Below are 57,328 nucleotides of genomic sequence, written 5' to 3' on the forward strand. Positions count from 1 at the left end.
GGTAGCCGAGCACCGAGCCGAGCCCGAGGCGGGTGGCCAGCGGCACCGCGATCACCGCCGCCGTGAGGTAGATCACCGCCTGAAACAGAAAGCTGCTGTGTTCCATATCCCTCTATTCGATGGGTTGCCGACGGATGGGTGGCGCGGGTCTCAGCCGGTCGCCTCGGGGACCTTGGTCTCCGGCTCGGCCACCGCGCGGCTGCGCTGGATCAGCGGGGCGATGGTTGAACCCTGCACCACGATGGAAAAGAGTACCACGCCGTAGGTCATCACCACCCACAGGTGGCGCAGGTCCTGGTCGCCCACGGCAATATGGTCGGCGGGAATGGACATGGCCAGCGCCAGCGCCAGACCGCCGCGCAGGCCGCCCCAGATCAGTATGCGCTCACTGTAGGGGTGGTAGCGGCGCAGCCGCTTGAGGAGCAAAAAGGGCACGCTGACGGCGGAAACCCGCCCCATCAGCACGATCGCGATGGCGGCGGCGATCAGGATGTAATCGACCGCGCGAAAGTCGATGGTAATCAGGAACAGGCCCACCAGCAGGAACAGCAGCCCGTTGAGGAAGTCCTCGGTGATGCTCCAGAAGTTGTCCAGCTCGTGCTGGCTGACCCGCGAGAAGCCTTTTTCGCGGGTGAAGTTGCCGATGATGATGCCGCTCACCACCATCGCCAGCGCGCCGGACACCCCGAGGATATTGGCCAGGGCAAAGCCCGCGGTGGGAATCACCAGCGTCAGCAGCAGCTCCAGGCTGTGGTCGTCGGTGGCGCAGATCAGGAAGTGGAACAGGCCGCCGATAAACAGGCCCAGCAGCACGCCACCGATGGCCTCCAGCGCGAACAGTTGCGCCACCGCGGGCAGGGTGGGTTCCGCGCCCTGGAAGGCCAGCGCGTAGATAACGGCGAAAATCACCAGGCCAAAACCGTCGTTGAACAGGGACTCCCCCTCCACCTGAATCGCCACCTGTTCCGGCGCCTTGAGGCTTTTCAGGATCGCCAGCACGGCGATGGGGTCGGTGGGGGAAATCAGTGCGCCGAACAGCAGGCAGTAGACGAAGGCGGCCGGCAGGCCGAGCAGCTGCAGGAACCCGTACAGCAGCGCGCCCACCACGAAGGTGGAGATTGTTGTGCCCACCACCGCCAGCAGGCCGATTTCCAGGCGCTGGTTGCGCAGCATCAGCAGGTCGATATGCAGGCTGCCGGCAAACAGCAGGAAGCCGAGCATGCCTTTCAGCAGCAGGTCCGGCAGGTTGAGCAGCGGCAGCAGCTGGTCGGCCCAGTCGCGCAGTTCCAGCACACCGAGCTTGCCGAGGCCCGTGACCAGCATCGACAGGGCCAGGGCGCCGGCGGTGATGGCGATGGTGGTCTGTGCGCGCAGCACATACTGGTTGAGGAAACCCAGCAGGACGGAGACCGCGGCGAGGAAACAAAAGATGTAATAGGCGTCCATGGTCGCGCGCGACTCCCTTCAGGCTGCAGCATCGCAGCATGGTGCCGGCAGCCAACGGCTGAGCTGGCTGCGGGCAGCCGGCGCAGTGCTTGCGCCGGTCGGTGGATGCCGCAGAAAGAGGCGCGGCCAGTCAGGTGGCGAGAGTACCGTTGTTGTAATCGCGCAGCGTCTGCTCGATTTCCTCACGGCTGTTCATCACGAAGGGGCCGTAATGCACCAGCGGCTCATTGAGCGGCAGGCCGTGCAGACACAGAAGACCCGCCCCTTCCCCACCGGCGCGCAATTGTAGCGACTCCCCGCTGCCGTACAACAGCATATTGCCGCGCCCTATGGCCCCGCGCTCGGTAATCAGTCCACCACGATAGATATACACCAGTACGGTGTGTTCCGCCGGCAGCGGCAGGATCGCCTGCGCATCGGCGATAAGGCGCAGGTCGGCCACCGCCGCTTGCGCCGCCGCCTCCGTCAAGGGCGCGCTGTAGGCCCGCCCCGCCAGGCTCCAGTCGCCGGCGATCAGGCGCGCGCGGGAGCCGCAATCATCCACGGGCACTTCGACGATGTCTTCGCACTGAATATCGCGCCAGGTGGGCGGGTCCATCTTGTTGGCCGCGGCCATGTTGATCCACAGCTGGAAGCCGTGCATGCCGCCCTCGCCCTGGGTCGGCATCTCCGAGTGGATGATACCGCGCCCGGCGCGCATCCACTGGGCGCCGCCGGTTGCGACAGAGCCGCGGTTGCCGAGGTGATCCTGATGCTCGAACTCACCGCTGAGCATATAGGTCAGTGTCTCGATGCCGCGGTGCGGGTGCGACGGGAAACCGGCGATATAGTCATCGGCGCTATCGGAGCGGATTTCATCCAGCATCAGGAACGGGCTGAAATCCGGGCTCTGGAAGCCGGCAATACGCTGGATTTTCACCCCGGCGCCGTCGGCGGAAGCCTGGCTGGCCACTGTGCGCACCAGTGGGCGCGCGCCCGGTTTGAGTGTCTGTGTGTTCATGGTCGCACCTCTATTGCAGCTTTGCCGCATTTCTGCGCTGGGGGTTGCCGGAGTATATGGCGATGGATTCGATATAAAATGGCAAAAAATCGCCCTTTGCGTTCGACTGCATCGGAAAATAAATGGGCCGGATCGCAGGTTCCGGTCGTATCTTCACAGAGCGGGGAGCTCCCATGCCCAAGGTCACCCTAGAGCAGTGGCGTATGTTTCAGTCGGTCGTCGAACACGGCGGCTTCTCCCAGGCCGCGCAGGCGGTACACAAGAGCCAGTCGTCCATCAACCACGCGGTGCACAAGCTGCAGGAGAGTCTCGGTGTCGATCTGCTGGAGGTGCGCGGCCGCAAGGCCGAACTCACCGATGCCGGGCGCATTTTGCTGTCCCGCGCCGGCGGCCTGCTGAGCGAAGCCGAGGCGCTGGAGGCGGTGGCCACCAGCCTGGCCGAGGGCCGCGAGGCCGCGCTGACCATCGCCGTGGATGTGATTTTTGATTACGACTGCCTCTTCAACGCCGTCGAGCGCTTTGCCGGCGAGTTTCCCCACACCCGGCTGGAGGTGCGCGAGACGGTGCTGTCTGGCGCCGAGGAGCTGCTGATACAGGGCGAGGCGGATTTCATTCTGTCGGGGCGGGTGCCGCAGGGCTTTGTCGGCGAGCCGGTGTCGGTGGTGCGTTTCCTGCCGGTGGCGCACCCGGATCACCCCCTGCACCATCTGGGCCGCCCGGTGGCGCGCAAGGACCTGAAGGCCAGCCGCCAGATCGTGATGCGCGATTCCGCCAGCCGCAACCGCCAGGATGCCGGCTGGCTCGGCTCCGATCAGCGCATCACCGTCACCAATGTGCAGACCTCCGTGGAGCTGATCGAGCGCGGCCTCGGGTTCGCCTGGCTGCCGGAAACCCGCATCCGCGACTCCCTGTCCGCCGACCGGCTGCTGCCCCTGCCCACGGAAGAGGCCTGGGAGCGCAACGTGACCGTCTACCTGGTGTATTCCGACAGCGACAGGAGTGGCCCGGCCGCCCGTTTCCTGATCGATACCCTGCGCGACGGCCTGGAGTGCCCGCAATAACCCATTGCCGGGCAAGTGAGGGGCGCAATAAGTGTTCGATTAAATCGAAAGCAAAGCGCAAAAATTTGTGGTTTTCAGTCGATTCATTGTAACTAAACTGATTATCGACATTCGATTGGGCGTCAAACCGGGCAGCTGTGGGGAAATGGCATCACCTTCACCGCAGCGCCCTATGCTGTCATCACAGAGCACGCGAGGAGGGGTTATGGGCCTGTTGGTCAAAGGTCAGTGGCACGACCACTGGTATGAAACGGAGCAGAGCGGCGGCGAATTTGTGCGCGAGGCTGCCCAGCTGCGCAACTGGATCACCGCCGATGGCGGCCCCGGTCCCAGCGGCGAAGGCGGCTTCCCGGCCGAGGCGGGCCGCTACCACCTCTATGTATCCCTCGCCTGTCCCTGGGCCCACCGCACTCTGATCTTCCGCAAGCTCAAGGAGCTGGAAAGCCTGATCAGCGTTTCGGTGGTGAGCCCCTATATGCGCGAGCACGGCTGGACCTTCAATAAGGAGGAGGGCAGCAGCGGCGACGCGCTGTTTCAGAGCGACTACCTGTACCAGATTTATACCCGCAACAAGGCGGATTACAGCGGGCGGGTGACTGTACCGGTGTTGTGGGACAAGCAGCGCGGTTGTGTGGTGAGCAATGAGTCGGCGGAAATCATCCGCATGTTCAACAGCGCCTTCAACGGCCTCACCGGCAACGAGGACGATTACTACCCCGAGGGGCTGCGCGGCGATATCGACGCCACTAACGCAATTGTTTACGAAAATGTGAATAACGGCGTCTATCGTGCGGGCTTCGCCACGAAACAGGATGCCTACGAGCAGGCTTACGAGCGGCTTTTCTCCACCCTGGATCAGCTGGAGCGGCGGCTGGCGGACAACCGCTACCTGTGCGGCGGGCGCATCACCGAGGCGGACTGGCGTCTGTTCACCACCCTGGTGCGTTTTGACCCGGTCTACCACGGCCATTTCAAATGCAACAAGCAGCGGCTGGCGGACTACCCCAACCTGTGGGGCTATGTGCGCGAGCTGTACCAGAGGCCCGGGGTGGCGGAGACGGTGAATTTCCACCATATCAAGACGCATTACTACGCCAGCCACAGCAACATCAATCCCACCGGCATAGTGCCAAAGGGCCCGGAGCTGGATTACAGCGCCCCGCACCACCGCGGTTGAGCCTCTGCCCGCGTGCCCTAGCGGCTCCGCGGGCTGTCGTGCACTGGCTGACCCGCCTCGATGGGCTCCCGCGCCCGCGCCACCAGCAGCACCAGGACAAGCGCTGTCACCGCGCAGGCGCACATGGAGGCGGCGATGGGCACCAGTGTGCCGGTATGCAGGCCGTTGACCAGGCCGCCGAGAATCCCCCCGGTGATAAACAGCGAGGTGCCGTACAGGGCGTTGGCGCTGCCGCTGATGCCGGGAAAAAACTCCAGGTAGCAGGCGGCCGCGTTGGGGCCGGTGAGGCCGATACAGGCCACCACTATCAACAGCGGCAGCATCCAGCGCAGCAGGCTCGGCTCGCCGGTGAGGGTGTTGAGCAGCAGCAGGCAGCAGCCGAGCAGTTGCAGCCCCACCCCAGCGAGCAATATCTGCCGCGGTTCAAAAAATTTCAGCAGGCGGATATTCAGCTGCATCATGACGATCAGGCCCAGAATGCCGGCGCCGAAAAACAGCGGGAAGCGCTCGGCGGCCACGCCGAAATTTTCCATAAACACGAAGGGCGCGGTGGTGATGTAGATAAACATCGAGCCACTGACAAAGGACTGGGTGCCGAGGAAACCGAGGGCGCGGCGGTTGCGCAGCACCTGGGCGTAGTTGCGCAGCAGGTGGCGCTTGGGTGCGCTGCGGTGTCGCGCCTGGGTTGTGGGCGACAGGGTTTCCGGCAGCAGTTTGCGCACCAGCACCAGCATGGCCAGCGCGTAACAGAGCAGGAAGGTGAAAATCCAGCGCCAGTCGCCGATCACCATCAGCACCGAGCCGATCACCGGCGCCACCAGCGGCGCCAGCAGCATCATGGTGGTGATGGTGGAAAGCGTGCGCGCGGCCTCGCGGCCGCTGTAGAGGTCGCGCACGATGGCGGTACAGATCACCGTGGCGAAACCGCCGCCCAGCGCCTGCGAAAAACGCAGCGCGATCAACTGCTCGACGCTTTTGCTCCACAGAATCAGCAAGGTGCTGAAAACAAAGATAATCAGGCCGATGGTGCCGACGGTGCGCCGGCCCCAGCGGTCCGAGAGCGGTCCGCCCATCAGCTGGCCCGCGGCAAAGCCGAGCAGGAAGCTGGAAAGGGAGTGCTGCACCCGCGCCACCTCGCTGCCCAGGGCCTCGGCAATGGCGGGAATGGCGGGCAGGTAAGTGTCGATGGAGAAGGGGGTCAAGGCCACCAGCGCCGCAAGCCAAAGGGCCAGCCAGCGCGTGGGCAGTCTGTTGTCGGTGGCGGAATCGCTGCGCATAAACGGCTCGGAAAAGGCGGTGTGTGCCCGACAGGGGCACGGCAGGGTACAGCCAGCGCGCCGGTGTTACCAGCGCCGCAGCGCTACTTCTCCTGACGCAGGGTATACAGGCCCTGCTTCAGCTTGAGCAGGTGCTCCTGCAGCTGCGGCCCCTTGCGCTGGGCCACGCCGATGGCGAGGGTGTCGATCACCACCAGGTGCGCGATGCGCGAGGACAGCGGCGTGTAAATCTCAATATCCTCTTCCACGTCCACCTCCAGCGGAATGGTGGCGTGCTGGGCGACCGCGGAGCCGCTCGGCGCCAGGCCGATCACGGTGCCGCCCTGCTGTTTGACCATTTCCATCGAGTGCAGCAGCGCCTTGGTGCGGCCGCTCTGGGAGATGGCCACCACCACATCGCCGGCCTCCATCGACATCGCCGACATGTTCTGCATATGGTGGTCGGAGTGGGCGGCGGTAGCCACCTGCAGGCGGAAGAACTTGTGCTGGGCATCGGTGGCGACAGCGCCGGAGGCACCAAAACCAAAGAACTCCACGCGCTTGGCGGAGGCGATGGCGACCACCGCCGCCTCCAGCGCGCGGTTATCGATGGTGTCGCGCACGTTCAGCAGTGTGTCCACGGTGGAGTCGAACACCTTGCGCTTGTACTCGGCGATGGTGTCGGTCTCGGTCACCGCGATCTGGCCGAAACTGGGGCTGGAAGCCAGCTGCTGGGCGAGGTTCAGTTTGAATTCCTGGAATCCCGAACAGCCCACGGCGCGGCAGAAACGCACCACGGTGGGTTCACTCACCTGCGCCTCGGTGGCCAGGTCGACGATGCGCATATGGATGACTTCATCCGGGTTAGCGAGGATGTATTCGGCAACCTTGCGCTCGGACTTGCGCATGGAAGACAGTTTTTCGCTGATTTTCTGCGTGACTTCCGCCGGCTTCACGGGACTTCCTTCTCTATTACTGACCGAGCAGTTTAGCGGCTGCTCCCGGTCGTGGCGAGCGCCACATTCCAGTGCACACAGACCAGCGCGCAAACCCGGTTGCCGGGCGCTGGCCAAACCTGTTTATTTACACAGGTGCGCGCCGCCAGCTCTGGTACAATCGCCGCCCATGGACGTATCTCAGATTCTAGACCCCCTCAACGACGCGCAGCGCGAAGCCGTTGCCGCGCCCCCCGGCAATCAACTGGTACTGGCTGGCGCCGGCTCCGGCAAGACCCGCGTGCTGGTGCACCGCATCGCCTGGCTGATGCAGGTGGAGGGCGCCTCGCCCTACTCCATCCTCTCGGTGACCTTTACCAACAAGGCCGCGCGCGAGATGCGCGCGCGCATCGAGGAACTGCTGGGGGTCAATACCTTCGGTATGTGGGTGGGCACCTTTCACGGCATTGCCCACCGCCTGCTCAAGGCCCACTACCAGGAGGCCAGGCTGCCGCAGAACTTCCAGATTCTGGACAGCGACGACCAGCTGCGCCTGATCAAGCGGGTGCAGAACGACCTCGGCCTGGACGAGAAAAAGTGGCCACCGCGCGAGACCCAGTGGTGGATCGGCGCCCAGAAGGACGAGGGCCTGCGCCCGCAGTATATCGACGCCGGTGGCGATCCCTGGCTGCAGACCATGGTGCGCATCTACTTCGCCTACGAGGAGGCCTGCCAGCGCGGCGGCCTGGTGGACTTCGGCGAGCTGCTGCTGCGCGCCCACGAGCTGTGGCTGAACAACGATGCGGTGCTGGCCCACTACCGCAACCGCTTCCCCTACATCCTGGTGGACGAGTTTCAGGACACCAACACGATTCAGTACGCCTGGCTGCGCATGCTGGCCGGGGACCAGTGCCACATCACCGCGGTGGGCGACGACGACCAGTCCATCTATGGCTGGCGCGGCGCCAAGATCGAGAATATCCAGCACTTCGCCCAGGATCTGCGCGAGGTGCAGACCGTGCGCCTGGAGCAGAATTACCGCTCCACCGGCACCATCCTCAAGGCCGCCAACGCGGTGATCGAACACAACGCCGGCCGCCTCGGCAAGGAGTTGTGGACCCGTGGCGAGGAGGGCGAGCCGATTTCCCTCTACGCCGCCTACAACGAACAGGACGAGGCGCGCTTTATCGTCGAGCGCATTCAGGACTGGGTGCGCGACGGCCAGCGCCGCGACAGCGTGGCCATCCTGTACCGCTCCAACGCCCAGTCGCGGGTATTGGAAGAGGCGCTGTTGCGGGAACAGGTGCCCTACCGTATCTACGGCGGCCAGCGCTTCTTCGAGCGCATGGAAATCAAGAACGCGCTGTCCTATATGCGCCTGATCGCCAACCGCGATGACGACACCGCCTTCGAGCGGGTGGTGAATACCCCCACCCGCGGCATCGGCGCCCGCACCGTGGATGCGGTGCGCGGCTATGCCCGCGAGCACGGCTGCTCCATGTGGCAGGCGGCCAAGCTGATGCTGCAACAGCGGGTGCTGGCGGCGCGGGCCGGCAATGCACTGCAGGGCTTTATCGATCTGGTCAACCAGCTGGCGGCCAACGCCGAGGACAAGCTGCTCGGCGCCATCGCCGAGGATGTGATCGAGACCAGCGGCCTGCTGGACTTTCACAGCAAGGAAAAAGGCGAGAAGGGCCAGACCCGGGTGGAAAACCTGCAGGAACTGGTCAGCGCCTGCGGCGATTTCGATGGCATCGAGATTCCCGAGGGTGAGGAGGAGCCGCCGCTGCTGGAGCAGTTCCTCGACAGCGCCGCCCTCGACGCCGGTGAGGGCCAGGCGGACGAGTTCGAAGACGCGGTGCAGCTGATGACCCTGCACTCCGCCAAGGGGCTGGAGTTTCCGCTGGTATTTCTGGCCGGGGTGGAGGAAAACCTCTTCCCGCACAAAATGTCGGCTCAGGAACCGGGCCGCATGGAAGAGGAGCGGCGCCTCTGTTACGTGGGCATCACCCGCGCCATGCAGAAACTGTATATCACCTACGCGGAAAACCGCCGCCTGTTCGGCACCGAGACCTACAACAGCCCGTCGCGCTTTATCGGCGAGATACCGCCGGAGCTGGTGCACGAGGTGCGCCTCAAAACCGAAATCTCGCGGCCGCTGTTCAACGCCGACTACGGCAAGCTCGGCGGCCAGGTGGGTCGTTTTTCCGACCCGGCGCCGGACTTCGATGACCTGCCGCCACTGGCCCTGGGTGGCCGGGTCGAGCATCCCAAGTTTGGCGAGGGCACCGTGGTGCAGTTCGAGGGCAGCGGCCCGCGGGCGCGGGTGCAGGTCAATTTCGACGATGCCGGCAGCAAGTGGCTGGTGGTGGCGATGGCGAAACTGCAGCCGCTGTAAACGGGCTGAAAATCACCCGCTCAACGGGATGGTAATAAGGAGCCGGGTAAGTGAACCGTTGGCCAACTGGCCCGCGTGTTGTGGAATCCCCGCCGCACTGACAGTAGCATCACCGTCGGCCATGACGCTGTTAATCGGTGTTTCAGGTTCACCGATGTTGCAAGACGCGGGCGGTGAGAGATGACCCATAAGAAAAAATACAGATGAAAAAAATCAACTGGTACCCCCCCATTATTCTCGGACTGCTGGCCCTGGTGGTGATTACCTTCGGTACCCTGGTCGCCTCGCGCGCATCACTGGGACCAGCGCAGAAATTTACCGAGAGCAGCGGCCAGCAGACCTTCCAGTGGAAGCTTGTCACCACCTGGCCGAAAAACTTTCCCGGTCTCGGCAGCGCGCCGGAACGCTTCGCGGAAAAAGTCGCGCAGATGTCCGCCGGGCGCCTGAAAATACACGTGTATGGCGCCGGTGAACTGGTGCCCGCCATGGGCGTGTTCGGCGCGGTGTCCGAGGGCGCCGCGCAGATGGGTCACGGCGCCGCCTATTACTGGAAAGGCAAGCTGCCCGCCGCGCAGTTCTTCACCGCCGTACCCTTCGGCCTCAATGCCCAGGAAATGAACGGCTGGCTGCACCACGGCGGCGGGCTGGAACTGTGGCAGGAACTGTACGCACCCTTCAACCTGATCCCCATGGCCGGCGGCTCCACCGGTGTGCAGATGGCGGGCTGGTTCAACAAGCAGATCAACTCCGTCGAGGACCTCAAGGGCCTCAAAATGCGTATTCCCGGCCTGGGGGGCGAGGTGCTGAACCGCGCGGGCGGCACCGCCGTCACCATTCCCGGCGGCGAACTCTATACCGCGCTGCAGACCGGCGTCATCGACGCCACCGAGTGGGTCGGCCCCTACAATGATCTCGCCTTCGGTTTCCACCAGATCGCCGACTATTACTACTACCCCGGCTGGCACGAACCCGGTTCCATTCTCGAATTTATCGTCAACAAAACCGCTTTTGAAAAGCTGCCGCCGGATCTGCAGGCCATCGTTCGCACCGCCGCCCGCGATGCCAACCAGGACATGCTCGACGAGTACACCGCCCGCAACAACCGCGCCCTGAAGGAACTGGTGGACAGCCACGGTGTACAACTGAAACGCCTGCCGGACGAAGTGCTCGCGCACCTGCGGGCCATCAACACCGAGATACTGCAGGAAACCGCCGCGGAAGATCCGCAGTTTGCGCGCATCTATGACGCCTTCCGCCAATTCGAAGCCCAGGTGGCTCCCTACCACCGCATCAGCGAAGAGGCCTACTACGAAACCCGCGGTCTCAATAGCGGCGAATAAAGCCGGGTATAAAGACAGCCGCCGGGAATCTCGCGCTCAAACTCCCGTAACCGCGAATGGAGCGGCAACGGCTGGGTGCGACTGAAGCGGGGATTAGGCAGAGCAGGAGTTTTTGCAGGGCACAGGTTTTTGCAATACAGCGAGGATTACACGCAATTGAAAGACCTGCGCGGCAGGATCAGGATTATCCGCGCTCGGCTCGTCAATTGTGAGGCAGCTTTGTACGCCGCCCGTCACCGGTGGTGGCGGGTGCTTAATGTCGACACCCGTGTAACCGGGAAATCAGCGGTTGGGCAGCGGCCTGGTGTGGCCCTTGTCATCGATGGCGACGAATACGAATTCGCCCTCGGTAACCTTTTCCTGCTCACCGGAGTGCACGCGGGTCAGCCATACCTCGACCATGGTGCGAATGGAGGAGCGGCCCACCTCGATGGGCTCGGCGTAGCAGCTGACGGTGGAGCCGACGGGCACCGGGCGCAGAAACACCATATTGCCGGTGGCGACCGTGGTTACGCGGCCGCGGGCGATACTCTGGGCCAGAATGGCGCCGGCCAGGTCCATCTGCGACATCAGCCAGCCGGCGAATACATCCCCCTGGGGGTTGGTATCCCGGGGCATGGCCAGGGTCTGCAGGGTCAGGGTGCCGGAGGGCTGCGGCGCTTCATCAAGTGCTGCCATGGATTGCTCACGAACGGTTAGATTTATTGGAAATTGCCGCGAAGCGGGTGGCGCATTGTAGCACAGGCTGCCTACAAATTAGGCACAGGCGGCAACGGCAATAACGCGGCGACACTGAACTCGCGTCCCAGATTTCGGCCGGGCGCGGCGGCGCAAACTTGCCCGGGGTGCGCCGGGCACCTAGAATCCCGCCATGCACCGTATTTTTATCCTCACATTGCTGCTGATGTTCAGCGTCCAGAGTATCGCCTCTGCGATGCAGCACGACTGTGGCGCGATGATGGGGAACGGTGTCGATGCAAGTCGCGGTGGTGCGGATACAAGCCACGCCATGGGCATGCACCATGACATGGTCATGGATATGGATATGGGCATGGACATGCCCCACGAGATGCACGCCGACATGCCCTGCTGCGATGGCGCGAACAGCGTCGCCGGCGCCCCGGCTGCGGGCGCTGCCGAGCAGGCGTCCCATTGCCAGCTCAGCTGTTCGCTGGGTGCTTGCAGCGCGCCGGTTGCCATGCCGGCGGCATTACTGCCGCTCGAATTCACCCTGCTGCACCCGGAGTCGATACGCTCGCCGATCGACCGTCCCACAACCTCCCACACCAGTCTGTTCCGGCCCCCAATCGCCGCCTGATGATCCGTTAACCGGTGCCGGCCGGCACCTGCGAGCCATCCGAACAGACAGGAATCACCGATGTTTCTTCCCTTCAGGGCCGCGCGGCTTGGCGGCCCGTTTGCACTCATGATCGTCGCCGCGGTGTTGGCCGGCGCGGCAATACCGGCATATGCCTCGCTCGATTACCGTCAGGCGCTTGCCATCGCCCTCGAGCGCGATCCCGAGAGCGCCGCCGGGCGCCTTGAGGCCGAGGCGCTGCGGGCCGATGCCATCGCTGAGGGGCAGTGGGCCGACCCCATGCTGAAACTGGGCGTGGCCAATTTGCCCACCGACAGCTTCGCCTTCGACGAACAGCCGATGACGCAGAAACTAGTGGGCATCAGCCAACAGCTGCCCCGCGGTGACAGCGCGCAACTGCGCGGCGAGCGCGGCAGATTGCGGGCAGAGGCAACGCTTGCGGAGGTGGCGGAGCGCCAATTGCAGCTGACCCTGGCGGTGAGCGAGGCGTTTCTGCAGTTGGCCGCGCAGATCGAGGGGCGGGATTTGCTGCGGGAAAACCGCAGCTGGCTGGCGCAGCTGGTGGACTACGACCGCACCCGTCTGGCCACCGGCGAGGTGCCCTCGCAGCAACTGCTGCAGAGCCAGCTGGCCCTGGCGCGCCTCGACGACCGCATTCGCGCCCTCGAAGGGGAGATCGACCGCAGCCGTGGCGAACTGTCGCGCTGGCTCGGCGAGGCGGCCTGGCAGCCGCTGGATACCAGTCTGCCAGGCTGGGCGGATACCCGCAGCTGGCTGCAAGCACAGCCGCTGCCTCTGCCGATGGAAAGCGTCGCCGGCCACCCGGCACTGGCGGCCGCTGGCGCGTTAGTGGAGGCGCAAGGGCGCAGCGTGGCGCTCGCCGAGGAGGCCTACAAGCCCCAGTGGCGGCTGGAGTTCAGCTATGGCCAGCGGCAGCCCACACCCATGAGCGACGGTGCCGACTTTGCCAGTGCGCTGGTCTCCGTCGATCTTCCCCTCTTCCGCAAAAACCGCCAGGACCAGCGCCTTGCCGCCGCGCGCGCCCGCGAGAGCGCCGGAATCCTGCAGCGACAGAACCGGCTGCAGCAGTTGCACGGTGGGCTGAACAGCGCCGCCGCCAGCGCAGACAGCCTGCGCGCGCGCCGGCAACTCTACCGGCAGCAACTGCTGCCCAATGCCGAGGCCGCCGCCACTGCCGCACTGCAGGGTTACGCGAGCAACACCGCCGAACTCGATGGGGTGATCGCCCTGCGTATGCAGGCCATCGAAACGCAGATCGCGGCGCTGCAACTGGATTACGACTACTACCGCGCACTGGCGCGGGTGCGCTACTACCTCGCCGGCACTGTGCCGGCGAGCGGCAAGTAAGCGACTGGCAAACCGCAAGAATTTGCCCGCAACGCCAGCGGGCCAGACAGGACTACGAATAATGCACAAGGCTTCAATCATGATCGCGGCGGCGGCGCTGGTGGGTGTGACGCTGGGCTGGTGGCTGGGCGCCGCCGACGGGGACTCCGCGCAACAGGCCGGGGGCGAAAAGAAAATCCTCTACTGGGTCGCGCCCATGGACCCCAATTACCGTCGCGACGGGCCGGGCAAATCGCCCATGGGCATGGACCTGATTCCGGTGTACGAGGGTGAGGAGCAGCAAGACAAGCCCGGTACCGTGCGTATCTCGCCGGCGGTCGAAAACAACCTGGGCGTGCGCACAGCCACGGCGGAGCTGGGTCCGGTAGCCGCCAAACTGAACACGGTGGGCATAGTGCAGCTGGATCAGCAGCGCATCGAGCACCAGCATTCGCGGCTCAGTGGCTGGGTGCAGAAAAGCTGGGTCAAGGCGCGGGGCGACCGGGTGGAAAAGGGCCAGCCGCTGGTGCAGATCTATTCGCCGGAGCTGGTGAAGGCCCAGCGGGAACTGCTGGCAGCCCTGCGAAGTGGCAACCGGGGTCTGATTGCCGCCACCCGCGAGCGCCTGCACAGTCTCGGCATTCCCGCCGCGGAGATTGCCCGTGTCGAGCGCGAAGGCAGCGCCAGCGAGGCGATCACCCTATATGCGGAGGCCAGCGGCTATGTGCAAAACCTCGGTGTGCGCGACGGCATGTACATCACCCCGCAGACCACCCTGGTGAGTGTGGGGCCGCTGCAGACGGTGTGGATCGAGGGCGAGGTGTTTCCCGCTCAGGGCCAGCAGGTGCAGCCGGGCGAGACCGCCACGGTGCGCACCGATGCCAGCCCGGGGCGCATCTGGCTCGGCGAGATCGTCAGAATTCTGCCGCAGCTGAACGAGCGCACCCGAACCCTGACCGTGCGGGTGCGGGTGGACAACCCGGACCGCACCCTGCGGCCGGGCATGTTTGTGCGTCTGCAACTGGACGGCCCCGAGGCCCGCGCCCTGACCATCCCCCGCGAGGCCCTGATCCGCACCGGCAGCATGGAGCGGGTGGTGCTGGCAGAGGGCGATGGGCGTTTCCGCTCCGTGCAGGTGCGGTCGGGCCGCGAGTTCGGCGAGCGGGTGGAAATTCTCGAAGGGCTGGCGGCCGGTGCGCGGGTGGTGACCTCGGCCCAGTTCCTGCTCGATTCCGAATCCAATGTCGGTGCCGCGCTGCAGCGCATGGATGCGGCGGACCGCCCCTGGGTGGGCGCGCGGGTGCTGACCATGCCCGATGACAACCACTATGCGCGGCTCGACCACGAACCGCTGCCGGCCTGGGACTGGCCGGCGATGGTGATGGGCTTTTACGTGGCCGAGGGCGCCGGCGTCGACCTGCGCAGGGCGATGGAGTCCGGCAGCCGCATTGAAGTGCAGATCCGCAAGCGCGCCGATGGCAAATACGAGGTGCTGGCCGCAAGGGCACCCGCCGCTGGCCATCACCACCGGCAGGGGCAACAGGGAGAAAAGGAGCCGGCTTCGCGCGACGAGCCGCACAACCACCTCGAGCCGCACAACCCGCATGAGCAGCACAACCATCGGCAACACGGGGGCGAGCAGCCATGATCGCCCGCGTTATTAACTGGTCGATTCACAACCGCGTCGCCGTGCTGCTGGCCGCAATCGCCCTCTGTATCGGCGGTCTGTACAGTATGCGTCACACCCCAGTGGACGCACTGCCGGACCTTTCCGATGTGCAGGTGATCGTCAAAACCTCCTATCCGGGGCAGGCCCCGCAGGTGGTCGAAGACCAGGTCACCTACCCGCTCACCACCGCCATGCTGTCGGTGCCGGGGGCGGTGACGGTGCGGGGTTACTCCTTCTTTGGCGATTCCTATGTCTACGTCATTTTCGATGACGATGTGGACCTGTACTGGGCCCGCTCACGGGTACTGGAATACCTGAGCCAGGTGGCGCCGAGGCTGCCCGCCGGCGCCCAGCCGGAGCTGGGCCCGGATGCCACCGGCGTGGGCTGGATCTACAGCTACGCGCTGGTGGATCGCAGCGGCAACCACGATCTGGCCCAGCTGCGCTCAATTCAGGACTGGTTCCTCAAATACGAACTGCAGACCATCCCCGGGGTATCCGAAGTGGCCACCGTGGGCGGCATGGTGCGGCAGTATCAGGTGGTGGTGGACCCGCTGCGTCTGCGTGCCCACGACCTCACCCTGGCCCGGGTGCGCAGCGCCATCGAGCGCGGCAACCGCGAGACCGGCGCCTCGGTGGTGGAGATGGCCGAGGCCGAATACATGGTGCGGGCCAGCGGCTATATCCAGGGCATCGATGATCTGCGCCAGATCCCCTTGCTGGTGGATGACAGCGGCACGCCGCTGCTGCTGGGCGATGTGGCCGATATCCGCCTGGGCCCGCAGATGCGGCGCGGCATTTCCGAGCTGGATGGCGAGGGCGAGGTGGTCGGCGGCGTGGTGGTGATGCGCTTCGGGGATAACGCCCGCGCGGTTATCGAACAGATCACCCACCGCCTCGACGAGTTGCAGCAGAGCCTGCCGCAAGGTGTGGAGATAGTCCCCACCTACGACCGCAGCGCGCTGATCGACAGCGCCGTCAGCAACCTGGCGAAGAAACTGCTGCAGGAATTTGTCGTGGTGGCGCTGGTGTGCGCGCTGTTTCTCTACCACCTGCGCTCATCGCTGGTGATCGCCGTCAGTCTGCCGCTGGGCATCCTCGGCGCTTTTGTGGTGATGCACCTGCAGGGCATCAACGCCAACATCATGAGCCTCGGCGGTATCGCCATCGCCATCGGCGCCATGGTGGATGGCGCCATCGTCATGATCGAGAACCTGCACAAACATATTGAGCGCACGCCCCTCAACGAACGCAACCGCTGGCAGGTGGTCGCCGATGCGGCCAGCGAAGTGGGGCCGCCGCTGTTCTTCAGCCTGCTGATCATCACCCTGAGCTTTCTGCCGGTATTTGCCCTGCAGGGCCAGGAGGGGCGACTGTTCGCACCGCTGGCCTACACCAAGACCTATGCCATGGCGGTGGCGGCGGGCCTCGCCATCACCGTGGTGCCGGTGCTGATGGGCTATTTCGTGCGCGGCCCCATCAGGCCGGAGCGGGAAAATCCCGTCAACCGCGCTCTTACCGCCGCCTACCGGCCGCTGCTGGAATTGTCACTGCGCTATCCGCGCATGGTGCTGGCCACCGCGCTGCTGCTGCTGGCCAGCGCACTCTACCCGCTGGCCAAGACCGGCTCTGAATTTATGCCGCCATTGGATGAGGGCGACCTGATGTATATGCCCAGCACCCATCCGGGCATTTCCATCGGCAAGGCGCGCGAGCTGTTGCAGCAGACCGACAAGCTGATCAAGTCGGTGCCGGAAGTGGCGCAGGTGTGGGGCAAGATCGGCCGGGCCGACACCGCCACCGACCCGGCGCCGCTGACCATGATCGAAACCATCATCCGCTTTAAACCCAGGGACCAGTGGCGCCCGGGCATGACCCCGCAACAGCTGCGCGCGGAGCTGGATGCCGTGGTGCAGATTCCCGGGGTGACCAATGCCTGGGTAATGCCGATCAAGACCCGCATCGACATGCTCGCCACCGGCATCAAGACCCCGGTGGGCATCAAGGTGGCGGGGCCGCACCTGGGGGAGATCGAAAAAATCGGCCGGCGGCTTGAAAACATTCTCGGGCAACTGCCTGGCACCGCTTCTGTTTATGCCGAGCGCGTGGCCGGCGGGCGCTATATCGATGTGGCTATCAACCGCAGCGCCGCCGCCCGCTTCGGCCTCAATATCGCCGATGTGCAGTCGGTGGTGGATACCGCGATCGGCGGTCGCAATGTCACCGAGACGGTGGAGGGGCTGGAGCGCTACCCGGTAAACCTGCGTTACCCGCAGAGCTGGCGGGACTCGCCCGAGAGCATGCGCCAGCTGCCTTTGGTGGCCGCAAACGGCAGTCATCTGACCCTGGGGGATGTGGCGCGTATCGAGGTGCGCGACGGCCCGCCGATGATCAAAACCGAGAACGCGCGGCCCAACGGCTGGACCTATGTGGACATCGCCGATGTGGACCTGGGTACCTGGGTCGCCGGCGCCAGGCAGGCGGTGGCGGAGCAGCTGCAGCTGCCCGCAGGCTACTCGCTGCTGTGGTCCGGCCAGTACGAGTATATGGAGCGCGCCTGGGAGCGGCTGGCGCTGCTGCTGCCGCTGACGCTCGGCATCATCGTGCTGCTGCTGTATCTGAGTTTCCGCCATGTGGGCGAAGTGCTGGTGATTCTCGGCAGCCTGCCGCTGGCGCTGATTGGCGGACTGTGGCTGCTGTACTGGCTCGGCTACAACTTCTCGGTGGCGGTGGGGGTCGGCTTTATCGCCCTGGCCGGTGTCGCGGTGGAGATCGGCGTGATCATGCTGGTCTATTTGAACCAGGCGTGGAAGCGCGTGCGCGAGCAGCGTGAACAGGATGGTGGCCCCCTCAGCCGCGACGACCTGTTAGCGGCCATTCGCGAAGGGGCCGGCCAGCGCATGCGCCCGGTATTGATGACCACCGCCACAGTGTTTATCGGCCTGATCCCGGTCATGATCGGCAGCGGAGTCGGTTCGGAAGTGATGCAGCGCATCGCCGCGCCCATGGTGGGCGGCATGTTGAGCGCAATGCTGCTTGCGCTGCTGGTGATCCCGGCGATCTACCGGCTGTGGAAGGGACACCCGCTGGCGGACGCTGTGTAACCGGTATGAACCGGCGGGCAGACATCGGCCACCCCTGTTTTATCGGTGGGGGACTGAAACAACCTGTGGATAAAAACGACTAACAGCCACCCGCCTACAACCCCGTGTACTTGCTCGGCGCTGTCACAGCGCCGAGCATTTCAAGAGTTATTGATCGACCCCATAATGAAAAATATTCGGAACTTGTTCGAGCAATAAAGGCGAATATAAAACTCGATTTTATTCCGAAATATCTAATGTTAACCAGGCGATAAATATTGAGGCTAAAAAAGCGTCTCACCAGAGAGTAGAGAAAAGCGTCATGGGAGGTACTTATGGTAGGCATTGATGGTAGGTGGTAGCTACTTGATGGAGTATGAGCGAAAGAAAAAATAAAACCGTAAACCGCTGGATGACCGCAGAGGACCGCAAAAAGTCACAGAAAATCAGAGAGTTAATCCACCCAATCCGTGCCATGGCCGACGCAATGGGGGCGGAACAAGAGGGTGTAATGCCGTGTAATCGTGCGGTGTATTGACCACCTATGGCATTAGGCGCACTCTGATGAAATCGGTACTTGAGATAATCGTTTGCTCCATCTCCCAGTGCTGAGCAGATTAAAAAGCGCAGGAAAAATTCCTAACAAGTGCATCCTGAAGCGATGCAGCGGCTCGCGAAAACAGGCGCAATGGACTATAGGAATAAAGAAAGAAGTAAGGCATAGCCGGTGCAGGCGGAAGCCGTAGGAAAAGTGGTACGCCCTACCAATCAACAGGGATTGCTTGGGAATGGGGATCTGCCCGGTGCACAGGCGGTGGCACATCAAGGCAAGACAAGAATCTCCTGTCTGCCGGCCTCAGGCTACACAAATGGCCAGGTTTATTTCACCGGCCACGACCTCGTTGGAGTCCGGGGTTGGGAAAATCAGGGAAGAGCTGCTCGCTAAACATGCGAGACCTCGTTTCAATAGGATATTGAGATGGAAGCAGACAAATATCTGAGCAAGGAAGTTCTGCGCGAGATAAAAAGAGGCCGAAAAGTAAACGCCATAAAAATCCTGCGGCAGAAGCACAACTTGAGCTTCAGCGCAGCGAAGGAGATTGTGGACGCGAAGTCGCTTGGCATGGACCAGATAGAGGTGGGTATCAAGGGTGAAGACCTGGGTAAATTCCTGCCCAAGTTGGCGCTGTTGGTGGTTATGGTTCTGGTTGTCTATTTTTTTAATAAAGCCATTTCTTAGGATAGGATGCATCCGTCCTTGAAAGAAATGGATTTCCTGAACAATAACCAGTCTGGTATTAATTCCTCGCTGTCTTTCTAGTTATTGAATTTTACCGCTCTCAATTGTAGTTCTTACCGCCAATAATGAAGTCGCTATCGCACTCCCCCCCCCACCCCTCATTTATCCAGTGCAGATTAAAAATAACTGTAAGCCAAATTCAATTGGAAGAAATTAAATGGTATGCAGATGATGATTACGGCATAACTTGACTATTACCAAAATTAACAAAATCGGAAGTTTGAATATGTTTTTTGGCACGCAGCGGTTTTTGTCTTTGTTACTGTTGAAGAGTTGAGAGAATTCTTTATAGAAGCAAGGACTTTAGATGCCTGCGATTATGCTACGGACATGGTCGGCATCCTGCTCTTTACTTATCTATCGAGCTTATTGGCAAAGAACTATTCGGAAAAATCAGGTTGAAATTCTAGGCTGTAATTTTGGGTTAAAAGTCTGGCTTAAGAGTTTGCGTTGAGAGTATTGGTTGGTAGTTTTGGTTAAGAGCTTTGGTTGAAAATTTGTGAGAATTTTTGTCAGAGTAACATTCTGTTGTTGAATATTCAGAAGCGGCTATATTGTGAAGAATTATGCAGATCTATTGTGAGCCGGCATATCCGAGCCTGTCTTAACAGTTTCTGTATCTGAAACAGGCGCAGCCATACGGGAATTCACCCTCCGCTTTAGTAACATTGTGCATTCATGCACAGTCAACAACGGCGTTCTACTGAATCAACCGCTGAGGATGTGTGTAAATCCTCGCGCTGCCGCCACTGGCAAATCCAACCAGCGTTAATTGGCAATTTTGGGCTTGTTCAATGGCCAGGCGGGTCACTGCCGACACCGCAAATAAAATTTCCACTCCACAAACCGCCGCTTTCTGCACCATCTCATAACTGGCCCGACTGGAGATCAGCACCGCGCCCTGCTGCCAGCCTTGCCGGGCGCGCTGGCCGAGTAATTTATCCAGCGCCACATGACGCCCCACATCCTCGTAAGCTCCGGCGATGGTGCCGTCGGGGTGCAGCCACGCGGCTACATGGGTGCAGCCGGTGGGTTGGCCGACCGGTTGATACACTCGCAGTTTACTCAGCGCGGTATTCAGTCCTGACAGGTCAAAACTCTGGGTGTTGGGCAGTTGTGGCAGCGGCAGCAAAACCTGGCCCAGTTGCTCGACGCCACACAGGCCACAGCCGGTGCGCCCCGCCAGTGAGCGACGCTTGGCTTTAAGGCGCGCAAACTGGCGGCTGCACAGCTCGATCTGTACCTCCAGCCCCTGTTCGCGGGGTACCACTTCAATGCCGTAGATTTCCGAGGGCGTGGCAATGATGCCTTCGGATAGGGAAAACCCCAGCGCGAACAGCTCCAGCTGGCGAGGCAGCAGCATCATCACCGCATAGGCGATGCCGTTGTACACCAGCGCTACTGGGACTTCGTCGGCGATCCAGTCCGCTTCCGCTCCCCGCACGGTGTGCCAGCTGGGACAGCGCCGCATGCTGTCAGCGGCGAGGTCCTGCGAGCGGGAGGGGAAGCTGGTCACTGCGCGGCGCCGCTTTTGCTGACCCGCACCGGTACAGATTTGTATGAGGGCACCCCGCTCTGGGCGTCATAAAAACTTCTCGGCACCAGGCAGTTGGCTTCGGGGTAATAGGCACCCACCGAGCCGGGGGCCATGTCATGGCTGATAACCGTCAGGCCCGGATAGCGCATGGTGACGCCCTCCAGTGCGGTTTCCACATCCACCAGATCGCCGTGCTCAAGGCCGTGACTGGCCAAATCCTGTGGACTCATAAACAGCACATCCCGCCGTCCGAACACGCCGCGGTAGCGGTCGTCGTAGGAGTAGATGGTGGTGTTGTACTGGTCGTGACTGCGCAAAGTCATCAGGCGCAGGATGCTTGCGTTATGGGTGGCCGCGTCTTCTTCCAGGCCTTTGTAGCAGGAGAACTCCGCCTTGCCGGAAGGCGTCTTCCAGACCCTGTCCGCATGGGGCAGCGGCAGGCGGAAGCCGCCCGGGTGGGTGATGCGCTCATTGAAGTTTTCAAAGCCGGGAATCACCTGCGCAATCGCATCGCGGATTTTGTGGTAGTCATCGCGCAGGCCCAGCCAGTCGATGCCAGAATCCGGCAGGGTGGCGGCGGCCAGATCGGCGACGATGGCCACTTCCGACTTGATGTCGGGCGAGGCCGGGGCCAACTTGCCCACCGAGGCGTGCACCATGGACATGGAATCTTCCACGGTAATGGCCTGCGGTCCGCTGGCCTGAATATCCTGCTCCGTTCTTCCCCGGCAGGGCAGGATATAACTGGCCTTGGAGACCAGCAGATGGGAACGGTTCAGTTTGGTACCCACGTGGACCGTCAATGCCAGTTTGGCCATGGCCGGATAGCACTGCTCCGGGTCCGGCAGCGCCACGGCAAAATTGCCTCCCAGGCAGATAAGCGCCTGACAGTCACCGTTCACCATGGCCTCTAATGTGCCGAGGGCATCGCGTCCGTGGTTGCTGGGTGGAGAAAAATGAAAGGTTTTACCCAGTGCGGCGAGAAAATCCGCCGAGGGCTTTTCGGTAATCCCCATCGTGCGGTTGCCCTGCACGTTGGAGTGCCCACGCAACGGACAGATACCCGCCCCCGGCTTGCCGATATTGCCTTTTAACAGCAGCAGATCGCACAGCAGGCGAACATTATCGGTGCCGCGATTATGCTGAGTGATGCCCATACCGTAGGAAATGATAGTGGCATTGGACTTTGCGTAGAGTTCCGCCACGGTTTCGAGGTGGGCCCGGCTCAGGCCGCTGATCTTCTCAATGTCATCCCAGCTGGTGGCCCGTATATTCTCGGCCATGGCCTCGAAGCCGTGGGTGTGCTCGGCAATAAAGGCCTTGTCCAGCACACCGCCGCGGCTGTCTTCCAGTGCCAGTACAGCCTTGATGATCCCCTTGATGGCCGCCGCGTCCCCGCCAGCGCGCAGCATCAGGTAGTCACTGGCAATAGGGACCGAGCGACCGGTAATCATTTCCAGCTTTTCCTGCGGGCTGGTGAAGCGCTCCAGCGCTCGCTCCTTTAACGGGTTCAACACCACGATGGGCACATTGCGCTTGGACATATCGTGCAGCGTGCCCATCATGCGGGGGTGGTTGGTGCCGGGATTATGACCAATGCTGAGCAGCAGTTCGGCCTTGTCAAAGTCTGCCAGCGAAACCGAGCCCTTGCCCATGCCCAGCGACATCGGCAGTCCGACACTGGTGCACTCGTGGCACATGTTGGAGCAGTCTGGAAAATTATTGCTGCCGTAAGCGCGGGCAAACAGCTGGTAGAGAAATGAAGCTTCATTGGAGGCCCGGCCGGAGGTGTAAAAGTCCACCTGCTCGGGGGAAAGGGCTTGCAGCTGGGCGGCGATCTGATCAAAGGCGGCTTGCCAGTCAATGGGCTGGTAGCGATCGGTCTCCGGGTTGTACACCAGTGGATGGGTTAACCGGCCCAGCTCTTCCAGTTCGTGGTCGTTCATCTTCAGCAGTTCGCTGACGGTATGCTGACCAATAAGCTCTGGGGTCGCGCGCTTTTTGGTGGCCTCCCAGGTAACAGCCTTGGCCCCGTTTTCGCAAAACTGGAAAGTAGATTTGTGGTCCGGGTCCGGCCAGGCGCAACCGGGGCAGTCAAAGCCTGTGGGCTGGTTGGTGCGCAGCAGGGTGGTCGCGCCTTCCAGCAGGTCCATCTCATTGCGCACCGTGATGGCGGTCGCCTTGAGGGCACCCCAGCCGCCTGCAGCGGCGTCGTAGGTTTTCACTCCCGGTACTTTTTTGTCTTCGCTCATTACTGCCTCGCAACAACTCGTACTACCGGGTGATGTGACCAATCACAGTCAAGCAGCCCACCACGCCGACCCAGCCCATATCTGGCCCATACTTAGGTATAGCGCAGTTGTAGCGTCAGCAATGTTCAGCGAAAAGCGTTCGGGAAAAAGCGTTGAGCAAAAAGTCTGCAGCAAAAAAACGCATCAGCATAAGCTCACACTAAGCTTGGCTGAGTAAACTCTCTACCCGGAGACAGACGTTAGCCAGACGTTAGCCAGACACTAGACAGACACTAGACTGAAAATTGACTTACCTGAGACTTACCTGAGACTTACCTGAGACTTATCCAAAAGGTGCTAAACATGAGCAGTTCAAGCATTCACATCAAGCAAGGCCTCATAGCCGGGTTTTGGGCAACCGTCGTGCTATCGATGATCATGGTCATGAAAGCCATGATGGGGCTGATGCCCAATATGAACCCCATCGCCGATATTGTTCACGTTTTCGATATGTTTACCGGCATGCAGGCGGGCATGATGGTGGGCTGGCTGGGCCACTTCTTTATTGGCACCGTGGCTTGGGGAATTCTGTATAGCCTGCTGGTGAATAAGTTACCGGGCGGTGGTTTAATGAAGGGACTGATCTTTGGCGCAATCGCGTGGATGGCGATGATGGTGATCTTTATGCCGCTCGCTGGTCAGGGATTCTTCGGAATGAAAGAGGGCATCATGGCAATGATGGCCACCTTGATGCTGCATATGGTTTACGGTGCCGTACTGGGTCTGGTCTATGCCAAGCTGACAGCACACCGTTAGTCGCGGTGGTTTGACCCCAGAATTGTTCATGATTCTCCTGCTCGCAAGGACCTAATGGATTTAGGTCCTTTATCAATTCTTCCCTGCCCCGCATTGATCCACGGAAGAAAAATTACGCTCAGAGTAATATTGTTAAATTCACCGCTTCCTTATTGGATGGAAAATCAAATGGCGAGCAAATAGTTGGCCATTACGCTGCGCATTTAAACTGCCATGACCACAATCCGATTAGCGCGGCCATGAAGTTTTAGGCGCCAAGTTTTCATTTTGACTGCAATTGCCTTGTTAAGTGGGGTCATGCGAGATAGTTTCTTGTACCTCGGAAACAAATCTCGCTTTTGACAACAACAAGGAATCAGTCATGAAAAAGAAAAACCTCATAGTAACCTCCCTGGTGCTGGGTTTATCCGCTGTGGCCAACGCGGGAGAAGTCATCGATGGCGAGTGGCCAATTGTTGTTGTCGGTCCGAAGGCGGCGAAAGTGTTGCCCTCAAGCGAGTATAAAAATATTGGCGTGATGAACGGCAAGGAGATTTTTGTCAATATCTCCGGCAAGGCCAATGACCCGGTAACCGGGTCCGATGGCTCCGATCCAGAGCCCAATGGCGGCGTGGATCGTGTGGCCGGCACCCTGACGATAGTGCCAGTGGCCAAGGCCAACGACCCGGTAACCGGCTCTGACGGCTCCGATCCGGAACCTAACGGCGGTGTGGACAGGGTACTGGGGACCATCAATTTATCCACCATCCCCGATGAGGACCCGTTCGGAACCAGTAAAACCTCCGGTATTTTACTGCTCGATTATGTCGGCAAGGCCAATGACCCGGTAACCGGTTCCGACGGCTCAGACCCGGAGCCTAATGGCGGGGTCGACCGGCTGTCCGGGGCAATCTATTCATCGACTAAAATTTCGGAAAAGCTGGGCCAGATCACACTGGACATGAAAACCATTAAAGCTTTGCAGAAAGACTAATAGCGCAAGTTAGCAAGTTAGCAAGGCACGCTTTAAGAGTCTTTTTAGGGTTCTCTCTAAGAGTCTTGCTAAGGCTCGCTTTAGGATATGCAGCCGCTTTTCAGCAGCCCAGGTATCACCAGCCCGCAGCAAAGCCCCGCACCCTCGCGGGGCTTTTTCTTTTGTATTCGCTTGTTGCCCTAACTTGGCGGATATCCCGGCAGCCAGGTCGCCGGCGCTGGCCACAGGGCCATGACCAGCAACTGGATCATGACACGTGGCGCAACGCCCCGGCAGATTACATCGGTGCCGATGGTGACTGACAAACCTATTTAACAAGCACTGCCCATGCCCACACATGGCCAAGCTGCGCGCTTTCGACCGGCAATAAGTTGCTCGTCTATGCGGAGGGCGTTACATTACAAGTCAGCATTGTCGATAGTTTCAGTATCAAAAGGCCTGGTATCTGTCGATTTGGCCTTTATGTGCAGCGGAAGTGAGAAATGATGAAAAGAAGTATTTTAATTGGTGTGTTGACGGTCGCATTGTTATCCGGTTGTGCCACTGTCTACATGGGAGGTTGGAGTGGACCAACGGCTACCGTTGTTTTTATCCAGGAGAGCCAGGAGCATTTTTTCTCCATTCCTGATGGCAATGTCATCAATGATATTGAAAAACACAATGGCGATTATTTTTCCAGTCGTCACGGTCTGGTTCAATCCACGACAGTTTATATATATGAATCACCCGACTTTTCAGATGCGCCGGCCATGCTGGGGAGCAGCAATAAAGCACCGCTCATAAGGGAGGTGAAAGCAGGGGTTCCGCTGAATGCTCTGTACCGGACTCGATATCAGACGAGTGAGAGGCATTCGTATAAGTTTTTCTATACCACATCCGTTTTCACACCAGAAGCTGGGGCGAAATATGAAGTTATCATCGAACCGATCGAAGGTGTGGTTGTTTACCAGTTGAAAAATGGCAAACGCATTAAGATAACTGAGGTGAGCAAAGGCCCTAGCGGGGTTAGATATTAAGTGTAAAGTCCAGCAAGGACAGCGGGAAATGCCCATTCCCTGTGAAAAAGCCCCGCACCCTCGCGGGGCTTTTTCTTTTGTATTCGCTTGTTGCCCTAGCCCGCCAGATATCCCGGCAGCCAGGTCGCCAGCGCGGGCCACAGTGCCAGCAGCGCCATGACCAGCAGCTGGATCATGATAAATGGCACCACGCCCCGGTAGATGGCACCGGTGGCGACGCTGTCGGGGGCGACCCCGCGCAGGTAGAAGAGGGCAAAGCCGAATGGCGGGGTGAGGAAGGAGGTCTGCAGGTTGATGGCGATCATGATGCCGAGCCAGATGGGGTCCACACCCATGGCCAGCAGCACCGGGCCGACGATGGGCACCACCACGAAGGTGATCTCGATAAAGTCGAGAATAAAGCCCAGCAGGAAGATCACCACCATCACCAGCAGCGTTGCGCCAATCACTCCACCGGGCAGGCTGTTGAAGAACTGAGTAACCAGTTCTTCGCCGTTATAACCGCGGAATACCAGCGAGAACAGCGAGGCACCAATGAGGATGGCGAACACCATGGCGGTCACCTTGAGGGTGCTCTGCCCCACTTCGCCGGCGCGCTGCCAGTCGAGGGCACCGCGGCTCAGTGCCAGCAGGCCGGCGCCGAGGGCGCCGACCGCGGCGGCCTCGGTGGGCGTGGCGGCACCGGTGATGATGGAACCGAGCACCAGCACCATCAGGCCGATGGGCGGCACCAGGCTTTTTACGGTCTGCAGCAGGTCCACGCTTTCCGCCGAGGGCTTGGCCACGTCGGGTTCGCGCCGGGCCACAAACAGCAGGTAGATGATATAGGCCGCTACCAGTAACAGGCCCGGGATGATGGCGCCCACGAACAGGTCGCCGACGCTGACCGGCTGCGGATTGAAGATGCCCGCAGACAGCTGCGCCTGCTGATAGGCGTTGGAGAGGGTATCGCCGAGCAGCACCAGCGCGATGGACGGCGGGATGATCTGGCCGAGGGTGCCGGTGGCACAGATGGTACCGGTGGCCAGCCGCGGCGAGTAGCCGCGGTTGAGCATGGTGGGCAGGGACATCAGGCCCATGGTCACCACGGTGGCGCCGACAATGCCGGTACTGGCCGCCAGCAGCGCGCCCACCACCACCACTGATACCGCCATACCCGCCGGTACGCGGGAGAAGACCCGCGCAAGGTTGACCAGCAGCTCCTCGGCGATTTTCGCCCGCTCCAGCATCACGCCCATCAGCACGAACAGCGGCACCGCCATCAGGGTGCCGTTCTGCATGATGCCGAACAGGCGGTCGGGGAAGGCGCGCAGCAGTTCCGCATCGAACACACCGGCAACGATTCCCAGCGCCGCCGCCAGCAGCGCGGTGCCGCCGAGGGTAAAGGCCACCGGGTAGCCGAACATCAGCGCCGCGCACACGGCGACAAACATCAGCAGGGGGATCAGCTCCATCATGCGCTCAGCTCCTCAACCGTATTGGCCTGCGGCGCGCTGGCCGGGGTATCGGCTGCGGGGGGCGGGGTTTCAACCAGCATCAGTTCCGCCAGGCTGCGGCACAGCTGGGCGATGCCCTGCAGGCCGAGGGTGAGGGCCGAGAGCGGAATCAGGCTTTTGAGCAGATAAATACCCGGCAGTCCGCCGGCACTGGAGCTGGATTCGCGCACGGCCCAGCTGGCGGCGGTGAAATGCCAGCTGCCGAGAATGATGAATGCGCACAGGGGCAGCAGGAAAACCAGGGTGCCGACGGCATTGACCCAGGCCCGCGAGCGCGGCGACATGCGCCGATAGAAGACGTCCACCCGCACATGGGCATCGGCCTGCAGCGCATAGGCCAGGCCCAGCATCAACACCGCGCCGTGCAGATAGAGCACGGCGTCCTGCAGGGCCACGGAGCCACCGTCGAAACCGTAGCGCAGCAGGACAACGGCGCTTTGCAGCAGCACCATGACGAGGGTGAGCCAGCCGAGCAGGCTGCCGGCGGCTGTGGCCAGACGGTCGAGTTGCCGTGCGATACGGGCCAGGGGGGGCATGGGCGCTCTCTCTCTACATCATATTTTTAGTGCGCAAAGACTAACGCCGGCGGGGTTGCGGCGCCAGTAGCGGGGCCGGCAAGCCCACAGGGCGCCATGTAATCTTTTTGTCACATTGCCTTCATAGAATCGTCACCCGTTGCTCCTAGCATCGCCGCTGAACCTGAAAAGCACACACTGGAGTTCTCCATGAACAAGCGCCCCAACGGCAAAAAAATAGTGGCCCTCTCCCTGGCGGCTCTGAGCATCGCCGCCTCCCAGGCGGCCGTGGCGGCCCGCGATCATATCAGCATCGTCGGCTCCTCGACCGTCTACCCGTTTACCACCACCGTGGCCGAGCGTTTCAGCCGCGCCACCCAGTTCAAGACCCCGGTGGTTGAAGCCACCGGGACCGGCGGCGGCATGAAGCTGTTCTGCCAGGGTGTTGGCGAAAACACCGCCGACATCACCGGTGCATCCCGTCGCATCAAGCAGTCCGAACTGGATATGTGTAACGGCAACGGCGTCGAGGTGGTGGAAGTGCAGGTGGGCTACGACGGCATCGTGCTGGCCAATGCCCGCAGCGCCAAGCATTACCAGCTGACCCGCCGCGACATTTTCCTGGCCCTGGCCAAGCAAGTGCCGAACCCGAACGGTTCCGAGACCCTGATCGAGAACCCCTACAAGACCTGGAAGGATGTGAACCCGGCGCTGCCGAATGTGCAAATCGAAGTGCTCGGCCCGCCGCCCACATCCGGGACCCGCGATGCCTTCGCCGAGCTGGCGATGGAGGGTGGCTGCAAGTCGTTCGACTGGATCGCCGCCAAGAAGAAGCAGGACAAAAATGCCTACAAGGCCATCTGTCACAACCTGCGTGAAGACGGCGCCTACGTGGAGGCCGGTGAGAACGACAACCTGATCGTCAACAAGCTGGTGGCCAACCCCAACGCACTGGGCATCTTCGGCTTCAGCTTCCTGGACCAGAACGCCGACAAGGTACAGGGTTCCATCATCGAGGGTGAGGAACCGACTTTCGACAGCATCGCCGAGCAGAGCTACCCGGTTTCCCGCCCGCTGTTTGTCTACGTCAAGAAAGCCCACGCGAGTGTGATTCCCGGCATGCAGCAGTTCCTGGCCGAGCTGACCAGCGAGCGCGCCTGGGGCGAGGAGGGCTACCTGGCCGACAAGGGCATGATCCCGCTGCCGACCAGCAAGCGCCAGCAAGTGGTGCAGGACGTGCGCCAGCTGAACGCGCTCGGCAACCTGGCTCAAAAGTAAGGTCGCAAGCGCAAACAAAAGCAGGTAGATGGACTTACCGGCCAAGCCCACCAGGGCTTGGCTTTTCTCGTAATGAAAGAAACCGCGAGTGGCGGTGTGAAAAAGTTGCTGAGACCGGGAAATTCCCGCTCTGTGAAAACCGAACCCACGGAAAATAGATGCAGACACCTACCTTATTCGCGCTGTTGCTGCTGCTGGTCCTGATCGCCTACGGCACCGGGTTCAGCCGCGCGGTGGCCGCCGCCCGCGGCCGCGGAGGCATGCGCAAGCTGGCCGCCCTGCCGAGTTATTACGGCACTCACACCGCGCTCTGGTGCGGGCTCCCCGCGCTGCTGTTGCTGGCGGTGTGGCTGACGTTCGATGAGCCGATCATCCGCGCGCTGGTGATGAACGGTATCGCCGACAAGCCGGACAGCGTCTCTGGCCGCGAGCTGCTGTACGCGCAGATACAGAACCAGGCCGCCGGCAGCCTGTTCGGCGAACCCAGCGCGCAGGTCAAGGCGGCGGCGGAACGGCTGCTGCACCTGCGCAGCGGCGCGCGCTGGCTGCAGACCGCGCTGGTGCTGATCCTGTCACTGGGGCTCGGTGCCTTTACGCTGCTGCGGTTTTCGCCGCAGCTGCGCGTGCGGGAAAAAGTGGAAAAAGTCTTCCGGGTGATTCTGATCGGCTGTGCCTCCGCCGCCATCCTCACCACCGTCGGCATCCTGCTGTCGGTGCTGTTTGAATCCCTGCGCTTTTTCCACACGGTGCCGGTAACGGAATTCCTGTTCGGCCTGCAGTGGAGCCCGCAGATGGCCCTGCGCGCGGATCAGGTGGGTTCCAGCGGCGCCTTCGGTGCGGTGCCGCTGTTTACCGGCACCCTGATGGTTTCCGCCATCGCCATGTTTGTGGCGGTGCCCGTCGGCCTGATGGCCGCCATTTATCTGGCCGAGTACGCCAGCAGGCGGGTGCGCGCCGTGGCCAAGCCGGTGCTGGAGGTGCTGGCCGGTGTGCCGACGGTGGTTTACGGTTTCTTCGCCGCCCTCACGGTGGCGCCTTTGGTGCGCGAGGCGGCGGCGGCCGTGGGCCTGCAGGCCTCCAGCGAGAGCGCCCTGGCCGCCGGCCTGGTGATGGGGGTAATGATTATTCCTTTTATCTCCTCCCTGTCCGATGACGTGATCAACGCGGTGCCCCAGTCCATGCGCGACGGCGCCCTGGGTCTCGGCTCCACCCACTCGGAGACGGTGCGCAAGGTGGTGATTCCGGCGGCGCTGCCGGGCATCGTCGGCGGCGTGCTGCTGGCGGTCTCCCGCGCGATCGGCGAGACCATGATCGTGGTGATGGCGGCCGGTCTGGCGGCAAACCTGACCGCGAACCCGTTGGAGTCCGTCACCACCGTCACGGTGCAGATTGTGACCCTGCTGGTGGGCGACCAGGAATTCGACAGCCCCAAAACCCTGGCCGCCTTCGCCCTGGGCCTGATGCTGTTCCTGACCACCCTGGTTCTGAACTTTATCGCCCTGCATGTTGTGAAAAAATATCGGGAACAGTATGAGTGATCTGACACAGGCACAGGTGCGCGAGCGGATTGCCCGGCGCCTCGCCAGCCGCCACCGCAAGGAAAAACTTTTTCGCGGTCTCGGTATCGCCAGTATCGCCTTCGGGGTGATGGCGGTGCTGCTGCTCTTTAGCGACATTATCAGCAAGGGCAGCGGCGCCTTCGTGCAGACCGACGTGCAGCTGCAAGTGACCTACGACCCGGCGCTGCTCGGCATCGACGAAGTGAACGCGGAGACCCTTATCTGGGCCAACTTCACCGCGGTGATCCGCGAGGCCCTGCGCGCGCGTTTTCCGGAAGTGAGCGGGCGCAGTGAAAAGCGCGAGCTCTACTCACTGGTTTCCAGCGGGGCACCGTTCACCCTGCGGGAGCGGCTGCAGGCCAACCCGCAGCTGCTCGGCAAGACTGAAAAGGTCTGGTTCGCCGCCGACGACGATGTGGATACTTTTGTCAAAAGCCTCGATGACTCCGCCGAGGGTTTCCGCGGCCGCACCTCCGAGCAGATGGCGGCCTGGGTGCAGTCGTTGCGGGCAAGCGGCGAGTTGAAAAAGCGTTTCAACACTACTTTCTTCACCAATGGCGACTCCCGCGAGCCGGAACAGGCGGGCATCCGCGCGGCACTGGTGGGCTCGCTGCTGACCCTGATGGTGACCCTGGCGCTGTCGTTCCCCATCGGCGTGGCCGCGGCCATTTACCTCGAGGAGTATGCGCCGAAAAACCGCTGGACGGATCTGATCGAGGTGAACATCAACAACCTCGCCGCGGTGCCGTCCATTGTGTTCGGTCTGCTGGGGCTGGCGATTTTCATCAACTTCTTTGAGTTGCCGCGCTCGGCGCCGCTGGTGGGCGGACTGGTGCTGACCCTGATGACACTGCCCACCATCATTATTTCCAGCCGCGCCGCGCTGAAGTCGGTGCCGCCCTCCATCCGCGAAGCGGCCATGGGCATGGGCGCCTCGCGCATGCAGGTGGTGTTGCACCACGTGCTGCCGCTGGCGATGCCGGGCATGCTCACCGGCGCCATCATCGGCATGGCGCAGGCCCTGGGGGAAACCGCACCGCTGCTGATGATCGGTATGGTGGCCTTTATTGTCGATGTGCCGAGCGGCATCACCGACCCGGCCACGGTACTGCCGGTGCAGATTTTCCTGTGGGCGGACAGCCCCGAGCGCGCTTTTGTCGAGCGCACCTCCGCCGCGATCATGGTGCTGTTGAGCTTCCTGATCGTGATGAATACCAGCGCAGTGCTGCTGCGCAAAAAACTCGAGCGCCGCTGGTAGCGGCTGATAGACTGGGACCGATTCAATGAACACCATGACCCTGGACGCCCCCGGCTACAGCGAGCCGGCCAGCCCCCAAACTCTGGAAAAAGAAACTGTGGATACCCGGACCAAGGTGCGCGAAACCGTTGGTACACCCTTCTGCGACAACGCCAAGCTGAAGATGCGCAACGTCAATGTCTTCTACAACGAGACGCAGGCCATTCACAACGTGAGCCTGGATATCGGCCGCAATGAAGTGGTGGCCATGATCGGGCCGTCAGGCTGCGGCAAGTCCACCTTCCTGCGCTGTCTGAACCGCATGAACGACACCATCGAGGGCTGTCGGGTCGAGGGCGACCTGACCCTCGACGACGAGCCGATTTACGGTCCCAAAGTGGATGTGGTGCCCCTGCGCGCGCGGGTTGGCATGGTTTTCCAGAAGCCCAACCCCTTCCCCAAGACCATTTATGAAAACGTCGCCTACGGGCCGAAGATTCACGGCATCGGCAGTCGCCGCGCCGAGCTGGACGAGATCGTCGAAAACAGCCTGCGCCGCGCCGGCCTTTGGAACGAAGTGAAGGACCGCCTCGACAAGCCCGGCACCGGCCTCTCCGGCGGCCAGCAGCAGCGCCTGTGTATCGCCCGCGCCATCGCTGTGAGCCCGGAAGTGATCCTGATGGACGAGCCCTGTTCCGCCCTCGACCCCATCGCCACCGCGCGCATCGAGGAGCTGATCGACGAATTGCGCAAGAACTACACCATCGCCATCGTCACCCACTCCATGCAGCAGGCCGCCCGTGTCAGCCAGCGCACCGCCTACTTCCATCTGGGCCACCTGGTGGAAGTGAACGATACCGAAACCGTGTTCACCAACCCCGAGCACGAGCTGACCGAGGCCTACATCACCGGCCGCTTCGGCTGATCCGTTGAACCAGTATTGCGCGAACAGAAGCGAACGAATTATGGACATGCATTTCGATCAACACATCTCCCGCCAGTTCAACGAGGATCTCGAAAGCCTCAAGACAGAGATGCTGGAAATGGGCGGCCTGGTCACCAGCCAGGTGGCCGACGCGGTGGAAGCCCTCGCCAATGCCGACAGCGAGCAGGCGGAAAAGGTACTGCGCATCGAGGAGGAAATCGACAAGCGGGAAATGGCCATCGATGAACACGCCACCCTGATTATTGCCAAGCGCCAGCCGGCCGCCTCCGACCTGCGCATGGTGATGTCGGTGATCCGCATCGCCCGCGACCTGGAGCGGGTCGGCGACGAGGCCAGCAAGGTGGCAAAAATGGCCATCGCCCTGACCGACGAGGGCACAGCGCCGCGCGGCTATACCGAGATCCGCCATATCGCCAACGCCGTGCGCAAAATGCTTAACGACGCCCTCGACGCCTACACCCGCTTCGATGTGCAGGCGGCCATGCGCACCCTGGCGGAGGATGAGCAGGTGGATATGGATTACCGCAGCGCGGTGCGGGAAATGGTCACCTACATGATGGAAGACCCGCGCAGCATCTCGCGGGTCATCAACGTACTCTGGACCCTGCGCGCACTGGAGCGCATCGGCGACCATGCCAAGAATATCTGCGAGCAGGTGGTGTATCTGGTCGAGGGGGCGGATATTCGCCACGGGCATGAGAGTAATTTGAAGAACACCTGATTGCTCGTTATCAGCAAAAAGAAAAAGGCCGCAATTGCGGCCTTTTTTGTCGGGGAATATTAGTAATGAAATATTTATTTGAAGTGCGGATCAGAGAGGGGCATACCGCTGAGGAATACGCTGATGCCTTGTGCTGATCTGGTCCGTGTATCAAGGCTGATGCCGCGGCATACGGGCGCGCACGGGACTGAGTTGCGGCGCAAGTTCAGCGAATCCGACAAGCTGCTGGCCATTGCCAGCTGGGACAGCAAGGCGACGCGGGATGGGATGGAGGGGGATCACGATGTGAAAATCGATGAGATTATTCGTAGCGCGGCGCCTTTGTGGAGGTGACCCCGATCGGTGAGTACGAAGAGACGGAGTGGCAGGACAAGCCCGGTTGATTGAGGGAAATCGAATAAAACTTCAATACTTGCCTTTTATATATCTATTGAATAGCAGCTCACAGACTCTTTAAGGGTGTGTAATCTGTTGCAATTGTTTGTTGATAATAAATGATTTAGCATTCGGTGACCCCAGGGGGGGGTAATGAAAAGGATTTGAATATAGGACATTCAATTAATGAAAGTAAAAGCTCTTTGCGCAGCTGTTGCCGCTGTTGCGTTAGCCGCACCATATAGCCATGCCTACGATAGTCTGAACGGATCAGGATTTTATATGTCCGGTTCCTATGGCTATGTAGACTCGGATCTGGACGATTTCCTGGGAGTAAATATGTCATCCACAAAGGGTGCAGCAATTACTTTCGGGTATCGTGTCAATCAATATGTAGCTATCGAAAGTGGCTACACCGATTTTGGCTCTACCGAGGGGAGTGATTTTGCCTTCTGGTTAGGTAACGAAAACCCAGGACCAGCGCCTGACACAACGGAAGTTGTAGTAGATGCAGCTACCAGAAATGTTGAGGCGTCAACTTCCAGCTTCAAACTGGGTGTGGTATTGAGTACGGATATCTGGCAGACAATGTCCGCGGGCTTTAAGGTAGGCGTTCATAGTTGGGAGTCTGATCTTAGTGCTGAAGTTTATGAAAGTTTAGCTGATGTCGTGGTTGATGATGTCACTGGAGAAATTTTAAGCTGGGATACTGTCTGGGAAAACAGTTACTCAATATCCGAGACAATAGATGGCACTGATGCGTATTACGGAGTCACGGGAGGCTGGAGATTTAATAACTTACTGGTCTCTGTGGATTACACAAGATACGTAATGGATGAGGTGGAACCCACCATAGCCAGCATCAGCGTCGGCTATGATTTTTAACCGTATTTATTGAGAGAGAACCAGATACTTTAAATGGTTTTCTTGTGAACCGGGATGGGGCTACTCATCCCGGTTTTTTTTGGGCTGCGAAAACCTAACTTTGGGGGTTCAGCGCCTGCATCCGCGCCTGCGCCGCCGAGCCGATCTCGCCGCCCGCCTTGGCCGCGGTCTGGTAGTGGCTGTAGGCGTTGCGCACCTGTCCCTGTTTTTCGTACACCTGGCCCAGGTAGTAGTGGGCGTGGGGTGTTTCCAGATAGCGCAGTGAGCGGCTCAGGTCGCGCTCGGCATCCGTATAGCTTTTCAGTTTGGCGGCCACCAGCCCGCGCTTCAGCCAGTGGGAAAAGAGCCCCGGGTTTTTCTGCACGGCGCGGTCGTAGGCCGTATAGGCGGCCTTAAACTGTTCCTGCTGTGTGAGCAGGTCGCCCTCGAATTCAAAAAAGGCCGCTTCGCGGGGCTGCTGCCGTTGCGCGTTGCGCACCAGCTCCAGCGCCTGGGCGAACTGTTTGCTGGCGGCCGCCTGCTGCGCCTTGTCGAACTGGTCGTAGGCATCGGCGTCGCGCTTGAGCTGGGCGATGGCGCGCTGGTAGGCGGCGCGGTTGCTGGCGCCCTGGGGCAGCTGCCGGGCGTATTCGCGGTTGGCATTGACCCGCGCCTGTGAGGGCGGGTGGCTGGCGAAGAGCGCATCCAGCGGGCCGGCCTGGCGCCCCTCGGAGAGCTTGACGAATTTCTCCTGCAGGCGCACGGCGCCGGCGGGGTCGTAGCCGGCGGCGGCCATGTATTTCATCCCGTATCTATCCGCCTGCAGTTCGTTGCCGCGGCCGTAACGGGCGATATAGGCAGAGCCGCTGAGCTGGCCGCCGAGGGCGATCAGGTCGGCGTAGGCGCTGTCCTGGGTGGTGGCCCCCAGCACCGCGAGGCCGGCCCCCAGCACCTGCTGCTGTGACATGGCGGCGGCGGAGTGGCGCGCGGCCGCGTGGACGATTTCATGGGCCAGCACCGCGGCCAGTTCGGATTCATCCTCGAGCAGGGTGAGCAGGCCGCGATTGACGGCGATCTTGCCGCCCGGCAGGGCCCAGGCGTTGGGGGTGGAGTTGTTCAGCACCACAAATTCATAGGGCAGCTGCGGCTGGTCGGAAACCCGCGCCAGTTTCTGCCCCACGCCGCGCACATACTCCTGCAGGGACGGGTCCAGTAGGTACTCGCCGCCCTGCTGCTGCTGGTTGATGGGGTACTGCTGCTCGCCCAGTGCCAGTTCCTGCCCCGGCGACATCAGCAGCAGCTGCTGTTCGCCGGTGACCGGGTTGACGGCGCAGCCGGCCAGAAGGGTCGCTGTGAGGACACAGCCGGTGATCAGGCGCGGAATCATGGTTGCCTCCCTGTATAATGCGGATATTTATCGCGATGCATTTTACACAGTCCCGGGAGAGAGGTTATGACGGCATTGCAGATCATTGAATTATTCGCCGGCACCAATGCGGATGGCGAGCCGGTGGTGGAGCGGCTGCAGGTGCGTATCAATGAAGACGACAGCTGCCAGCTGGTCCGTTCGCCGGCCTTTATCAAAGGCATTGCCAGCGGCGATACCATCAAGGTGAACAAGGACGATCAGCAGTTCGAGCTGCTGAAGCGTTCCGGCAACCTGGCAGTGCGCGTGTTCTGCCGCGGCGACAGCACCGCCCTCTCGGACCAGCTGACGCCGCAGCTTGAGAAGCTCGGTGGCGAGCTGGATATGGAGAGTCCGCGTCTGCTGGTGTACAGCATCCATGTGAGCTGTGGTTTCGAGACCATCGAACAGATCCTCAACAGTGTTTGCGACGGCGCCAACAGTGTCTGGTACTACGGCAATGTCTACGACCCCAACGATGGCCAGACGCCGCTGAACTGGTGGCAGGACATTCTCAAGCCGGAGTAATCCGCCGAGCGCAGGTTTCACCGCCCCACAACCCTCCCTTGCACAGGAAAGCCCAAAAGCCATGTTGATAGTGATCTCCCCGGCCAAGACCCTCGATTACGAGAGCGATATCCCGGCTCTGGAAACCACGCAGCCGGATTTCCTCGACGATTCCGCGGCGCTGATTGCAGAGCTGCGGGCGCTGAGCCCACAGGAAATTTCCGGGCTGATGAAAATTTCCGACAAGCTGGGGGTGCTGAACTACGACCGTTTCCAGGACTGGAAGCGACCGTTCAGCGACAAAAACGCGCGCCCGGCGCTGCTGGCGTTCAAGGGCGATGTGTATACCGGGCTTGAAGCCGAGACCATGGGCAAGCGCGATTTCGCCTACGCACAGAAGCACCTGCGCATGCTCTCCGGCCTCTACGGGCTGCTGCGGCCGCTGGACCTGATGCAGCCCTACCGGCTGGAGATGGGGACCCGGTTCGCCAATGCCCGCGGCAAGAACCTTTACGAGTTCTGGGGCGATACCCTGACCGAGGCGCTGAACGCGCAGTTGCACAGCCTGAAAAGCCGCGAGCTGGTGAACCTCGCTTCCAACGAATACTTCAAGGCGGTAAAACCCGGCAAGCTCGCCGCCGATATCGTCACCCCGCACTTCCGCGACCTGAAGAACGGCCAGTACAAAATGATCAGCTTCTTCGCCAAAAAGGCCCGCGGCATGATGAGCCGCTGGGCGATCGACAAGCGGGTCAAGAATGCAGAGCAGCTGAAAGCGTTTGACGGCGGCGGTTACGCCTTCAATGCCAGTTTGTCGCAGGGCAACGACTGGGTCTTTACCCGCGACGAGGCCCAGTGATCAGGCTTAATGAGCGCTGAGTAGCGGTGAACACTCGTCTGCCACAAGCCCCGGCCTGCGCGCGCAATCGTGAGCCCATTCTGGGCGAGCTGCGCAGACTTCTGGCCGGTCGCCGTCGGCTGCTGGAAATCGGCAGTGGTAGCGGCGAGCACGCGGTTTACTGCGCGGCGCATTTTCCCGAGCTGCGCTGGCAGACTTCGGATCTGCCGGAGAAACTGGCGGGCATTCGCCAGTGGCTTGAGGCCTGCCCGTCCGCCAACCTGCCCCCGCCGCTGGCGCTGGATATCGAGGATTGCTGGCCGCCGCTGTCGGTGGACACTATTTTTACTGCCAATACCCTGCATATTGTTTCGGCAGCGGCCGTGGAAAGCCTGTTCCGGAAGTTGCCGCAGGTACTGGCGCCCGCAGGCCAGCTGATCGCCTACGGGCCGTTTAGTGAGGACGGGGACTTCGGTGCGCAGAGCAATCTGGACTTCGATGCCTGGCTGCGTGCGCGGGACCCGCTGAGCGGCATCCGCGACCTGTGCTGGCTGGATGCTCTCGCCGCAGGCGCTGGCATGACCCGTAGCGAAACCATCGCCATGCCCGCCAACAACCGCCTGCTGGTGTGGCGGAGCACCTTGCAGGGGTGCGGGAGTCGCGGATTGCTCAATGAAGAAAACCGCTAAGAATTCAGCATAAAGCCACAGTAACAAGCCACAGTAACAGACAGAAACGGAGGGGAGCCCTGATGCCCGAGTGGTTAGAGATTGGCGTGAGCGTCGCGTTCGCTATTGCGGCGGTGTTCTTTTTTGGCAAGTATCGCGAGAAGGCGGCCGCGCTGCATGAGAGCGAGCGCATGAAGGCGCGCCTTTCCAACGACCTCAACCGCTATCGCGACGTCAAGCGCCTGCGCGCCCTGCGGGATGCGCTGCTCAGCGATGACATTCTGCCGGTGGATGACGAGGGCCGCGAGCACCTGCTGCTGCGCGATGGCGATATGCGCCTGCACCACCTGGTGCTGCGTCGCCAGTGCAACGCCATCGGCGAGGGGGAGAGCCCCACCTACCTGAAAGATGGCCAGGAGCTGCCGGTAACAGAGCTGCAATAGCCAGGGATTTTTACTCCAGGCTGAGGCGGGCGGCGGCGCGGGCTCTCGTGCCCATGCCCCCAGCGCCCAGCCGTCAGTTCTCTGCGGCGGAGGTGAGTTTGTGCGGCGGGAAGTGCAGCGCAAAGGTGCTGCCGCGGCCGGGCCGGCTGTCCACGCTCAATTCGCCACTGTGGCGCAGCAGCACATGCTTGACGATGGCGAGGCCGAGGCCGGTGCCGCCGCTCTCCCGCGAGCGCCCTGCATCCACCCGATAGAAGCGCTCCGTCAGGCGCGGGATATGAATGGGGTCGATGCCGATGCCGCTGTCGCGCACGGAGAAGTGGCCCCCGCGACTGTCCAGTGTCCAGCTGAGGGTGATGTCCCCACCGTTGGGGCTGTATTTCACGGCGTTCAGGGCCAGATTGGCGAAGGCGCTGTGCAGCTCGTTCGCATCGCCGGTCAGCAGCGCGTCGTCGCTGCACGCCACGGTGATATTGTGGCGTCCGCCGCTTAAGCCTCGCGCCTCGCGGGCGACTCTTTCCATCAATTCACCTACCGCCACCCGCTCGCGGCCGCTGTCGCGCTCGGAAGTCTCCAGCCGCGCCAGCAGCAGCAGGTCGTTGACCAGTGAGGTCATGCGGCCGGTCTGCTCGAGCATCTGTTGCAGCGGCCGCTGCCAGGGTTTGGGGGCCTGCCCGCTGCTCTCCAGGGTTTCCAGGTAGCCGGCGATCACGGTCAGCGGCGTGCGCAATTCGTGGGAAACATTGGCGACGAAATCCCGGCGCATCTGCTCCAGGTTGTGCAGGCGGGTGATGTCGCGCACGATCAGCAGGGCCTCGTCCTTGCCGTAGCGGGTGATCTCCAGTTGCAGTTTGCGCGCGTCGTTGCCCGGTGCCGGCAGTGTCAGCGGGCCCTGCATGTTTTCATCGTGGAGGTAGCGCACGAAACCCGGATCGCGCAGAAAGTTGATCAGCGGTTGCCCGGCGTCTTCCGCGCGCAGCTGCAGCAGCTGCCCCGCGGCCGGGTTCCACCAGGCCAGGTTGCCGCCTTCTTCCAGTGCGACGATGCCCTCGCGCAGCGCGCTGGTGCTGTCCTGCACACGGCGCAGGGTGGCGTGGAGTTTCTGCTTCTCGCGCCGGTGGCGGCGTTGCAGGCGGTAGAAGTCATCGCTGATTTCGCCCCAGATACCGAAGCTGGTGGGCGCCGGGCCCTGGCGGCCATTGCTGAGCCAGCGATCGAAGCGGGTCTGCAGCAGCAGAACCCAGCCGAGATAAATGGCCAGGGCCAGCGTGAGGCCCAGCAGCCATTGGCCGGTGGCAAAACCGAACACGGCAAAACCGAGGGATATGACGAGAAACCGGGAAAATTCGCCGATACTGCGTTCCAGCATGGTGGTTTTCGGTCTCCATATGCGGGCAGGCGGGCTGCGAATCATGCCCGGGGGAACAATCACTCACTGCTTGGCAGTGGGCGCTGGCGGTGATTCAGTGCATGGCGGGCAAGTTTGTCACACTTTTTCCGAGGTTTGCACAGAAAAGCGGTAGCCGGTGCCGCGCACCGTCTGGATATAGCGGTCGTGACCGTCCACGGCGAGCGCCTTGCGCAGCCGGCGTATGTGCACATCCACCGTGCGCTCATCCACATAGACATTGCTGCCCCAGACGTGGTCGAGGAGCTGCGAGCGGGTATAGGCCCGCTCCTGGTGCGAGAGGAAAAAGGTCAGCAGGCGAAATTCCGTGGGGCCCATCTCAACCGGCTGTCCGCTGATTGCCACCCGGTGGCTGATCGGGTCCAGCACCAGCTGGCCGGCGCTGAGTGGCTCCTCGGGTACCGCGGGGCCGGCGCGGCGCAGAACCGCTTTCAGGCGCGCGACCAGTTCGCGGGGGGAGAAGGGCTTGGTGATGTAGTCGTCGGCGCCGGTTTCGAGGCCCTTGATCTTGTGGTCCTCTTCACCTTTGGCGGTGAGCATGATGATCGGCAGCGTGGCGGTGAGTTCGTCGCGCTTGAGGCGCCGGGCCAGCTCGACCCCGGACACATCCGGCAGCATCCAGTCGAGCAGGATGAGATCCGGCTTTTCATCGACGATCAGGGCGTGGGCTTCCCGCGCGTTCTCCGCCTCGAGACAGCGGTAATCCGCCATTTCCAGCGCCACCCGCAACATGTCGCGCACGGCGGATTCATCGTCGACGATCAGAATGGTAGTGCTCTGCATCTGCCTGTTATGCCCCTCATGGATTGCGGCCAGTTAACGGCATTTTCATTACAAATATATGACGGTCAGGGGGTTATCCACAAAGCGTGGGCCAAGGCCCTGACTCCGGTGCCGGCGCGGGGTCAGGGGCAACAGCGGTGAGAGCGTGCAGAAGCGGCTTTTTTGGGTTGCGTTATTTAGCCGCGTCAAAGAGATAGTGCAGCGCGATGCCGGCGAAAACGGCGGCGCCCACCCAGTTGTTGTTGAGGAAGGCGCGGAAGCAGGCGTCCCGCTCGCGATCGCGGATCAGCCACTGCTGGTAGGCGAACAGGCCCGCGGCGACCGCGAGGCCGAGGAAATAGAAGGCGCCCAGCTCGAAGCGCTGGCCGGTCAGCAGCAGCGCGAACAGCGCCATCACCTGCAGGGAGCCGGTCATGGCCCTGTCCATGTCGCCAAACAGCACCGCCGTGGATTTGACGCCGATCTTGAGGTCGTCATCCCGGTCCACCATGGCATAGAAGGTGTCGTAGGCCACGGTCCACAGCAGGTTGGCGGTATACAGCAGCCACGCCAGCGCCGGTACCTCGCCGGTGACGGCGGCGAAGGCCATGGGAATCCCCATGCTGAACGCGGCCCCCAGCACTACCTGCGGCAGGTGGGTATAGCGCTTGGCGAAGGGATAGCAGAAAGCCAGCGCCACCGCCGGCAGGGACAGCAGAATCGTGAGGCGGTTGGTGGTCAGCACCAGCAGGAAGGCCAGCAGGCACAGGCCGCCGAACAGCAGCAGCGCGCCTTTGGCGGTGGCCTGGCCGGTGGCCAGCGGCCGCGCCGCGGTGCGCTTGACCTGGCCGTCGATATTGCGGTCGGCGAAATCGTTGATCGCGCAGCCGGCGGCGCGCATCAGCAGTACGCCGAGGGTGAAAACCGCAAACAGGTGCAGGCCCGGCCAGCCACCGGCCGCCAGCCACAAGGCCCACCAGGTGGGCCAGAGCAGCAACAGCGAGCCGATCGGGCGGTCGAGGCGGGCCAGATGCCAGTAGGGCAGCGCCGCCGGCCAGCGACGGGCAAGGGCTTGGCTGATCACGTGTTGTTCTCCCGGGTTGTCAGTTCCTGCGGGCGCGGCAGGGGGGCGTCGCTGGCGGTAAAGGCGGACAGAAAGGTCTCCGCCACCAGCAGGGGTTTGTCGCACAGCCAGAAAATCGAGCGGCGGCCCCAGGCGCTTGCAGATTCGTTGTGCAGCAGCGCCAGATCACAGCGGGGGTTGCGGTGTAGACGGTTCAGGGTAATGGCACCGCGGCGAATGCCCGCTTCGCTGAACAGCAGCTCCCCCAAAGGCCGGCTGTCGAGGTTGCGCAGGTAGCGCAACTTTCCCTGCAGGCTGCGCATTGGCAGCACGCTGCGGGCATAGACCCAGGGGCGGCCACGGCCAAGCAGCAGCACCTCGCGGATCAGCGCCCGCTGCCGGTCCCGCAGTCCCAGAATGCGGCGCTCCTCCAGGCTGGGTTGCCGCCAGCTCTGCTGCAGAACCCGCACGGCGAAGTCGCCGCGGCTCAGCTGCTTCAGTGCCGCAGTCAGCGAGCCGGGGTGCAGCAGCCAGGGCAGCAGGTCGGCGGGTGGCGACGCATGCAGGGAGGCCAGCGGCTGGCCCTGCCACTTCGCAGCCGGCAGAAATGGAGAGTGATACAACGGAAACCCCGCAAAAGGATCTAAGGCGACGGCCGCCATTGTAACGGCTGGCGGCGGCGAGGTCAGGCATCGACAGGTGTGCTCAGGTGACGGGATTGTGCCCGGCTGTACTCGGCGGTGGCCGCTCAACTATGATGCCCACAGCAAAAAGACAATAACGGAAGTGTGTGGAGAATTAATTCCTATGGGTCTAACCACTAAAATTGTGCTGGCGATGCTGCTGGGCATTGTCGTCGGAGTGCTGTTCAACTTCTTCGAAACCAGCCAGGTACTCGGCGCTGGGATTACCGGTTTTATCAATAATTATCTGACCGAGGGCCTGTTCGATATCATCGGCCGGATTTTTATTGCCTCGCTGAAACTGATGGTGGTGCCGCTGGTGCTGGTGTCGCTGATCTGCGGCGCCTGCGCGCTGTCCGAGGGCAGCCGCGTTGGCGTGCTGGCGGGCAAGACCCTGGCCCTGTACCTGCTGACCACCGCCGCGGCAATCAGCCTGGCTCTGATGCTGGCGCTGGTCTTCCAGCCCGGCGTTGGCATGGAGGGGGTGCAGGCGGCAGTGGCTTTCGAACCCAAGCCGTCGCCGTCGCTGTCGCAGGTGTTGGTGGATATTTTCCCCTCCAACCCGGTGGATGCCATGGCCAAGGGCAACATGCTGCAGATCATCGTGTTTGCCCTGCTGATGGGCTATGCCATTGCCCGCTGCGGGGAGCCGGGGCGGCGCATGGCGTCGTTTTTTAACGATCTCAATGAGGTGATCATGCGCATGGTGGGGGTGCTGATGGTGTTTGCCCCCTACGGTGTATTCGCGCTGCTGGCCACCAAGATTTCCCAGCTCGGTACCGAGGCCATTTTCCAGCTGGGCAAATATTTCCTGGTGGTGCTGCTGGCCCTGGCGTTGCACGGACTAGGGGTCTACTCCCTGCTGCTGAAGCTGTTTTCCGGTCTCAGCCCGCTGGAGCTGCTGAAAAAAATGCGTCCGGCGATGGTGTTTGCATTCAGTACCTCCTCCTCCGCCGCCACTATTCCGGTGACCCTGTCCACCGTGGAGAAGCGCCTGGGTGTCGATAACAAGGTGGCGGCCTTTACCGTGCCGCTTGGCGCCACTGTCAATATGGATGGCACCGCCATCATGCAGGGCGTGGCCACCGCCTTTATCGCCCAGATGTACGGCATCGATATCGGGCTGAGCGGTTACCTGACCGTTATTCTGACAGCCACCCTGGCCTCCATCGGCACCGCCGGCGTGCCGGGAGTGGGCCTCATCATGCTGGCCATGGTGCTGCAGCAGGTGGGTCTGCCGCTGGAGGGCATCGCCATTGTGATGGGTGTCGATCGCCTGCTGGATATGGTGCGCACCGTGGTCAATATCACCGGTGATTCGGTGGTGACCACCATTGTGGCGAAGAGCGAGGGGTATTTTTCCAAAGAGGTCTATTACGACGGCAACTACGACAGTGTCGCCAGCAGCGCCGATGGCAACAATAGCGCAGCTGAGAGGACCTCGGGCTAACCGGGGCCAGCCGGCGCTTTTCAGGTGGACTCCGGCCAATACGCAATGGCCGGTTCCATCAATCAAAGGCGCATGGCAGAAGTGAAAAAGGGTCGCGCTGGCGACCCTTTTTTGTTCCCGGTTATTGAGTCTTTGTTGATTCCATTTTTCCGGTCATTTTCGCTTTCGCCAACTATCGGTGCACGGGCAAGCCCGCCGGCACTGGCGGTTTTAGCGGGGCTATTTTCGGCTCAGCTGGCCAGCAGTTCCTGCAGCTCGTCGGCTTCAATATCATCGTCGATTGTGGACAGGACTTTGTCGGTCAGGGTCGATAGCAGGTTGAGGATGGCCTGGTCGGTGCTGTCTTCCAGCTGTTCGCCATTCTGCTGGGCGCGCACCTGGTAGGGTTCGCGCAGTTTCAGGCGGTCGATATCCAGGGAGTCCTCCCGCAGCGGCCGACCCTCGGTGTCGGCAACGCGGTAGTGAAAGCGGCCGGAAACCTCCATGTTGCCGCGTTCAACGTCGAAGTCACCATCGCGGCGCATACCAGAAAGTTGTTTGACGATGGTGAGGCGGAAATGCGTTTGCACGGACAGTTGGCCGCGCTGATCGGCCAGTGGTACTTCCTCGTCGAAGAAGAACTGCCGCAACCTGCGGTTGATCATCGTCTGCAGGTGTTGGCGGTAGCGCTCCACTTTCTCCTGTTTGAGGGCGGTGAGGCTGCCGCCCTCGCCCGCCTGTGCCAGCAGCAGTGACAGGTTGGCGCTGTTGACCGGCATCGGGATTTCGAGGGTGACGTTGGCGGGTGGCAATGAAACGCTTGGCAGGGGCTCATCCTTGCCGATACCGAAAAAGCCCTGCGCCTGAGTGGAAGGAACCATCGAGACGAACAGCAAGCTGGCGATTGCCAGCCCGCCGAAAGTAAATCTGAACACTTAATTACCTCTGGATTGCGACGATTATTATCTAAACGGTGAAACTTCGAGTGGAAGCGGCGGCTAGGCTGCCACCACCAATGTGGCGAAGCAAAATAATCAATGACCATGTGGTCGAATGATGGAGCGCCGTCGCTACAGATCATTCATCGGAAAAGATCGCTGTGAAAAGCTGCCGGCGGAAATTCGCGCTGCTGTTTGGAGGCCGCTATCCAAAAGATCACTTTTTAAAGCGTCACTGTCTAAAAATCCACTCGCTAAAAACCTACCCTCAAAAAACTCATCCTCTAAAAAGTCACTCTCTGGAACATCTTTGCCGGAACAGGCCACAGTGAAAAAATCGCGCCGTGAAGCTCGCCCGCCGGCAGGTGCGCCGATGGAAAGTATCAGGGCGGAAAGTACCAAGGCGGAAAGTACCAGGATGGAGAGTACGGGGATGGAGAGTACGGGGATGGAGAGTACGGGGATGGAAAGTGTCGCGATGAAAAGTATCGGGATGAAAAGGTACCCGATTAGCGGATGACAGCTAATCGGGTTACAGATGGCCGCTTTGAAAACCGCCTGATCAACAGTGGCGAGGGTCAGCCGGCCGCGCTGAACTGGCGCAACGCATCCGCTTCCAGCTGGTCTTCGATACGGTCCAGCAGCCGCTCGGCCATTTTCTCCAGGGACTCTTCGATGGCCTCATCGGTGCTGTCTTCCACCTCGCCGCTGCGCAGATCGGTGCGCACCTTATAGCGCGGTTGCAGGCGCAACTCGCCGAGATCAATGCGCTCCTCGCGCAGGCTCTTGCCGTCCGCGGAGGAAAGCCGATAGAGGAATCCGCCACCGATCAGCAAGGTGCCACGCTCGGTCTCGTAGCGGTCCGAGCTTTTCAGCTCGGTTAACTGTTTGCTGATGCCGGCATCGAACTGGGTGTGCAGGGTCAGTTGGCCGCCCTGCTCCACCAGCGGTACTTCCTCGTCCCGCAGGTATTGGCGCAGGCGCTCCTGCATGGCCTGTCGCAGGTGGTTGCTGAACCGCTCAGCGGCTTCCTGTTTCATCTCGCTGAGTCCGCCGCTGCTGGCCTGGGCCAGAAGCGCGGCAAAGTCATTGCCGGTGGTTGGGGTGGGGACATCGAGGCGGATATCCGTGCTGGCCAGTGTGACGCTGGGGGGAGGCTGGTCGTCGCCGAACAGTCCCTGCTGGGCGGTGAGGGGTTGGCTGGTCAGGAACAGCGCCGCGGCTGTGATCATGCAGCGCACGGGACCGAACCCCGCGCGCTTACTCAGTGAGTCTTCCATGGTGGTCTCCGTTCACTCTCTTTTGTCTGCGGCTGGGGCCGCTTATTTTTATGGTTGTTTTTATTTGCCACCTTTTTGCGGTGGCTTCTTTTTATATAGCCAATTTTTTATAGGGTTGCTTAGTTTTTAAGATTTTTTACTAAAAAACTTTTTTACCTAGGTATTTTTTATTCGTGATTTTGTTGTGGCCACTTTTCTTGTGGCCGCTTTTTTATGGCTGCCTGGTCAGGCTGCCACCACCGGCGGGCAAGCGCAAAAAAATTGGTGACTGAGAGGAGGTATTTGGTACTAGTGTGCGGTTTGCGCTCAGGCCTCGGCGAAGCGCGGCTTGTTTTGCAGCCAGCGGGCGACCAGCTGTTGCCGGGCGGCTTCGGGCAGGGCGGGGGAGGCGGCGATACGCTGCACCTGCGGCAGCAGGTGGGCATCGCGCTGCAGATCGGCGATGCGGTGTTGTATTTCTCCGGTCTGGCGGGTGCCGAGGATTTCCCCGGGGCCGCGCAGGCGCAGGTCCTCCTCGGCGATGGCGAAACCGTCGCTGTGCTGGCGCAGCGCCTGCAGGCGGGCCCTGCCGCCTTGCGACAGCGGGGTGCCGTAGAGCAGCACACAGTGGCTGGCTACCGAGCCGCGCCCGACCCGGCCGCGCAACTGATGCAGCTGCGCCAGCCCGAGGCGCTCGGGATTCTCGATAATCATCAGGCTGGCATTGGGGACATCGACGCCCACTTCGATCACTGTCGTCGCCACCAGCAGGTCCACCTCGCCGGCCTTGAAGGCGGTCATCACCTGTTCCTTCGCCTCCGGTTTCAGGCGCCCGTGCACCAGCGCCACGCGGCAATCCGGCAGCGCCGCCGCCAGTTCCTCGGCGGTGGATTCGGCGGCCCGCGCCTGCAGGGTTTCAGACTCCTCGATCAGGGTGCAGACCCAGTAGGCCTGGCGGCCCTGGGCCACCGCGTTGTGTACCCGCGCCACCACTTCATCGCGGCGCTCGGTGGAGATGGCCACGGTGTTGATGGGCTGGCGACCGGGGGGCAGTTCGTCGATCACCGAGCAGTCCAGGTCGGCGAAGGCGGACATGGCCAGTGTGCGCGGGATCGGGGTGGCGGTCATGATCAGCTGGTGTGGCTGCACCCGCACGCTCCCGGCCTCGCCGGAGCCCTTTTCCCGCAGCTCCAGCCGCTGGCGCACGCCGAAGCGGTGCTGCTCGTCGATCACCACCAGCCCCAGATGATGGAAGATCACTTCCGCCTGAAACAGTGCGTGAGTGCCCACTACCAGCTGCGCGTCACCGCTGGCGATGGCCGCCAGCTGCGCGCGCCGCTCGGCCGCCTTGAGGCTGCCGGTGAGCCAGGCGACACGGATACCGAGGGGCTGCAACCAGGCGGTGAAATTGCGCCGGTGCTGTTCGGCGAGGATTTCAGTGGGCGCCATGACCGCCACCTGGGTGCCGGAGCCGAGCGCGCGCAGCGCCGCCATGGCCGCCACCAGAGTTTTGCCGGCGCCCACGTCGCCCTGCAGCAGGCGCATCATCGGGCGGCTGCGGGACAGGTCGCTGGCGATCTCGGCGCAGACCCGCTGCTGGGCGCCGGTGAGCGCGAAGGGCAGGCGCTGGAGAAAATCCCGCTCCAGCGCCGCATCTCCGGGCAATTGGGGCGCGCGCAGGTGTTCGCTGTCACGGCGCAGCGCCAGCAGGCTCAGGTGGTGGGCGAGAAGTTCTTCCAAAGCCAGCCGCTGCTGGGCCGGGTGCTGGCCCTCGGCCAGCTGCGCCAGGTCTGCGTCCGCGGGCGGGCTGTGCAGGTAGCGCAGCGCCGCCGCCAGCGGGTACTGCAGGTGTTGCGGCAGCAGTGCGGTGGGCAGCAGCTCGCTGACGCCGCCATCGCCCAGGCGCTCCAGCGCCTGCTGGGCCAGCCCGCGCAGGCGCAGTTGGCTGACGCCTTCGGTGAGGGCGTAAATCGGCGTGAGGGTCTCTTCAGTGGGGGCGGCTGCAGCGCCCAGTATTTCCGTCTCCGGGTGCACCAGTTCCAGCCCGGCGGAGCCCCGGCGGGCCTCGCCGAAGCAGCGCAGCCTGACACCGCGGGCGAAACGGTTTTTCTGCGCGGCGGAAAAATGGAAGAAACGCAGAGACAGGGTGCCGCTGCCGTCCTGCAGGCGCACCAGCAGGCTGCGGCGGCGGCCGAAGACCACATCGGCGGCGCGCACTTCGCCCTCGATGACCGCATCAAGACCCGGCGTCAGTGCGGCGATGGGGGTGACCCGGGTGCGGTCCTGATAGCGCAGCGGCAGGTGAAACAACAGATCCTGCACCGTGGCGATATGCAGCTTTGCCAGCACCTGGGCAAATTTTTCACCGACGCCCTTGAGGGTGGTAATGGGCTGGGCGGACAGGTCGGTCACTGCTCACCCAGCTGGCACTGGCTGATGGCGTTGCGCAGCATATCGATGGCGCGGTGGCGGGGAAAACTGGCGCGCCAGGCCAGCGCCACGGTGCGACGGGGTGCCGGCGCCGCGAAGGGGCGCGTCTCCAGCAGGCCGCTGGCGTACTGGGAGGCGGTGGCCGCGGAAAGCGGCAGTACCGTAATGCCCAGGCCGGAAGCCACCATATGGCGCAGCGTTTCCAGGGAGCTGCCGTCGGCGGCGGTGCGTATCCGTGCGCTGCTCTGTTCTTTCTCGATGGACTGCTGCAGCTGCGGGCAGGCCTCGAGCACCTGATCGCGGAAGCAGTGCCCTTCCCCCAGCAGCAGCACATTGTCCTCGGACAACTGTTCCGGGGAGATGCTCTCCTGCTTTGCCAGTGGGTGGCCGGCGGGCATCAGAACCACGAAGGGCTCATCGTAGAGCGGCTGGGTGACCACATCCGGCTCGGTGAAGGGCAGTGCGATGATGATGGCATCCAGCTCGCCCTTGCGCAGGCGCTGGCGCAGGGTGGCGGTGTAGCCCTCCTCCACGTAGAGGTGCATATCCGGCGCCGCGCGCTGCAGCTGCGGAATAAAATGCGGGAACAGATAGGGGCCGATGGTAAAGATGGCGCCCACCGACAGCGGGCTGGCGAGCTGGTCCTTGCCGGCGCTGGCGATGTCCTTGATGGCCGAGGCCTGTTCCAGCACCAGCTGCGCCTGAGCGGCGATGCGCTCCCCCAGCGGGGTCGCCTGTACCCGGGTTTTGGAGCGCTCGAACAGCGCCACGCCCAGCTCTTTCTCGAGCTTTTTGACCGCGATGGACAGGGTGGGCTGGCTGACAAAGCAGCGCTCGGCGGCGCGGCCGAAGTGCTGTTCCTGGGCCAGGGTAACGATATAGCGCAATTCGTTGAGCGTCATAGAAGGCAATCAGAAGTTGGGAGTCTATAGCTATTATTCATAAATAATGGCTATCGGCCAACGCCAAGTCTGACTGGTGATACGAAACGCATTTGTTAGTAAAAATGGCTATTTATGTGTCTGTTTCAACGGAAACGGCGCAAAATTTTGCTATATCTGTTGCAGTGAAAGAGGAGAGCCACCCCATGGGTATTTTTTCCTGGATAATTCTCGGACTCATTGCCGGGGCTTTGGCGAAGTGGATCATGCCGGGGCCAGATCCGGGTGGCTGGGTGGTGACCATCGTGATTGGTATTGTCGGTGCCTTTATCGGTGGCTGGGTCGGTTCCCTGGTGGGTATCGGTGGACCGGTTACCGGCTTCGGTCTCGGCGATATTGTGACGGCGACGGTTGGTGCGCTGATCTTTCTTTTCATCTTTCGCGCCCTGCGTAGCCGGGGCGGCTGAGGGCGCTTGCCGGTGCAGAGCTTCGGCTGACTCCCGGCAGGTTCCCGGCAGAGTCCCGGCAAGGGCGCGCAAGAATCCGCTGATGGCATTTGCCCGTAACAGTCGGTTACTGCGCGATATAGCGCGATATAGAATGTACCCCGCTAGGCAAGTGGCGGCTATGGAATTCGCGGTAATGGAATTCGCAGTAATTAAAGCTCGGCGGGTGTTGAAATCAGACCTTTTGTGACACAGTGTTCGCACACTGCGGCCGGGTTAGCTTTGGGGGATTGCGGCAAGCGGGGCGGTTCTGCCCACGTGTTGGCGCCAGGAATTTATGGCAAAAGAAAAACTCTGGATATTCGGTTGCGGAGATCTGGGCACCCGCCTGGCCCCACTGCTGGACAAAAAGTCGTACACCATTTACGGCGTGCGCCGCAACCCACTGGTGGCGCTGGCGCGCATGCGCCGTGCCGACGGAGTCAACTGGCGCCGCGGCAATGCCACCAGCGCGGAAAATATCGAGCGCCTGCTGACAAAGGGCGCGGATATCGTGCTCGCAACCTTCACCCCGGACGAATATACCGAAGATGGCTACCGCCGTGCCTACCTGGATACCGCCATGGCGCTGGCCGCTGTGTTGCCGCGGCTGGAGAAACCCCCGCGCCTGGTGATCTGGGTATCCTCAACCCGGGTTTACGGTCAGGGCGGTGATGAGTGGATCGACGAGGGAACGCCGGCGCTGCCGGACGGCCTGCAGGGCAATATCCTGCGAGCTGCGGAAGATGTGATTTACGGTGCGCTGCCACAGGCGCTGGTGGTGCGTTTTTCCGGCATTTACGGCCCGGGCCGCGATCGCCTGCTGTCGCAGGTGCGCGCCGGTCGCTGTGCGCCGCCGCAGCCACCGCAGTACAGCAACCGTATCCACGTGGAAGACTGCGTTGGCTTTATCGCTTATCTGATCGAGCAGCACCGGGCGGGCTGGACGCCGGAGAGGCTCTATATCGGCACTGACAGTGAACCGGTGCCCATGCACGAGCTGCAGCTATGGCTGGCCCGCGCCATGGGGTATACCGCCGCGCATTTGCGCGAATACAGCACTGACACGGAGCGCGGCTCGAAAAAACTCAGCAACCAGCGCATGCTGGCCACCGGCTACCAGTTGAAATATCCCGATTACCGGGCCGGCTACAGCGCGCTGCTGGAGCCGGCCTAGCGCGCCCGCCTGTCTGACCATTTGCCCGGTCATTAAGGGCCTGCAGCAAAGGGCCTGACCGGGGCAACGGGTCAGCGGGCTTAGATCACCATTACCCCTTCCGCCTCGAACAGCGCGCCCTTCGGCAGTTCCTTGACGCCGACGGCGGCGCGGGCGGGATAGGGCTGCTCGAAGAATTCCGCCATCACCTCGTTGACCGCGGCAAAATCGCTGAGGTCGGTGAGGTACAGGTTCAGCTTGACGATATGGCCGAGGCTGCCATTGGCGGCCTCGCAGACTGCGCTCAGGTTGCGGAAGACCTGCCGCGCCTGCTCGGTGAAATCGCTACTGACAATCTCCATGCTCTGCGGGTCGAGGGGAATCTGGCCGCTGAGATACACGGTATGGTCCACCTTGACCGCCTGAGAGTAGCTGCCGATGGCGGCGGGCGCCTTGTCGGTTTTAATTATGGCGCGATTGGTCATGGGTAACTCCACCACTTTCTGAAAAAGAAAGCGGGCAAATATAGCGCGGCTTGCAAGGGAATGGGAGCGGCGCCAAGGGTGCGCCACACAGAAAGTGAGGCTTTTTTCGCTACAGCGGCGATTGGCTGGCGGTCATCACAAAATCAGCCGGGGCGCGCGATGCGAATCACCGCCGGCAGGTTGCGCAGGCGTTTCACCACCCGCGCCAGGTGTACGCGGTTGCTGACTTCGAGGGTGAGGGAGATGACGCTGTTGCGCGCATCCTTCTCGTCCACGTGGATCTGTTCGATGCTGGCCCCCTCTTCGGTGATGCGCGTGGCCAGGCGGGCGATGATGCCGCGCTCGGATTCCACTTCAACGCGAATATCGCCGAGGAACTCGCCCTTCACATCCGGCGACCAGTTCACCGCCATGATGTTCTCCGGGTGCTCACGGAAATCCACAGTGTTGCGGCAGGACTCGCGGTGCACCACCACGCCCTTGCCGGAGCTGATATGGCCGATGATGGTGTCGCCGGGTATCGGCCGGCAGCAGCGGGCGAAACTGATCAGCATGCCCTCCTGCTCGTCGATGGTCAGCGGCGAGGAAATATTGCTGGCCCCGGCCTCTTCCTTGTCCGGCGGCGCGAGCAGTTTGGCGGCCGAGAAGGCCACCTTGTTGCCGAGGCCGATTTCCTCCAGCAGGTTTTCCAGCGACAGGCACTTGGCTTCGCGCACGCCGTGTTCGATCTGCTCCTCGCTGAGCTCATCGAGTGCGGTGTCAAACTTGCCCAGGGCTTTTTCCAGCAGGCGGCGGCCGAGGGCCACGGAATCGTGGTGGCGCTGGTGCTTGAGGAAGTGACGGATGGCGCTGCGGGCCTTGGCGGTGACGACGAAATTGAGCCAGTTGGGGTTGGGCTGCGCCTTGCGGCTGGTGAGGATCTCCAGCTTCTGGCCGCTCTGCAGGGGCTGGGACAGCGGCGCCAGGCGCTGGTTGATGCGTACCGCCACGCAGGTGTTGCCGATATCCGTGTGCACCGAGTAGGCGAAGTCCACCGCGGTGGCGCCGGCGGGCAGGTCGATGATTTCGCCCTTCGGGGTAAATACGTAGACCTCGTCCGGGAATAGGTCGATTTTCACATTCTCGATAAATTCCAGCGAGTCGCCGGCGCGCTGCTGCATTTCCAGCAGGCCCTGTACCCAGCGCCGCGCGCGAACCTGGCTGGTGCCGCCGGTGTTGATCACTTCATCGCCGGAGGCCTTGTACAGCCAGTGCGCGGCGATACCGCTGTTGGCCATCTCGTCCATTTCCTTGGTGCGGATCTGCACTTCGATGGGCACGCCGTGCATGCCCAGCAGCACCGTGTGCAGGGACTGATAGCCGTTGGACTTGGGAATGGCGATATAGTCCTTGAACTCGGAGATGACCGGCTTGTAGAGGTTGTGAATCACTCCCAGTGTGCGGTAGCTGGTGTCCACGCTGTCGACGATGATGCGGAAGGCGTAGACGTCCATGATTTCCTTGAACGACTTCTTCTTCGCGCGCATCTTCTGGTAGATGCTGAACAGGTGTTTCTCGCGGCCGATCACCAGCGCGTCTATGCCTTCGCGCTGCAGCCGCACCTCGATGGCGTTCTGGATCTTCTCCAGCAGCTCTTTGCGGTTGCCCCGCGCTGCCACCAGTGCCGCGCGCAGGCGGCTGGCGCGCAGTGGGTGAATGGCGAAGAAGGCGCGATCCTCGAACTCGATGCGCACATCGTTCATGCCCAGGCGGTGGGCGATGGGGGCGTAGATCTCGAGGGTCTCGCGGGCGATGCGCACCCGCTTCTGCGGCTTTAATACCCCCAGGGTGCGCATGTTGTGCAGGCGGTCGGCAAGCTTGACCAGAATCACGCGAATATCCCGCGCCATGGCCAGGGCCATTTTCTGGAAGTTTTCCGCCTGCTTTTCCGCCGGGCTGTCGGTCTCGAACTGGGTCAGCTTGGAGACGCCGTCAACCAGCTCTGCCACTTCCTCGCCGAACTGTTCCGCCAGCGCCGCCTTGGGAATGCCGGTGTCCTCGATCACATCGTGGAGCATGGCGGCGGCCAGGCTCTGGTGGTCCATGTGCATGCTGGCGAGAATCGTCGCCACCGCCAGTGGGTGGGTGATGTAGGGCTCACCGGAGCGGCGCTGCTGGCCGTCGTGGGCCTGTTCCGCATAGAAGTAGGCGCGGCGGACAATCTGGATCTGGTCGGGGGGAAGGTAGGAAGAGAGGCGGTGGGCCAGACTGTCGATGGTATGCAAAGCCGCGCGCGCCTCTCAGTTAGAACTCAAGCGATCGGTAGGAAATTAAAGATCCTGCTCGGACAGGTACACCGGCGCCTGCGGGCGACGAATGGGTGCTTCGTCCTCGTCCACCTCGTCGAGGATGCTGGCGTCTACCAGGCCTTCGGCGATCTCGCGCAGGGCGAGCACGGTGGGCTTGTCATTTTCCTCGGGCACCAGCGGGTCTTTACCACCGGTTGCGATCTGGCGGGCGCGCTTGCTGCCCACGATCACCAGTTCAAAGCGGTTGTCGACGTTGTCGAGACAATCTTCAACGGTAATACGTGCCATATAGTTTCGGTTCCATAGCAGTGCCCGGGGCGGGCGAATTCGGGGCGCGCGGAGGCCGACGGCGGCTCCGGCGCGGGACCGGTAATCTTAACGCAGCCGGCGGTGTACGTAAATCGAACAGGGCCGGCGGCGGCGCGAATCAGGCCGTGGTGTCAGTCCCGCTGCAGCAGTGCCTGCAGCAGCGGGCCGTGGCGCAGCTGCTGTCGCTGCAGGCGCTGGCGCTGGGCGACGACGATGGACTGCAGTTCCCGCAGCGCCGCCTGGAAGTCGTCGTTGATCACCAGATAATCCGCCTCCACGAAGTGGGACATCTCGTCGATGGCCTGCTCCATGCGCCGTTCGATCACGCTCTCCTCGTCCTGGCCGCGTCCGGTAAGCCGTTCGCGCAGGGCCTGCTGGGAGGGCGGCAGGATAAAAATGCCGACGGTATCCGGCAGCAGCCGGCGCACCTGGGCGGCGCCCTGCCAGTCGATTTCCAGAATCACATCGCGGCCGCTGCGCAGTGTTTCCTCGACCCAGTCGCGGGAGGTGCCGTAGAAATTGTCGAAGACCTGGGCGTGCTCGAGAAAGGCGTTGCGGTCGAGCATGGCGATAAAGGTATCGCGGTCGACAAAATGATAATTGATTCCGTCTTCCTCGCCCGGGCGACAGGCGCGGGTGGTGTGGGAAACCGACACGGTGACCTGGCTGTCGCTGTCCACAAGCGCTTTGACCAGGCTGGTCTTGCCTGCGCCGGAGGGCGCCGAGACGGTGTAGAGGGTTCCTGTCTGCACAAGGGTTCCTGTATTCGGGGCAAATGCGTCGCGCATTATAACGAACTGGCGCCGGGAGTGAGCGGCGGGTTGATCGCCCCTCTTGCACGGCCCCTTTGAACGGCGGATTGCAGGACGGGGGGGAGGGCGAGTTTACCAGTCCGCTGGCAAAAGAAGCCCGCTATGGGCAGCGGGTGCTTCTTTTGTCTGATCGCGCTGGCTAGTCGCCGGCGAGGGCGACGGCGGCGCCCTTGTGGGCAAACGCCAGTCGCCACCAGATCAGTGCGCTTGTGGCGGCGTAGGTGGCGATAGCGAGGCCGAGAAGTGCCGGCGCCAGCGGCGCGCTGAGCAGCACTGCGCCCAGGCGCAGCAGTTCCGCCCGTCCCGCCAGGGGGTGACCGTCGAGAATGCGGCCGTTGATTGCCAGTCCCGCGCCCAGCAGTGCCACCGCGCCCAGCAGTTGCCCATAGCTGAGCTGGGCCGCGTACCAGAGCAGTGCCAGGGTCGCGCCCGAGTAGACCACATGCTGGGCGAGGGCGTAGAACCGCTGGCCGGCGCTGATCTTTGGATCGTAACGCTGGAACTGCGCCAGATCGGTTGAGGGCAGCGGCATGGCGGCCTCGGCGTCCGCCGGGCGGTAACCGGTGCGGCGGAACCACAGCGTCAGCTTGTCCCACCAGCTGCGGGTGTGCCAGGCATCCAGCGCCATGCGCTTGTAGTGTTGCAGGTTGGCGGCGAGGGGATCAAAGGTGTTGAGCGGTTTGCGCACGCCGTAGATACAGGGCTCCCCGTCCAGTTCCTCCTGGTAGGTGCCGAACAGCCGGTCCCAGATAATGAAGACACCACCGTAATTTTTGTCCACATACACCTTGTTCTGCGCATGGTGCACACGGTGGTTGGAAGGGGTGACCAGAATCCACTCCATCCAGCGCACCTTGGGGAATTTCTGCGTGTGCACCCAGAACTGGTAGATCAGGTCGATGGCACCGGCGGTGATCAGCAGCTCCGCCGGCAGGCCGATCAGGAGCAGCGGCATATAGAAGATCCAGCCGATCGGCAGGCCGCCAATGGGCTGACGCAGGGCGGTGGTGAGGTTGTAGTCCTCACTCTGGTGATGCACCAGGTGATCGGCCCAGAAGATGTTGATCTCGTGGCCGAGGCGGTGGCGCCAGTAATAACAGAAGTCGTAGGCGACGATGGCCAGCAGCAGGTGCCAGCCGCTGTCCAGCGACCAGTTGAAACCCATGAACTGGTAGTAGGGCTGCAGCAGCGCAAACAGCGGAATGTAAATCACCAGCAGCAGGCCCTTGCGCACCAGCTCGCTGAGGCGGCTCATGATCCCCGCCCCCAGGCTGCCGATGGCGTCGTTGAGGCGGTACAGCCCCCAGCCATAGCGGCGATCCAGGGCCAGCTCCACCAGTACGGCGAGCAGGAAGAAGGGGATGGCCAGGGTGACAAGGTTCACGGCAACCTCTGCTTATTGTTTTCCTGAGATTGATGGCGAAGATGCCACAGGCGCCACTGCGGGCAAATGTCCACAGGGGCCAGATTTTAAAATCCGTCAGTATTGCCTGTAATAAGTAGGCCCCGGTGCGGAGAACAGGCTGGGGTGGCGGTCACTGCGAACCCGGCTGCAGAGGTGCGAAGAGGTTATCCGCCAGCTCTCGCACCGCATCGCGATCCCCGGTTGCGCGAAGATAGCTGCGCAAACCGATCATTTCCACCTGCAGCTGCCGCGCCAGCAGGCCCGGGTCGACCTGCGCGGACAGCTCCCCCGCCGCGATGGCGGATTGCAGGTGGCAACGGAAATTTTCCTCGGTGGCGGCGAGCAGCGCGCGGGTCTCGCTCAACAGCTCGGCCTCGCCCTCGTCCAGTTCGGAGAGCGACTTGGCCAGCAGGCAGAGTTCGCTGGGGGCGTTGTCACCATCCTGCAGGAGGATCTGGCGCAGGAAAGTCCGCAGTCCATCGAGAATCGCGCCCTCTTCTGCCAGGCACTGCTGCAACCGCTCGGACATCTCCTCGGTATAAAAATGCAGGACTTCGCGGAAAAGACCCGACTTGCTGCCAAAGGCGGCATAAATGCTGCCCGGGCGCATATCGATGGCCTGCTGCAGGTCGCGGGTAGAGGTGGCGTGAAAACCTTTTTGCCAGAACAGGCGGGTGGCTCTTTCCAGCACCTGGCGGCGATCAAACTTTGCGGTGTTGGCCATGGGGATTCGCACCTCTTGAGCAGTTGCTCAAATGGTATCCCCTGTGTACCGGGCGG

The 57,328-nt window shown here is 62.0% G+C and carries 52 protein-coding genes (1 of these 52 only partly in view); 26 read left to right on the forward strand and 26 right to left on the reverse strand.

What is annotated here, in order from left to right; genetic code table 11:
- From ABEA58_RS06030 to ABEA58_RS06040, 3 genes are all read right to left on the reverse strand, one after another.
- A protein-coding gene (locus ABEA58_RS06030) for a monovalent cation:proton antiporter-2 (CPA2) family protein (RefSeq protein ID WP_345549763.1) crosses the window boundary here: on the reverse strand, positions 1-106 show its beginning. It extends 1,754 nt beyond the left edge of the window; the window shows 106 of its 1,860 coding nt (coding positions 1-106); the start codon lies at positions 104-106; its stop codon lies off the left edge, out of view.
- A 44-nt stretch (positions 107-150) separates the two neighbouring features.
- Positions 151-1,446 (reverse strand): cation:proton antiporter, encoded by a 1,296-nt coding sequence (locus ABEA58_RS06035; protein WP_345549765.1) that lies wholly within the window; start codon positions 1,444-1,446, stop codon positions 151-153.
- Between the two features lie 130 nt (positions 1,447-1,576).
- Complete coding sequence (locus ABEA58_RS06040; RefSeq protein WP_345549767.1) at positions 1,577-2,446, reverse strand: pirin family protein; 870 nt, start codon at positions 2,444-2,446, stop codon at positions 1,577-1,579.
- Positions 2,447-2,619: 173 nt separating this feature from the next.
- On the opposite strand from ABEA58_RS06040, the gene ABEA58_RS06045 reads away from it, so the two are divergent.
- Together ABEA58_RS06045 and ABEA58_RS06050 are read left to right on the forward strand one after the other, a co-directional pair.
- Positions 2,620-3,507, forward strand: coding sequence for a LysR family transcriptional regulator (locus ABEA58_RS06045; RefSeq protein ID WP_345549768.1), 888 nt, complete (start codon positions 2,620-2,622; stop codon positions 3,505-3,507).
- A gap of 205 nt (positions 3,508-3,712) precedes the next feature.
- Entirely contained in the window at positions 3,713-4,684 is a 972-nt protein-coding gene (locus ABEA58_RS06050) for a glutathione S-transferase family protein (protein ID WP_345549769.1), read from the forward strand.
- Positions 4,685-4,701: 17 nt separating this feature from the next.
- Here the strand turns inward: ABEA58_RS06050 and ABEA58_RS06055 are convergent, their stop codons facing one another.
- Together ABEA58_RS06055 and hexR are read right to left on the reverse strand one after the other, a co-directional pair.
- A complete protein-coding gene (locus tag ABEA58_RS06055) occupies positions 4,702-5,961 on the reverse strand; it encodes a multidrug effflux MFS transporter (RefSeq protein WP_345549770.1) in 1,260 nt (419 codons plus the stop codon).
- An 83-nt stretch (positions 5,962-6,044) separates the two neighbouring features.
- Positions 6,045-6,896, reverse strand: coding sequence for a transcriptional regulator HexR (gene hexR / locus ABEA58_RS06060; RefSeq protein WP_345549773.1), 852 nt, complete (start codon positions 6,894-6,896; stop codon positions 6,045-6,047).
- 169 nt (positions 6,897-7,065) lie between these two features.
- Between hexR and uvrD the strand changes: the two genes are divergently transcribed.
- Together uvrD and ABEA58_RS06070 are read left to right on the forward strand one after the other, a co-directional pair.
- Positions 7,066-9,273, forward strand: coding sequence for a DNA helicase II (uvrD, locus tag ABEA58_RS06065; RefSeq protein ID WP_345549775.1), 2,208 nt, complete (start codon positions 7,066-7,068; stop codon positions 9,271-9,273).
- 203 nt (positions 9,274-9,476) lie between these two features.
- Positions 9,477-10,613: a TRAP transporter substrate-binding protein gene (locus ABEA58_RS06070; protein WP_345549777.1), complete on the forward strand. Its 1,137-nt coding sequence runs from the start codon at positions 9,477-9,479 to the stop codon at positions 10,611-10,613.
- 282 nt (positions 10,614-10,895) lie between these two features.
- Here the strand turns inward: ABEA58_RS06070 and ABEA58_RS06075 are convergent, their stop codons facing one another.
- Complete coding sequence (locus tag ABEA58_RS06075; protein WP_345549779.1) at positions 10,896-11,291, reverse strand: acyl-CoA thioesterase; 396 nt, start codon at positions 11,289-11,291, stop codon at positions 10,896-10,898.
- 193 nt (positions 11,292-11,484) lie between these two features.
- On the opposite strand from ABEA58_RS06075, the gene ABEA58_RS06080 reads away from it, so the two are divergent.
- The 5 genes from ABEA58_RS06080 to ABEA58_RS06100 all read left to right on the forward strand — a co-directional run bounded on the left by ABEA58_RS06080 (position 11,485) and on the right by ABEA58_RS06100 (position 19,270).
- Positions 11,485-11,931, forward strand: a complete 447-nt coding sequence (locus tag ABEA58_RS06080) for a hypothetical protein (RefSeq protein ID WP_345549781.1) — start codon at positions 11,485-11,487, stop codon at positions 11,929-11,931.
- Positions 11,932-11,991: 60 nt separating this feature from the next.
- Entirely contained in the window at positions 11,992-13,299 is a 1,308-nt protein-coding gene (locus tag ABEA58_RS06085; RefSeq protein WP_345549782.1) for a TolC family protein, read from the forward strand.
- A 61-nt stretch (positions 13,300-13,360) separates the two neighbouring features.
- The gene (locus ABEA58_RS06090) at positions 13,361-14,926 is read left to right on the forward strand and encodes an efflux RND transporter periplasmic adaptor subunit (RefSeq protein WP_345549783.1); all 1,566 of its coding nucleotides are present in this window, start codon (positions 13,361-13,363) and stop codon (positions 14,924-14,926) included.
- Positions 14,923-18,051, forward strand: a complete 3,129-nt coding sequence (locus tag ABEA58_RS06095) for an efflux RND transporter permease subunit (protein ID WP_345549785.1) — start codon at positions 14,923-14,925, stop codon at positions 18,049-18,051. The genes ABEA58_RS06090 and ABEA58_RS06095 overlap by 4 nt, the downstream gene beginning before the upstream one ends.
- A gap of 958 nt (positions 18,052-19,009) precedes the next feature.
- Complete coding sequence (locus tag ABEA58_RS06100; protein ID WP_345549787.1) at positions 19,010-19,270, forward strand: hypothetical protein; 261 nt, start codon at positions 19,010-19,012, stop codon at positions 19,268-19,270.
- Between the two features lie 760 nt (positions 19,271-20,030).
- Here the strand turns inward: ABEA58_RS06100 and fdhD are convergent.
- On the reverse strand, positions 20,031-20,846 hold the full coding sequence (fdhD, locus tag ABEA58_RS06105; RefSeq protein WP_345549788.1) for a formate dehydrogenase accessory sulfurtransferase FdhD: 816 nt from the start codon (positions 20,844-20,846) through the stop codon (positions 20,031-20,033).
- Positions 20,843-23,119, reverse strand: coding sequence for an FdhF/YdeP family oxidoreductase (locus ABEA58_RS06110; protein ID WP_345549790.1), 2,277 nt, complete (start codon positions 23,117-23,119; stop codon positions 20,843-20,845). The genes fdhD and ABEA58_RS06110 overlap by 4 nt, the downstream gene beginning before the upstream one ends.
- Before the next feature lie 342 nt (positions 23,120-23,461).
- On the opposite strand from ABEA58_RS06110, the gene ABEA58_RS06115 reads away from it, so the two are divergent.
- The 3 genes from ABEA58_RS06115 to ABEA58_RS06125 all read left to right on the forward strand — a co-directional run bounded on the left by ABEA58_RS06115 (position 23,462) and on the right by ABEA58_RS06125 (position 25,903).
- Positions 23,462-23,914, forward strand: a complete 453-nt coding sequence (locus ABEA58_RS06115; protein ID WP_345549791.1) for a DUF6789 family protein — start codon at positions 23,462-23,464, stop codon at positions 23,912-23,914.
- Between the two features lie 361 nt (positions 23,915-24,275).
- Positions 24,276-24,887, forward strand: a complete 612-nt coding sequence (locus tag ABEA58_RS06120; protein ID WP_345549793.1) for a hypothetical protein — start codon at positions 24,276-24,278, stop codon at positions 24,885-24,887.
- A gap of 482 nt (positions 24,888-25,369) precedes the next feature.
- On the forward strand, positions 25,370-25,903 hold the full coding sequence (locus ABEA58_RS06125) for a hypothetical protein (protein ID WP_345549795.1): 534 nt from the start codon (positions 25,370-25,372) through the stop codon (positions 25,901-25,903).
- A 95-nt stretch (positions 25,904-25,998) separates the two neighbouring features.
- Here ABEA58_RS06125 and ABEA58_RS06130 read toward each other — a convergent pair whose 3' ends face one another.
- Both ABEA58_RS06130 and ABEA58_RS06135 read right to left on the reverse strand, forming a co-directional pair.
- A complete protein-coding gene (locus ABEA58_RS06130) occupies positions 25,999-27,360 on the reverse strand; it encodes a TRAP transporter large permease (RefSeq protein ID WP_345549796.1) in 1,362 nt (453 codons plus the stop codon).
- A complete protein-coding gene (locus tag ABEA58_RS06135) occupies positions 27,357-27,935 on the reverse strand; it encodes a TRAP transporter small permease subunit (protein ID WP_345549797.1) in 579 nt (192 codons plus the stop codon). Before ABEA58_RS06135 ends, ABEA58_RS06130 begins: the two co-directional genes overlap by 4 nt.
- 189 nt (positions 27,936-28,124) lie before the next feature.
- On the opposite strand from ABEA58_RS06135, the gene ABEA58_RS06140 reads away from it, so the two are divergent.
- The 7 genes from ABEA58_RS06140 to ABEA58_RS06170 all read left to right on the forward strand — a co-directional run bounded on the left by ABEA58_RS06140 (position 28,125) and on the right by ABEA58_RS06170 (position 34,915).
- Positions 28,125-29,192: a substrate-binding domain-containing protein gene (locus ABEA58_RS06140; RefSeq protein ID WP_345549798.1), complete on the forward strand. Its 1,068-nt coding sequence runs from the start codon at positions 28,125-28,127 to the stop codon at positions 29,190-29,192.
- Positions 29,193-29,350: 158 nt separating this feature from the next.
- Positions 29,351-30,730, forward strand: coding sequence for a phosphate ABC transporter permease subunit PstC (gene pstC / locus ABEA58_RS06145; RefSeq protein WP_345549800.1), 1,380 nt, complete (start codon positions 29,351-29,353; stop codon positions 30,728-30,730).
- Positions 30,723-32,009, forward strand: a complete 1,287-nt coding sequence (gene pstA, locus ABEA58_RS06150) for a phosphate ABC transporter permease PstA (RefSeq protein WP_345549802.1) — start codon at positions 30,723-30,725, stop codon at positions 32,007-32,009. The genes pstC and pstA overlap by 8 nt, the downstream gene beginning before the upstream one ends.
- 163 nt (positions 32,010-32,172) lie before the next feature.
- Positions 32,173-32,913, forward strand: a complete 741-nt coding sequence (gene pstB / locus ABEA58_RS06155) for a phosphate ABC transporter ATP-binding protein PstB (protein ID WP_345549860.1) — start codon at positions 32,173-32,175, stop codon at positions 32,911-32,913.
- A gap of 40 nt (positions 32,914-32,953) precedes the next feature.
- Positions 32,954-33,655, forward strand: a complete 702-nt coding sequence (gene phoU / locus ABEA58_RS06160; RefSeq protein ID WP_345549803.1) for a phosphate signaling complex protein PhoU — start codon at positions 32,954-32,956, stop codon at positions 33,653-33,655.
- 159 nt (positions 33,656-33,814) lie between these two features.
- A complete protein-coding gene (locus ABEA58_RS06165; RefSeq protein ID WP_345549804.1) occupies positions 33,815-33,988 on the forward strand; it encodes a hypothetical protein in 174 nt (57 codons plus the stop codon).
- Between the two features lie 228 nt (positions 33,989-34,216).
- Positions 34,217-34,915, forward strand: coding sequence for an outer membrane beta-barrel protein (locus ABEA58_RS06170; RefSeq protein ID WP_345549805.1), 699 nt, complete (start codon positions 34,217-34,219; stop codon positions 34,913-34,915).
- Positions 34,916-35,009: 94 nt separating this feature from the next.
- Here ABEA58_RS06170 and ABEA58_RS06175 read toward each other — a convergent pair whose 3' ends face one another.
- Entirely contained in the window at positions 35,010-36,281 is a 1,272-nt protein-coding gene (locus tag ABEA58_RS06175) for a M48 family metalloprotease (protein ID WP_345549807.1), read from the reverse strand.
- Positions 36,282-36,347: 66 nt separating this feature from the next.
- On the opposite strand from ABEA58_RS06175, the gene ABEA58_RS06180 reads away from it, so the two are divergent.
- From ABEA58_RS06180 to ABEA58_RS06195, 4 genes are all read left to right on the forward strand, one after another.
- The gene (locus tag ABEA58_RS06180) at positions 36,348-36,827 is read left to right on the forward strand and encodes a DUF4265 domain-containing protein (RefSeq protein WP_345549809.1); all 480 of its coding nucleotides are present in this window, start codon (positions 36,348-36,350) and stop codon (positions 36,825-36,827) included.
- A gap of 61 nt (positions 36,828-36,888) precedes the next feature.
- Complete coding sequence (yaaA, locus tag ABEA58_RS06185) at positions 36,889-37,665, forward strand: peroxide stress protein YaaA (RefSeq protein WP_345549811.1); 777 nt, start codon at positions 36,889-36,891, stop codon at positions 37,663-37,665.
- Between the two features lie 26 nt (positions 37,666-37,691).
- Positions 37,692-38,333, forward strand: a complete 642-nt coding sequence (locus tag ABEA58_RS06190) for a DUF938 domain-containing protein (protein ID WP_345549813.1) — start codon at positions 37,692-37,694, stop codon at positions 38,331-38,333.
- Between the two features lie 62 nt (positions 38,334-38,395).
- Positions 38,396-38,755, forward strand: a complete 360-nt coding sequence (locus ABEA58_RS06195) for a hypothetical protein (protein WP_345549815.1) — start codon at positions 38,396-38,398, stop codon at positions 38,753-38,755.
- Positions 38,756-38,828: 73 nt separating this feature from the next.
- On the opposite strand, the gene phoR is transcribed toward ABEA58_RS06195, so the two are convergent.
- The 4 genes from phoR to ABEA58_RS06215 all read right to left on the reverse strand — a co-directional run bounded on the left by phoR (position 38,829) and on the right by ABEA58_RS06215 (position 42,611).
- A complete protein-coding gene (phoR, locus tag ABEA58_RS06200) occupies positions 38,829-40,124 on the reverse strand; it encodes a phosphate regulon sensor histidine kinase PhoR (protein ID WP_345549817.1) in 1,296 nt (431 codons plus the stop codon).
- 117 nt (positions 40,125-40,241) lie between these two features.
- Positions 40,242-40,946, reverse strand: a complete 705-nt coding sequence (gene phoB, locus ABEA58_RS06205) for a phosphate regulon transcriptional regulator PhoB (protein WP_345549818.1) — start codon at positions 40,944-40,946, stop codon at positions 40,242-40,244.
- A gap of 172 nt (positions 40,947-41,118) precedes the next feature.
- Entirely contained in the window at positions 41,119-42,009 is an 891-nt protein-coding gene (gene ubiA, locus ABEA58_RS06210) for a 4-hydroxybenzoate octaprenyltransferase (protein WP_345549820.1), read from the reverse strand.
- Positions 42,006-42,611, reverse strand: a complete 606-nt coding sequence (locus ABEA58_RS06215; RefSeq protein WP_345549822.1) for a chorismate--pyruvate lyase family protein — start codon at positions 42,609-42,611, stop codon at positions 42,006-42,008. The genes ubiA and ABEA58_RS06215 overlap by 4 nt, the downstream gene beginning before the upstream one ends.
- 184 nt (positions 42,612-42,795) lie before the next feature.
- Between ABEA58_RS06215 and ABEA58_RS06220 the strand changes: the two genes are divergently transcribed.
- Positions 42,796-44,121 carry a dicarboxylate/amino acid:cation symporter gene (locus ABEA58_RS06220; RefSeq protein WP_345549824.1) on the forward strand — a complete coding sequence of 442 codons (1,326 nt, stop codon included), beginning with the start codon at positions 42,796-42,798 and terminating at the stop codon, positions 44,119-44,121.
- Between the two features lie 230 nt (positions 44,122-44,351).
- Here the strand turns inward: ABEA58_RS06220 and ABEA58_RS06225 are convergent, their stop codons facing one another.
- The 5 genes from ABEA58_RS06225 to ABEA58_RS06245 form a co-directional block, all read right to left on the reverse strand.
- Positions 44,352-45,035 (reverse strand): hypothetical protein, encoded by a 684-nt coding sequence (locus ABEA58_RS06225; protein ID WP_345549826.1) that lies wholly within the window; start codon positions 45,033-45,035, stop codon positions 44,352-44,354.
- A gap of 135 nt (positions 45,036-45,170) precedes the next feature.
- A complete protein-coding gene (locus tag ABEA58_RS06230) occupies positions 45,171-45,440 on the reverse strand; it encodes a hypothetical protein (protein ID WP_345549828.1) in 270 nt (89 codons plus the stop codon).
- 176 nt (positions 45,441-45,616) lie between these two features.
- The gene (locus ABEA58_RS06235; RefSeq protein ID WP_345549830.1) at positions 45,617-46,318 is read right to left on the reverse strand and encodes a hypothetical protein; all 702 of its coding nucleotides are present in this window, start codon (positions 46,316-46,318) and stop codon (positions 45,617-45,619) included.
- Between the two features lie 306 nt (positions 46,319-46,624).
- Positions 46,625-48,709, reverse strand: coding sequence for an ATP-dependent DNA helicase RecG (gene recG, locus ABEA58_RS06240; RefSeq protein ID WP_345549832.1), 2,085 nt, complete (start codon positions 48,707-48,709; stop codon positions 46,625-46,627).
- Positions 48,706-49,629, reverse strand: coding sequence for a hydrogen peroxide-inducible genes activator (locus ABEA58_RS06245; RefSeq protein WP_345549833.1), 924 nt, complete (start codon positions 49,627-49,629; stop codon positions 48,706-48,708). The genes recG and ABEA58_RS06245 overlap by 4 nt, the downstream gene beginning before the upstream one ends.
- A gap of 185 nt (positions 49,630-49,814) precedes the next feature.
- On the opposite strand from ABEA58_RS06245, the gene ABEA58_RS06250 reads away from it, so the two are divergent.
- Positions 49,815-50,075: a GlsB/YeaQ/YmgE family stress response membrane protein gene (locus tag ABEA58_RS06250; protein ID WP_345549835.1), complete on the forward strand. Its 261-nt coding sequence runs from the start codon at positions 49,815-49,817 to the stop codon at positions 50,073-50,075.
- A gap of 316 nt (positions 50,076-50,391) precedes the next feature.
- Positions 50,392-51,270, forward strand: a complete 879-nt coding sequence (locus tag ABEA58_RS06255) for a sugar nucleotide-binding protein (RefSeq protein ID WP_345549837.1) — start codon at positions 50,392-50,394, stop codon at positions 51,268-51,270.
- Positions 51,271-51,350: 80 nt separating this feature from the next.
- Here the strand turns inward: ABEA58_RS06255 and ABEA58_RS06260 are convergent, their stop codons facing one another.
- The 6 genes from ABEA58_RS06260 to ABEA58_RS06285 all read right to left on the reverse strand — a co-directional run bounded on the left by ABEA58_RS06260 (position 51,351) and on the right by ABEA58_RS06285 (position 57,272).
- Entirely contained in the window at positions 51,351-51,734 is a 384-nt protein-coding gene (locus tag ABEA58_RS06260; protein ID WP_345549838.1) for a RidA family protein, read from the reverse strand.
- Between the two features lie 143 nt (positions 51,735-51,877).
- The gene (gene spoT, locus ABEA58_RS06265; RefSeq protein ID WP_345549840.1) at positions 51,878-53,998 is read right to left on the reverse strand and encodes a bifunctional GTP diphosphokinase/guanosine-3',5'-bis pyrophosphate 3'-pyrophosphohydrolase; all 2,121 of its coding nucleotides are present in this window, start codon (positions 53,996-53,998) and stop codon (positions 51,878-51,880) included.
- 45 nt (positions 53,999-54,043) lie between these two features.
- Positions 54,044-54,310, reverse strand: a complete 267-nt coding sequence (gene rpoZ / locus ABEA58_RS06270; protein ID WP_345549842.1) for a DNA-directed RNA polymerase subunit omega — start codon at positions 54,308-54,310, stop codon at positions 54,044-54,046.
- 152 nt (positions 54,311-54,462) lie between these two features.
- Positions 54,463-55,083, reverse strand: coding sequence for a guanylate kinase (gene gmk / locus ABEA58_RS06275; RefSeq protein WP_345549843.1), 621 nt, complete (start codon positions 55,081-55,083; stop codon positions 54,463-54,465).
- A 199-nt stretch (positions 55,084-55,282) separates the two neighbouring features.
- The gene (locus tag ABEA58_RS06280) at positions 55,283-56,527 is read right to left on the reverse strand and encodes a sterol desaturase family protein (protein ID WP_345549845.1); all 1,245 of its coding nucleotides are present in this window, start codon (positions 56,525-56,527) and stop codon (positions 55,283-55,285) included.
- Positions 56,528-56,678: 151 nt separating this feature from the next.
- Positions 56,679-57,272, reverse strand: coding sequence for a TetR/AcrR family transcriptional regulator (locus ABEA58_RS06285; RefSeq protein WP_345549847.1), 594 nt, complete (start codon positions 57,270-57,272; stop codon positions 56,679-56,681).
- Between the last annotated feature and the right edge of the window lie 56 nt (positions 57,273-57,328).

Origin of the sequence: Microbulbifer aestuariivivens, assembly GCF_039545115.1 — a bacterium.
GTDB lineage: Bacteria > Pseudomonadota > Gammaproteobacteria > Pseudomonadales > Cellvibrionaceae > Microbulbifer > Microbulbifer aestuariivivens.

Coding starts and splice junctions, on each gene's coding strand:
- ABEA58_RS06035 (WP_345549765.1), bottom strand. CDS start 1,446: ATGGACGCCTATTACATCTTTTGTTTCCTCGCCGCGGTCTCCGTCCTG.
- ABEA58_RS06040 (WP_345549767.1), bottom strand. CDS start 2,446: ATGAACACACAGACACTCAAACCGGGCGCGCGCCCACTGGTGCGCACA.
- ABEA58_RS06045 (WP_345549768.1), top strand. CDS start 2,620: ATGCCCAAGGTCACCCTAGAGCAGTGGCGTATGTTTCAGTCGGTCGTC.
- ABEA58_RS06050 (WP_345549769.1), top strand. CDS start 3,713: ATGGGCCTGTTGGTCAAAGGTCAGTGGCACGACCACTGGTATGAAACG.
- ABEA58_RS06055 (WP_345549770.1), bottom strand. CDS start 5,961: ATGCGCAGCGATTCCGCCACCGACAACAGACTGCCCACGCGCTGGCTG.
- uvrD (WP_345549775.1), top strand. CDS start 7,066: ATGGACGTATCTCAGATTCTAGACCCCCTCAACGACGCGCAGCGCGAA.
- ABEA58_RS06070 (WP_345549777.1), top strand. CDS start 9,477: ATGAAAAAAATCAACTGGTACCCCCCCATTATTCTCGGACTGCTGGCC.
- ABEA58_RS06075 (WP_345549779.1), bottom strand. CDS start 11,291: ATGGCAGCACTTGATGAAGCGCCGCAGCCCTCCGGCACCCTGACCCTG.
- ABEA58_RS06080 (WP_345549781.1), top strand. CDS start 11,485: ATGCACCGTATTTTTATCCTCACATTGCTGCTGATGTTCAGCGTCCAG.
- ABEA58_RS06085 (WP_345549782.1), top strand. CDS start 11,992: ATGTTTCTTCCCTTCAGGGCCGCGCGGCTTGGCGGCCCGTTTGCACTC.
- ABEA58_RS06090 (WP_345549783.1), top strand. CDS start 13,361: ATGCACAAGGCTTCAATCATGATCGCGGCGGCGGCGCTGGTGGGTGTG.
- ABEA58_RS06095 (WP_345549785.1), top strand. CDS start 14,923: ATGATCGCCCGCGTTATTAACTGGTCGATTCACAACCGCGTCGCCGTG.
- ABEA58_RS06100 (WP_345549787.1), top strand. CDS start 19,010: ATGGAAGCAGACAAATATCTGAGCAAGGAAGTTCTGCGCGAGATAAAA.
- ABEA58_RS06110 (WP_345549790.1), bottom strand. CDS start 23,119: ATGAGCGAAGACAAAAAAGTACCGGGAGTGAAAACCTACGACGCCGCT.
- ABEA58_RS06115 (WP_345549791.1), top strand. CDS start 23,462: ATGAGCAGTTCAAGCATTCACATCAAGCAAGGCCTCATAGCCGGGTTT.
- ABEA58_RS06120 (WP_345549793.1), top strand. CDS start 24,276: ATGAAAAAGAAAAACCTCATAGTAACCTCCCTGGTGCTGGGTTTATCC.
- ABEA58_RS06125 (WP_345549795.1), top strand. CDS start 25,370: ATGATGAAAAGAAGTATTTTAATTGGTGTGTTGACGGTCGCATTGTTA.
- ABEA58_RS06130 (WP_345549796.1), bottom strand. CDS start 27,360: ATGATGGAGCTGATCCCCCTGCTGATGTTTGTCGCCGTGTGCGCGGCG.
- ABEA58_RS06135 (WP_345549797.1), bottom strand. CDS start 27,935: ATGCCCCCCCTGGCCCGTATCGCACGGCAACTCGACCGTCTGGCCACA.
- ABEA58_RS06140 (WP_345549798.1), top strand. CDS start 28,125: ATGAACAAGCGCCCCAACGGCAAAAAAATAGTGGCCCTCTCCCTGGCG.
- pstC (WP_345549800.1), top strand. CDS start 29,351: ATGCAGACACCTACCTTATTCGCGCTGTTGCTGCTGCTGGTCCTGATC.
- pstA (WP_345549802.1), top strand. CDS start 30,723: ATGAGTGATCTGACACAGGCACAGGTGCGCGAGCGGATTGCCCGGCGC.
- pstB (WP_345549860.1), top strand. CDS start 32,173: ATGCGCAACGTCAATGTCTTCTACAACGAGACGCAGGCCATTCACAAC.
- phoU (WP_345549803.1), top strand. CDS start 32,954: ATGGACATGCATTTCGATCAACACATCTCCCGCCAGTTCAACGAGGAT.
- ABEA58_RS06165 (WP_345549804.1), top strand. CDS start 33,815: ATGCCGCGGCATACGGGCGCGCACGGGACTGAGTTGCGGCGCAAGTTC.
- ABEA58_RS06170 (WP_345549805.1), top strand. CDS start 34,217: ATGAAAGTAAAAGCTCTTTGCGCAGCTGTTGCCGCTGTTGCGTTAGCC.
- ABEA58_RS06175 (WP_345549807.1), bottom strand. CDS start 36,281: ATGATTCCGCGCCTGATCACCGGCTGTGTCCTCACAGCGACCCTTCTG.
- ABEA58_RS06180 (WP_345549809.1), top strand. CDS start 36,348: ATGACGGCATTGCAGATCATTGAATTATTCGCCGGCACCAATGCGGAT.
- yaaA (WP_345549811.1), top strand. CDS start 36,889: ATGTTGATAGTGATCTCCCCGGCCAAGACCCTCGATTACGAGAGCGAT.
- ABEA58_RS06195 (WP_345549815.1), top strand. CDS start 38,396: ATGCCCGAGTGGTTAGAGATTGGCGTGAGCGTCGCGTTCGCTATTGCG.
- phoR (WP_345549817.1), bottom strand. CDS start 40,124: ATGCTGGAACGCAGTATCGGCGAATTTTCCCGGTTTCTCGTCATATCC.
- phoB (WP_345549818.1), bottom strand. CDS start 40,946: ATGCAGAGCACTACCATTCTGATCGTCGACGATGAATCCGCCGTGCGC.
- ABEA58_RS06220 (WP_345549824.1), top strand. CDS start 42,796: ATGGGTCTAACCACTAAAATTGTGCTGGCGATGCTGCTGGGCATTGTC.
- ABEA58_RS06235 (WP_345549830.1), bottom strand. CDS start 46,318: ATGGAAGACTCACTGAGTAAGCGCGCGGGGTTCGGTCCCGTGCGCTGC.
- ABEA58_RS06245 (WP_345549833.1), bottom strand. CDS start 49,629: ATGACGCTCAACGAATTGCGCTATATCGTTACCCTGGCCCAGGAACAG.
- ABEA58_RS06250 (WP_345549835.1), top strand. CDS start 49,815: ATGGGTATTTTTTCCTGGATAATTCTCGGACTCATTGCCGGGGCTTTG.
- ABEA58_RS06255 (WP_345549837.1), top strand. CDS start 50,392: ATGGCAAAAGAAAAACTCTGGATATTCGGTTGCGGAGATCTGGGCACC.
- ABEA58_RS06260 (WP_345549838.1), bottom strand. CDS start 51,734: ATGACCAATCGCGCCATAATTAAAACCGACAAGGCGCCCGCCGCCATC.
- rpoZ (WP_345549842.1), bottom strand. CDS start 54,310: ATGGCACGTATTACCGTTGAAGATTGTCTCGACAACGTCGACAACCGC.
- ABEA58_RS06285 (WP_345549847.1), bottom strand. CDS start 57,272: ATGGCCAACACCGCAAAGTTTGATCGCCGCCAGGTGCTGGAAAGAGCC.